The 54,737-nt window shown below is 58.8% G+C and carries 53 protein-coding genes, 1 tRNA gene, 2 pseudogenes and 1 riboswitch; of the genes and pseudogenes, 23 read left to right on the top strand and 33 right to left on the bottom strand.

Annotated features, from left to right (window positions below; translation table 11 throughout):
• The 3 genes and pseudogenes from VE934_RS12745 to VE934_RS12735 form a co-directional block, all read left to right on the top strand.
• Positions 1-251, top strand: a pseudogene (locus VE934_RS12745) (ABC transporter ATP-binding protein); the annotation flags it as partial.
• Between the two features lie 8 nt (positions 252-259).
• Positions 260-1,099, top strand: a complete 840-nt coding sequence (locus VE934_RS12740; RefSeq protein WP_324888044.1) for an ABC transporter permease — start codon at positions 260-262, stop codon at positions 1,097-1,099.
• A gap of 130 nt (positions 1,100-1,229) precedes the next feature.
• On the top strand, positions 1,230-1,382 hold the full coding sequence (locus tag VE934_RS12735; RefSeq protein ID WP_324888034.1) for a DUF3096 domain-containing protein: 153 nt from the start codon (positions 1,230-1,232) through the stop codon (positions 1,380-1,382).
• A gap of 118 nt (positions 1,383-1,500) precedes the next feature.
• Here VE934_RS12735 and VE934_RS12730 read toward each other — a convergent pair whose 3' ends face one another.
• The 3 genes from VE934_RS12730 to gloB all read right to left on the bottom strand — a co-directional run bounded on the left by VE934_RS12730 (position 1,501) and on the right by gloB (position 4,811).
• Positions 1,501-2,337, bottom strand: a complete 837-nt coding sequence (locus VE934_RS12730) for a restriction endonuclease (RefSeq protein WP_324888032.1) — start codon at positions 2,335-2,337, stop codon at positions 1,501-1,503.
• A gap of 87 nt (positions 2,338-2,424) precedes the next feature.
• On the bottom strand, positions 2,425-3,918 hold the full coding sequence (locus tag VE934_RS12725) for a transglycosylase SLT domain-containing protein (protein WP_324888042.1): 1,494 nt from the start codon (positions 3,916-3,918) through the stop codon (positions 2,425-2,427).
• A 122-nt stretch (positions 3,919-4,040) separates the two neighbouring features.
• Positions 4,041-4,811, bottom strand: a complete 771-nt coding sequence (gene gloB / locus VE934_RS12720) for a hydroxyacylglutathione hydrolase (RefSeq protein ID WP_324888030.1) — start codon at positions 4,809-4,811, stop codon at positions 4,041-4,043.
• Between the two features lie 12 nt (positions 4,812-4,823).
• Here gloB and VE934_RS12715 point away from each other — a divergent pair, with 12 nt between their 5' ends.
• From VE934_RS12715 to VE934_RS12700, 4 genes are all read left to right on the top strand, one after another.
• The gene (locus VE934_RS12715; RefSeq protein ID WP_324888028.1) at positions 4,824-5,675 is read left to right on the top strand and encodes a class I SAM-dependent methyltransferase; all 852 of its coding nucleotides are present in this window, start codon (positions 4,824-4,826) and stop codon (positions 5,673-5,675) included.
• Entirely contained in the window at positions 5,672-6,142 is a 471-nt protein-coding gene (gene rnhA / locus VE934_RS12710) for a ribonuclease HI (protein WP_324888026.1), read from the top strand. The genes VE934_RS12715 and rnhA overlap by 4 nt, the downstream gene beginning before the upstream one ends.
• A 149-nt stretch (positions 6,143-6,291) precedes the next feature.
• Positions 6,292-7,680, top strand: a complete 1,389-nt coding sequence (locus tag VE934_RS12705; protein ID WP_324888024.1) for an efflux RND transporter periplasmic adaptor subunit — start codon at positions 6,292-6,294, stop codon at positions 7,678-7,680.
• Positions 7,681-7,706: 26 nt separating this feature from the next.
• Complete coding sequence (locus tag VE934_RS12700) at positions 7,707-10,871, top strand: efflux RND transporter permease subunit (protein ID WP_324888022.1); 3,165 nt, start codon at positions 7,707-7,709, stop codon at positions 10,869-10,871.
• Between the two features lie 52 nt (positions 10,872-10,923).
• On the opposite strand, the gene glp is transcribed toward VE934_RS12700, so the two are convergent.
• The 6 genes from glp to VE934_RS12670 form a co-directional block, all read right to left on the bottom strand.
• Positions 10,924-12,258, bottom strand: coding sequence for a gephyrin-like molybdotransferase Glp (glp, locus tag VE934_RS12695; protein ID WP_324888020.1), 1,335 nt, complete (start codon positions 12,256-12,258; stop codon positions 10,924-10,926).
• A complete protein-coding gene (mobA, locus tag VE934_RS12690) occupies positions 12,255-12,887 on the bottom strand; it encodes a molybdenum cofactor guanylyltransferase MobA (protein ID WP_324888018.1) in 633 nt (210 codons plus the stop codon). The genes glp and mobA overlap by 4 nt, the downstream gene beginning before the upstream one ends.
• Before the next feature lie 6 nt (positions 12,888-12,893).
• Positions 12,894-14,024, bottom strand: a complete 1,131-nt coding sequence (gene moaA, locus VE934_RS12685; RefSeq protein WP_324888016.1) for a GTP 3',8-cyclase MoaA — start codon at positions 14,022-14,024, stop codon at positions 12,894-12,896.
• Between the two features lie 100 nt (positions 14,025-14,124).
• The gene (locus tag VE934_RS12680; protein WP_324888014.1) at positions 14,125-14,544 is read right to left on the bottom strand and encodes a BLUF domain-containing protein; all 420 of its coding nucleotides are present in this window, start codon (positions 14,542-14,544) and stop codon (positions 14,125-14,127) included.
• 75 nt (positions 14,545-14,619) lie between these two features.
• A complete protein-coding gene (locus VE934_RS12675; RefSeq protein ID WP_324888012.1) occupies positions 14,620-15,393 on the bottom strand; it encodes an SDR family oxidoreductase in 774 nt (257 codons plus the stop codon).
• Positions 15,394-15,521: 128 nt separating this feature from the next.
• Positions 15,522-16,226: a Crp/Fnr family transcriptional regulator gene (locus tag VE934_RS12670; RefSeq protein WP_324888010.1), complete on the bottom strand. Its 705-nt coding sequence runs from the start codon at positions 16,224-16,226 to the stop codon at positions 15,522-15,524.
• A gap of 90 nt (positions 16,227-16,316) precedes the next feature.
• Here VE934_RS12670 and VE934_RS12665 point away from each other — a divergent pair, with 90 nt between their 5' ends.
• The gene (locus VE934_RS12665; RefSeq protein ID WP_324888009.1) at positions 16,317-16,838 is read left to right on the top strand and encodes a DUF962 domain-containing protein; all 522 of its coding nucleotides are present in this window, start codon (positions 16,317-16,319) and stop codon (positions 16,836-16,838) included.
• A gap of 51 nt (positions 16,839-16,889) precedes the next feature.
• A complete protein-coding gene (locus VE934_RS12660; RefSeq protein WP_324888007.1) occupies positions 16,890-17,759 on the top strand; it encodes a bile acid:sodium symporter family protein in 870 nt (289 codons plus the stop codon).
• Here VE934_RS12660 and VE934_RS12655 read toward each other — a convergent pair.
• The gene (locus VE934_RS12655) at positions 17,742-18,560 is read right to left on the bottom strand and encodes a metal-dependent hydrolase (RefSeq protein ID WP_324888005.1); all 819 of its coding nucleotides are present in this window, start codon (positions 18,558-18,560) and stop codon (positions 17,742-17,744) included. The two genes, VE934_RS12660 and VE934_RS12655, sit on opposite strands and share 18 nt — an antisense overlap.
• 103 nt (positions 18,561-18,663) lie before the next feature.
• Here VE934_RS12655 and VE934_RS12650 point away from each other — a divergent pair, with 103 nt between their 5' ends.
• Both VE934_RS12650 and VE934_RS12645 read left to right on the top strand, forming a co-directional pair.
• Positions 18,664-19,299 (top strand): TetR/AcrR family transcriptional regulator, encoded by a 636-nt coding sequence (locus VE934_RS12650; RefSeq protein WP_324888003.1) that lies wholly within the window; start codon positions 18,664-18,666, stop codon positions 19,297-19,299.
• A gap of 83 nt (positions 19,300-19,382) precedes the next feature.
• A complete protein-coding gene (locus tag VE934_RS12645; RefSeq protein ID WP_324888001.1) occupies positions 19,383-20,369 on the top strand; it encodes a tripartite tricarboxylate transporter substrate binding protein in 987 nt (328 codons plus the stop codon).
• Between the two features lie 66 nt (positions 20,370-20,435).
• Here the strand turns inward: VE934_RS12645 and VE934_RS12640 are convergent, their stop codons facing one another.
• Entirely contained in the window at positions 20,436-22,673 is a 2,238-nt protein-coding gene (locus tag VE934_RS12640) for a sodium-translocating pyrophosphatase (protein WP_324887999.1), read from the bottom strand.
• Positions 22,674-22,907: 234 nt separating this feature from the next.
• Between VE934_RS12640 and ppa the strand changes: the two genes are divergently transcribed.
• Positions 22,908-23,453, top strand: a complete 546-nt coding sequence (ppa, locus tag VE934_RS12635; RefSeq protein WP_324887997.1) for an inorganic diphosphatase — start codon at positions 22,908-22,910, stop codon at positions 23,451-23,453.
• A gap of 112 nt (positions 23,454-23,565) precedes the next feature.
• Here the strand turns inward: ppa and VE934_RS12630 are convergent, their stop codons facing one another.
• The 7 genes from VE934_RS12630 to VE934_RS12600 form a co-directional block, all read right to left on the bottom strand.
• The gene (locus VE934_RS12630; protein WP_324887995.1) at positions 23,566-24,399 is read right to left on the bottom strand and encodes an alpha/beta hydrolase; all 834 of its coding nucleotides are present in this window, start codon (positions 24,397-24,399) and stop codon (positions 23,566-23,568) included.
• Positions 24,296-26,014, bottom strand: coding sequence for a wax ester/triacylglycerol synthase family O-acyltransferase (locus VE934_RS12625; protein WP_324887994.1), 1,719 nt, complete (start codon positions 26,012-26,014; stop codon positions 24,296-24,298). The genes VE934_RS12630 and VE934_RS12625 overlap by 104 nt, the downstream gene beginning before the upstream one ends.
• 123 nt (positions 26,015-26,137) lie before the next feature.
• Entirely contained in the window at positions 26,138-26,827 is a 690-nt protein-coding gene (locus VE934_RS12620; protein ID WP_324887992.1) for a Crp/Fnr family transcriptional regulator, read from the bottom strand.
• Positions 26,828-26,872: 45 nt separating this feature from the next.
• A complete protein-coding gene (locus tag VE934_RS12615; protein WP_324887990.1) occupies positions 26,873-27,808 on the bottom strand; it encodes a crotonase/enoyl-CoA hydratase family protein in 936 nt (311 codons plus the stop codon).
• 233 nt (positions 27,809-28,041) lie between these two features.
• Positions 28,042-28,197: a hypothetical protein gene (locus tag VE934_RS12610; RefSeq protein ID WP_324887988.1), complete on the bottom strand. Its 156-nt coding sequence runs from the start codon at positions 28,195-28,197 to the stop codon at positions 28,042-28,044.
• Positions 28,198-28,342: 145 nt separating this feature from the next.
• The gene (locus VE934_RS12605) at positions 28,343-29,329 is read right to left on the bottom strand and encodes an ImmA/IrrE family metallo-endopeptidase (protein WP_324887986.1); all 987 of its coding nucleotides are present in this window, start codon (positions 29,327-29,329) and stop codon (positions 28,343-28,345) included.
• A gap of 173 nt (positions 29,330-29,502) precedes the next feature.
• On the bottom strand, positions 29,503-30,297 hold the full coding sequence (locus VE934_RS12600; protein WP_324887984.1) for a hypothetical protein: 795 nt from the start codon (positions 30,295-30,297) through the stop codon (positions 29,503-29,505).
• Positions 30,298-30,552: 255 nt separating this feature from the next.
• Here VE934_RS12600 and VE934_RS12595 point away from each other — a divergent pair, with 255 nt between their 5' ends.
• On the top strand, positions 30,553-31,335 hold the full coding sequence (locus tag VE934_RS12595) for a DUF2726 domain-containing protein (RefSeq protein ID WP_324887982.1): 783 nt from the start codon (positions 30,553-30,555) through the stop codon (positions 31,333-31,335).
• A gap of 9 nt (positions 31,336-31,344) precedes the next feature.
• Here VE934_RS12595 and VE934_RS12590 read toward each other — a convergent pair whose 3' ends face one another.
• Positions 31,345-32,661 (bottom strand): GNAT family N-acetyltransferase, encoded by a 1,317-nt coding sequence (locus tag VE934_RS12590; RefSeq protein WP_324887980.1) that lies wholly within the window; start codon positions 32,659-32,661, stop codon positions 31,345-31,347.
• A gap of 24 nt (positions 32,662-32,685) precedes the next feature.
• Here VE934_RS12590 and VE934_RS12585 point away from each other — a divergent pair, with 24 nt between their 5' ends.
• Both VE934_RS12585 and VE934_RS12580 read left to right on the top strand, forming a co-directional pair.
• The gene (locus tag VE934_RS12585; protein ID WP_324887978.1) at positions 32,686-34,383 is read left to right on the top strand and encodes an NAD+ synthase; all 1,698 of its coding nucleotides are present in this window, start codon (positions 32,686-32,688) and stop codon (positions 34,381-34,383) included.
• A gap of 147 nt (positions 34,384-34,530) precedes the next feature.
• Positions 34,531-34,869: a P-II family nitrogen regulator gene (locus VE934_RS12580; RefSeq protein ID WP_324494630.1), complete on the top strand. Its 339-nt coding sequence runs from the start codon at positions 34,531-34,533 to the stop codon at positions 34,867-34,869.
• Between the two features lie 155 nt (positions 34,870-35,024).
• On the opposite strand, the gene VE934_RS12575 is transcribed toward VE934_RS12580, so the two are convergent.
• From VE934_RS12575 to VE934_RS12550, 6 genes are all read right to left on the bottom strand, one after another.
• Positions 35,025-35,657, bottom strand: a complete 633-nt coding sequence (locus tag VE934_RS12575; protein WP_324887975.1) for a TIGR00730 family Rossman fold protein — start codon at positions 35,655-35,657, stop codon at positions 35,025-35,027.
• Positions 35,609-36,031: a diacylglycerol kinase gene (locus VE934_RS12570; RefSeq protein ID WP_324888040.1), complete on the bottom strand. Its 423-nt coding sequence runs from the start codon at positions 36,029-36,031 to the stop codon at positions 35,609-35,611. Before VE934_RS12570 ends, VE934_RS12575 begins: the two co-directional genes overlap by 49 nt.
• Positions 36,032-36,120: 89 nt before the next feature.
• Positions 36,121-36,651: an RDD family protein gene (locus tag VE934_RS12565; RefSeq protein WP_324888038.1), complete on the bottom strand. Its 531-nt coding sequence runs from the start codon at positions 36,649-36,651 to the stop codon at positions 36,121-36,123.
• An 80-nt stretch (positions 36,652-36,731) separates the two neighbouring features.
• The gene (locus tag VE934_RS12560; protein WP_324887973.1) at positions 36,732-37,460 is read right to left on the bottom strand and encodes a DUF3106 domain-containing protein; all 729 of its coding nucleotides are present in this window, start codon (positions 37,458-37,460) and stop codon (positions 36,732-36,734) included.
• A 32-nt stretch (positions 37,461-37,492) separates the two neighbouring features.
• Entirely contained in the window at positions 37,493-37,921 is a 429-nt protein-coding gene (locus tag VE934_RS12555) for a DUF3619 family protein (RefSeq protein WP_324887971.1), read from the bottom strand.
• A complete protein-coding gene (locus VE934_RS12550; RefSeq protein ID WP_324887969.1) occupies positions 37,918-38,484 on the bottom strand; it encodes an RNA polymerase sigma factor in 567 nt (188 codons plus the stop codon). Before VE934_RS12550 ends, VE934_RS12555 begins: the two co-directional genes overlap by 4 nt.
• Positions 38,485-38,784: 300 nt before the next feature.
• Between VE934_RS12550 and VE934_RS12545 the strand changes: the two genes are divergently transcribed.
• The 6 genes from VE934_RS12545 (at position 38,785) to pbpG (ending at position 46,478) form a co-directional block, all read left to right on the top strand.
• Complete coding sequence (locus VE934_RS12545) at positions 38,785-40,566, top strand: acetolactate synthase 3 catalytic subunit (protein ID WP_324887967.1); 1,782 nt, start codon at positions 38,785-38,787, stop codon at positions 40,564-40,566.
• Positions 40,567-40,666: 100 nt separating this feature from the next.
• On the top strand, positions 40,667-41,158 hold the full coding sequence (ilvN, locus tag VE934_RS12540; protein ID WP_061494990.1) for an acetolactate synthase small subunit: 492 nt from the start codon (positions 40,667-40,669) through the stop codon (positions 41,156-41,158).
• A 139-nt stretch (positions 41,159-41,297) separates the two neighbouring features.
• Positions 41,298-42,314: a ketol-acid reductoisomerase gene (gene ilvC, locus VE934_RS12535; RefSeq protein ID WP_324887964.1), complete on the top strand. Its 1,017-nt coding sequence runs from the start codon at positions 41,298-41,300 to the stop codon at positions 42,312-42,314.
• 173 nt (positions 42,315-42,487) lie between these two features.
• A complete protein-coding gene (gene pssA / locus VE934_RS12530; protein ID WP_324887961.1) occupies positions 42,488-43,300 on the top strand; it encodes a CDP-diacylglycerol--serine O-phosphatidyltransferase in 813 nt (270 codons plus the stop codon).
• 379 nt (positions 43,301-43,679) lie between these two features.
• Positions 43,680-45,218: a 2-isopropylmalate synthase gene (locus VE934_RS12525; protein ID WP_324887959.1), complete on the top strand. Its 1,539-nt coding sequence runs from the start codon at positions 43,680-43,682 to the stop codon at positions 45,216-45,218.
• Between the two features lie 195 nt (positions 45,219-45,413).
• Positions 45,414-46,478 carry a D-alanyl-D-alanine endopeptidase gene (gene pbpG, locus VE934_RS12520; RefSeq protein ID WP_324887957.1) on the top strand — a complete coding sequence of 355 codons (1,065 nt, stop codon included), beginning with the start codon at positions 45,414-45,416 and terminating at the stop codon, positions 46,476-46,478.
• 104 nt (positions 46,479-46,582) lie between these two features.
• Here pbpG and VE934_RS12515 read toward each other — a convergent pair whose 3' ends face one another.
• The 3 genes from VE934_RS12515 to aat all read right to left on the bottom strand — a co-directional run bounded on the left by VE934_RS12515 (position 46,583) and on the right by aat (position 48,971).
• The gene (locus tag VE934_RS12515) at positions 46,583-47,368 is read right to left on the bottom strand and encodes an IclR family transcriptional regulator (RefSeq protein ID WP_414693845.1); all 786 of its coding nucleotides are present in this window, start codon (positions 47,366-47,368) and stop codon (positions 46,583-46,585) included.
• Between the two features lie 83 nt (positions 47,369-47,451).
• The gene (locus tag VE934_RS12510; protein WP_324887955.1) at positions 47,452-48,207 is read right to left on the bottom strand and encodes an arginyltransferase; all 756 of its coding nucleotides are present in this window, start codon (positions 48,205-48,207) and stop codon (positions 47,452-47,454) included.
• Between the two features lie 20 nt (positions 48,208-48,227).
• Positions 48,228-48,971, bottom strand: coding sequence for a leucyl/phenylalanyl-tRNA--protein transferase (aat, locus tag VE934_RS12505; RefSeq protein ID WP_324887953.1), 744 nt, complete (start codon positions 48,969-48,971; stop codon positions 48,228-48,230).
• 178 nt (positions 48,972-49,149) lie between these two features.
• Here aat and VE934_RS12500 point away from each other — a divergent pair.
• Positions 49,150-49,225, top strand: a tRNA-Asn gene (locus VE934_RS12500).
• An 88-nt stretch (positions 49,226-49,313) separates the two neighbouring features.
• Positions 49,314-50,177, top strand: a complete 864-nt coding sequence (gene thiD / locus VE934_RS12495) for a bifunctional hydroxymethylpyrimidine kinase/phosphomethylpyrimidine kinase (RefSeq protein WP_324887951.1) — start codon at positions 49,314-49,316, stop codon at positions 50,175-50,177.
• Here the strand turns inward: thiD and VE934_RS12490 are convergent.
• The 5 genes and pseudogenes from VE934_RS12490 to VE934_RS12470 all read right to left on the bottom strand — a co-directional run.
• The gene (locus VE934_RS12490; protein ID WP_324887949.1) at positions 50,165-51,439 is read right to left on the bottom strand and encodes a purine-cytosine permease family protein; all 1,275 of its coding nucleotides are present in this window, start codon (positions 51,437-51,439) and stop codon (positions 50,165-50,167) included. The two genes, thiD and VE934_RS12490, sit on opposite strands and share 13 nt — an antisense overlap.
• A gap of 60 nt (positions 51,440-51,499) precedes the next feature.
• A riboswitch (TPP riboswitch) is annotated at positions 51,500-51,598 on the bottom strand.
• 92 nt (positions 51,599-51,690) lie between these two features.
• Positions 51,691-52,737: an NAD(P)/FAD-dependent oxidoreductase gene (locus VE934_RS12485; RefSeq protein ID WP_324887946.1), complete on the bottom strand. Its 1,047-nt coding sequence runs from the start codon at positions 52,735-52,737 to the stop codon at positions 51,691-51,693.
• 112 nt (positions 52,738-52,849) lie between these two features.
• Positions 52,850-53,179: a ferredoxin FdxA gene (gene fdxA / locus VE934_RS12480; RefSeq protein ID WP_324887944.1), complete on the bottom strand. Its 330-nt coding sequence runs from the start codon at positions 53,177-53,179 to the stop codon at positions 52,850-52,852.
• Positions 53,180-53,269: 90 nt separating this feature from the next.
• Complete coding sequence (locus VE934_RS12475) at positions 53,270-54,526, bottom strand: sulfate adenylyltransferase subunit 1 (RefSeq protein ID WP_324887942.1); 1,257 nt, start codon at positions 54,524-54,526, stop codon at positions 53,270-53,272.
• Positions 54,526-54,737 (bottom strand): annotated as a pseudogene (locus VE934_RS12470) (sulfate adenylyltransferase small subunit); the annotation flags it as partial. The gene VE934_RS12475 and the pseudogene VE934_RS12470, both read right to left, overlap by 1 nt.

The following is a 54,737-nucleotide window of genomic DNA, read 5'->3' as shown; positions in this document are numbered from 1 at the left end:
AGAAGAAGGCCGTGATTTTCATCACCCATGACCTGGATGAAGCCATTGCCATGAGCGACCGCGTGGTGGTCCTGTCTGCCGGCCCGGCGACGCATCCGATGGGTGAGTTCGAGATCGACTTGCCGCGTCCCCGCAACGTGGCCGAGGTGCGTACCCAGCCTCGGTTCATCGAACTGCACACCCAGATCTGGAATGTGTTGCGCGACGAGGTGCTGAAAGGTTACGCACAGCAATTGAAGCAAGCCGCATGAGAAATAACATGTGGACGTCGATCAAACCCTCTCAGAGAAACCTGCGTGCCTGGCAAATCGGCATGCTGGTGGCTTTCGTCGGTCTGTGGCAAATTGCCTCGCGCGATCAGCAACTGGCGTTTTTTCTGGGCGAGCCGGTCAAGGTCGCGGGACGCGTATGGTCCTGGTTTATGCCTTTTGGCTTTGGCCCCAGCTTCGCTTTTCCGGATGGACTGCCCGGCAACGCGGATATTTATATTCACCTGGGCACCACCTTGCTCGAGACGGTGCTGGCTTTCGGCATTGGCACGGCGCTGGGTTTGGGTTGTGGCCTGTGGCTGGCGCTAGCGCCCATGGCAAGCGCGATCATGGACCCCTACATCAAGGCGGCTAATTCCATGCCGCGTGTGATTCTGGCGCCCATTTTTGCCATGTGGTTCGGGCTGGGCATCTGGAGCAAGGTTGCGCTGGCCGTGACGCTGGTATTTTTCATCGTCTTTTTTAACGTCTATCAGGGCGTCAAAGAGGTCAGCCCGGTGGTGCTGGCCAACGCTCGTATGCTGGGCGCCAACCAGCGCCAGTTGCTGCGCACTGTTTATCTTCCCAGCGCAACGAGTTGGGTGTTTTCAAGCCTGCATACCTCGGTCGGGCTTGCTTTTGTCGGGGCAGTGGTTGGTGAGTACCTGGGATCCGCGCGTGGCGTGGGTTACCTGATTCTGCAAGCCGAAGGTACATTTGATGTCAACACTGTATTTGCAGGCATCGTGGTGCTGACGGCATTTGCACTGGTACTTGATGGCATTGTTGGCCGCGTCGAGCGCCGCCTCATGAAATGGCAGCCGCGCATGGGAGAAGCAGAGAAGCTTTGATGGGTGCGCCTTATCTCATCGCCCCGTCCTACAGACGCCACCCCAGCTCAACGGTAAATTGAGTGCGGCTTGTTGCCCCCGGCAATCTGAGCGCCGTCGACCCGTTTAATCATCACCTAGAGGAATCCCCATGAATCTGAACGTCAGCATTGGCCCCATCATGGCCCTTCTCGCCGGCATCCTGATCCTGATCATGCCCCGCCTGCTCAATTACATCGTGGCCATTTACCTCATCATTATTGGATTGCTTGGCCTCTTTGGTGGCGGTTCGCTGCGCTTGTAACGCCGCTTCTACGTCATTTAAGGGCGGACATTACCGCCTGCGCCTGACGCATTTGGTACTACCGCCTCCTCGCCTTCGCGCTGCGAGTCATGTGCGAAAGCACCGGCCCCTGCAGGTTTCAGCGCCTGGCCAGTGCAACGGCCAGCAGCGCCTGCTGCTGCTCCGGGGTGCGCGTGGCAATCAGCTTGAGCAAGCCGAAGCGGTCAAGCGCATTGATCCCGTTGCTCTTTGCAAATTCACTGGCGTTTTCTGTGAAGCTCGACCCGGTGGCATAGGTGGCACGCTTGATCCCCCGTTCAGACATCCCATCCAGCAGTGGGCGGAGATCGCGAACCAGGAGCGGCTGTCCCGGCCATAACTTGCAAAATGCCACTGATACCGGGTTGTCCTTGCCCTGCTGTGCGTTGCGGGAGTGGAGCCAGAGGATTACGCCGCCGGGCAGGCCATGCGACTGGACGCGAGTTTCAAGACCACTTTGTGAAAACAGCATTTCGCAAATAGCGTCGAACTGTAGTGGCGTCACATAGTCAAATATTTCGGGCTTCCAGCCTGGCTGCGCCTTGGGGCTTGCAACGCTTTTTTTGACCGGAGCGCGGGGACGAACGGCATCGGGCGCGGCAAAGTCAACCAGTTTGTCTATCGCAAATGTGCTCTCAGGGGCTGCCGGCTTGCCAGGAGGCGGCAGACGGGGAGGGCCGTGGCCTTTTCCCAGCTTGGTCCAAGGCGGTTCATAAGCCAGGGGGTCCTCGTAAATTCCGGAACTGATCTGACTGGTCAGACAGATGCCCGTGAGCACCACACCGATTAACAGCAGCACGCCGCCGGCGGGCCGCAGGGACCGATTGTCAAAGGACAGCAACAGAAGGACAACTCCGGCTGCGATCACCACCAGACCCAGTACATAGAGAAGGCTTGGGCCCCTCTTGGCGTGGGTACTGGGAGCGCGGGTGGCCATGCGGGATGGTGTTGTTTGCTATCTTTTTAATAGCTAACTGCGCTTGATCCTGGGGGGCAAAAGCACGAATCGACCGTCATGCTGGCGCTAGCGCTTCTTGCTCACGGGAGCCGTCTTCCTTGCTGGGGCACGCTGGATTGCCTTCACGGTGCTGCGGCCAGGCGACGCCCTGCTTGTCTTGGGCCCTGGTCTGGAAACCGCCTGAATTCTCGTGGTCCCGTTTCGCGGCGTGGCTTTGACTGCATTGCCCATTTTCACGGGAAGGAAAACGACCACCGCCTGACCCGCCTTGAAAGCCGCCGATGCGCCCACCTCGTTCCATTCAGCAACGCTGTTAGCGCTCAGGTTATACCGCTTGGCAACACTCGCCACAGTCTCGCCTTTGCGGGCTTTGACGGTACTGCGGCGGGTAATGATTTCCGGGGAGAACGTCATCTGCGCGTTGTCTGCCACCTGGCTCGTGACATCTGCGCCCGATGTAGCGGTACGGGGCACCAGCAACGTTGAACCTGCCTTGATCAGCATCCGTGGTGGAATGTTGTTGACCCCGCGAAGGTCCGCTTCGCTCATGCCCACACGTCTGGCGGCGTCGCTCACACTCAGGGTGGCGGGCGCCGTCCACGCGGTCCAGCTGGCGTATTGACCCTTGGTATGGGCCTCAAAGTTGCGCTGGAACACCGTGGCATTGTTCCAGGGCAGCAGGATGTGCGGCGTGCCGGCTGCCAGAATGACCGGCCGGTGAGCCGAAGGATTCAGAGCCTTGAAATTGTCGATGCTGACGTCGGCAAGTCGGGCGGCCAGCGCCACGTCAATGTCACGGGTAATCAGCACCTGCTGAAAATAAGGGTGGTTTTCAATCAGCGGCAGTTCGGTGCGGAAGGCTTGCGGATTGGCCACGATGTTTTTCACGGCCTGAAGCTTGGGCACATAGAGCCGGGTCTCATCGGGCATGCGCAGGTCCAGGTAGCCCGTCCCCAGGCCGGCTTTTTGATTACGGGCAATCGCACGGCCAACGCTGCCTTCGCCCCAGTTGTAGGCTGCCAGCGCCAGATGCCAGTCACCAAACATGCCGTGCAGCTTTTGCAGGTAGTCCAGCGCAGCACGGGTGGAGGCCAGCACATCGCGGCGGTCGTCGCGGAAAGCGTTTTGCTTCAAATCAAAATACTTGCCCGTTGCCGGCATGAACTGCCACATGCCCGCAGCCTTGGCGCTGGACACGGCTTGCGGATTAAACGCGCTCTCGATGTACGGCAGGAGGGCCAGCTCGGTTGGCATGTTCCGGCGCTCAAGCTCTTCAACAACGTGGAACAGGTATTTGCTGGAGCGCTCGGTCATGCGCTGGATGTAGTCAGGCCGGGTGCTGTACCACTGCTCGCGGTCGGTCACCAGCTCGCTTTCGAGATTGGGCATGGCAAAACCGCGGCGTATGCGGTCCCACAAATCTGTGGGAGGTTGCAGCGAGGCAACTGCACCGGAAGCCGCCTGGCCACGGTCGATGGGGCTCAGGGCGCCGCGCGGGTACACCGGCGTGACAGCGGGAACGGTGCCCGTTGAGCTGCTCAGGACCGGGTCGCCAGGCATACCGGGCGCGGTTGATGGCTTGGTTGCGGCGCAGCCCACCAGTACGGCCGCAGCAAAAAGAAGGAAGGAGGTTTTGACAGAAGGTGCCAGGCGGCTGATGAGGTTAGACGGATGCTGGGCAATCATTTGAATTCGTTCTTCCACTGCCGGATTGCGGCAAATAGGGTGTTGTCGTCATGGGCCGCCGGGTCAAATGCCTGAGCGGCAGCTTTGACGGTGGCCTGGCGGGTGCGCAGAAAAGGGTTGATCAGCAACTCCTGGGCAATCGAAGTGGGCAGAGTCGGCCGGCCGTCGTTTCTCAAACTGGCGCACTGTGCATGGTACCCAATCAGCTCCAGGTTGTCAGGTTCTACGGCCAGTGCAAAACGCAGGTTGCTCATGGTGTATTCATGGGTACAGCAGACCCGCGTGTTGCCCGGCAAGGCGGCCAGTTTGTCCAGCGAAGCCAGCATTTGCGCGGGTGTGCCCTCGAAGAGCCGGCCGCATCCGCCAGAAAACAGGGTATCGCCGCAGAACAGCAGGGGGCGGCCATCCATGTCCGGCGTGTAGAAGGCAATGTGACCTGCGGTGTGTCCCGGTACGTCGATAACCCGAAATTCCAGACCCAGGGCCTGCACTGTGTCTCCTTCTGCCAGCCGGATCAGGGGCTCCGGGATCCGCTCACGGGCGGGACCAAAGACCTGGGCGCCGGTCGCATTGCGCAGTGTGTCAACGCCGCCTGTATGGTCCGGATGGTGGTGCGTGACTAGAATTGACTCCAATTGAAGTTCGTATTCCTGCAGGGCGCGCATGACGGGCTCTGCATCCCCAGGGTCGACCACCACAGCGCGCTTGCCATCGTGCAGCAGCCAGAGGTAGTTGTCGCTGAAAGCGGGAATCGGGTTGAGGTACATGCGGCGGTCTTGATGGGCTCACAAATTATAGGTTTCACTGACTGGTTCAAAACCCCGCCGGGCGAGTATTTGCTGGCGTGGGAGCGTGAGCGTTTTGATCAGGCTGTTGCCGATGTTTTTGGCTTTCATGCCCTCCAGCTCGGCCTGCCTGAACTGGACGCGTTGCGTTGCAACCGGATGCCGCACAAATGGGTGGCCTCGCAGGATCCCGAGCCCGGTCCTGCGGAGGACGAAGGGTTGGGGAAAGCTCCCCATGTTTCGACGACCCGCATAGCCCTGGTGACCGATTCGGCAGCCTTGCCTTTTCCCGAAAGTAGCCTGGACCTGGTTTTGTTGCCGCATACGCTGGAGCTGAGCAGTGACCCGCATGCAACCCTGCGGGAGGTTGAGCGGGTTCTCGTGCCTGAGGGCAAGGTTGTCATCAGTTGCCTGAACCCGGCAAGTCTTTGGGGCCTGCGTCAGCGTCGCGCCCACTTTTACCGGCGCATGGGCTACGGCGAACTGTTTTTGCCGGAAGCGGGCGAATTTATTGGCTACTGGCGGCTGCGCGACTGGCTTCGACTCCTCAACTTTGAAGTGGAGTCAGGGCAATTTGGGTGTTACCGCCCTGCAGTCAGCAGGCAAACGACGCTGGAGCGTTTTGCCTGGATGGACAGGATGGGCGAGCGTTGGTGGCCCATATTGGGCGCCACGTATTTTCTGGTCGCGGTCAAGCGGGTGCGCGGCATGCGCTTGCTGGAGGCCAACTGGAAAACGCAAAGCTCCCCGGCCACGGCGCCCGCAGCACTTGCCAATCAGGTGCGCGGTCCCGGCTCATTTACTTCTTTAGCAACAAACGCAAGCAAGGATTCTCCTGATCGATGACTGAAATTTCTCAAACCCCGGAAGCTGTCGTGATCTACACCGACGGTGCCTGCAAAGGAAACCCTGGCCCTGGCGGATGGGGTGCCATGCTTACCTCCGGCGGAACTGTCAAAGAGCTGTTTGGTGGTGAACTCAATACAACCAACAACCGCATGGAGATGACCGCGGTCATAGAGGCGCTGGCGGCTCTGAAGCGACCCTGCCGCGTGACGCTTTATGTAGACAGCCAGTACGTGCTCAAGGGTATGACTGAGTGGATTGCCGGGTGGAAAGCCAAAGGCTGGCGTACGGCCGCCAAGCAGCCCGTAAAAAACGTGGATCTATGGCAAAAACTGGATGCATTGGTGAGCGGCAGCGGCCACAAGATTGATTGGCGTTGGGTCAGGGGACATGACGGCGACCCGGGCAATGAGCGGGCAGACGTGCTGGCGAACAAGGGAGTGGAGCGCGCGCTCGGGCGTCTGTGAAGCTATCCTGGCCGGGCGGCGAATGGAGAAGTGTTGTGCAGCGTGTAAAGCTGCGTCGGGCGCGGTTGGTTAATAGCCCGAGAACACGCTGAGTCGTGCCGTCCTGCTACATTGGAAGTTTGTGACTTTTTATAACAAGTTTCTTCTCCATGGCAAAAAAAGCGGTTTATGTAGTGGTTGCCCTGGCCGGTATTGCTGCCGCGTCCGGAGCTGCCTGGTGGTATCAGAAACCCAAAGCTGCGGATGCCGCGACCGGGCCGGCAAGTGCGGCGGCGCCAGCACCTGCAGTGGGTGGCAGTGGCCCCGCCGGGGGTAGACCTCCCACGGTTGAAGCTGCCAGGGTGGAGGTGGCACGCCTCACGGATGACTCACAGGCTGTGGGCAGCTTGCGGTCCCGGCGGGGTGTTGTTCTGCGCCCTGAGGTCAGCGGCCGCATCACCCAGCTCAACTTCACCGACGGACAGCGTGTCCGTAAAGGGCAGGTCCTGGTGCAGTTTGACGACCAGCTGCCACGTGCACAGGTGCAGCAAAGCATGGCCGAGCTTTCCATTGCCCAGGCCAACCAGAAACGCAATCAGGAACTGGTGGCTCAAAATTTTGTCAGCCAGCGTTCCCTTGATGAAAGCTCGGCCAACCTTCAGGTCGCCCAGGCAAAGCTGGCCCTGGCCCGCGCCACTGCGAGTCGGCTGAAAATTGTTGCGCCCTTTGATGGCATAGCTGGCATCCGGCTGGTCAACGTGGGGGACTATCTCAAGGACGGCGCTGATATCGTCAATGTGGAAGACATTGAAGCCATCTTTGTTGATTTCCGGCTTCCGGAACGCCTTCAGGGCAAGGTCAAACGGGGACAGCAGGCACTGCTCGATATTGATGCCCTGCCGGGAAGAAAATACACGGCCGTTATCCAGGCTATCGATCCGTTGATCGACGCCAACGGCCGCTCGGTTGGCGTCCGCGCCTGCGTGGACAACCGGCAACTGCAGCTTCGTCCCGGCATGTTTGCCCGGGTCAATACCGTGTTCAGCGTGCGTGAGAATGCGCGCGTGATCCCGGAAGAGGCAATCGTTCCGCAGGGTTCCCGGCAGTTCGTGATCAAGCTGGTGGAGGGTACCAATGACCTCGGCCCCACAACACAGCGAGTGGAAGTGAAGGTAGGTCTGCGCAGCCCGGGCAAGGTGGAAATTCTGGAGGGTTTGTCGCCCGGTGACAGGGTGGTCACAACAGGGCAGCAACGTGTGCAGCGTGATGGAACCATTGTGAAAGTGGTGGAGGTCGCCGCAAATAATGCGCCCGCACGTCCGGCCGGTGCTGCAAGTGCTGCCGCTTCATCGGCAGCAGCCTCGTCACCCGCTCCTGTTGCGCCACCGGTGTCCGTTGCTTCCGGAGCGGCCTCGCCGGCCATCGGTGCCCCCGTCGCGGCTTCGGTATCGCCTGTTCTAACGGGTCCCAACCCATGCGGCCCCTCTGTTGCGCAGGCAACACCTTCCGCCCAGCCAACACGCAGCCCGGCTGCGCCGGCGGCCCGTACACCCGCCTGAGTTTTCACAACACGTGACTGATCCTTATGCAACTCGCTGAAGTCTCCGTCCGCCGCCCGGTTTTTGCCACTGTGCTTTCGCTGCTGATTGTGCTCATCGGGGCCGTCAGCTTTAACCGTCTGGCCGTTCGGGAATACCCCAAAATCGATGAGCCTGTGGTGACCGTCAGCGTCCGCTACCCCGGCGCGTCTGCGGAAGTGATTGAGTCACAAGTGACCAAGCCGCTGGAGGACTCGATCGCGGGCATCGATGCGGTAGACGTCATCACCTCGATCAGCCGCGCCGAGCAGGCACAGATTTCGGTTCGTTTCCGGCTTGAAAAAGACGCCGATGCCGCCGCCGCAGAAGTTCGGGATAGAACTTCCCGCGTGCGCAATCGGCTACCGCAGGCCATTGATGAACCGGTCATCGCGAAGGTGGAAGCAGATGCTTTCCCGGTGATCTTTATGGCCTTCAGCAGCGACACCATGTCCCGGTTGCAGATCAACGACCTGATCAACCGAGTGGTTAAGTCCCGCCTTCAGACAGTGACCGGCGTGGCTGACGTGCGGATTTTTGGCGAGCGCAAATACGCCATGCGCGTCTGGCTGGATCCGGACAAACTCGCAGGCTACAAGTTGACCACGCAGGATGTGGAAGACGCGATTCGGCGCAGCAACCTTGAGTTGCCGGCTGGCCGCATTGAGTCGCAGCAGCGCGAGTTCAGTGTCACGTCGCAAACCGACCTGATCCGCCCCGGGCAGTTTGCCGAGATTGTGATCAGGAATGTCGGCGGCTCTCCGATCAAGCTGCGCGATGTTGCACGAGTAGAGGAGGGCGCGGCGGATGAGCGCAGTGCGGTCCGCCTCAATGGCCGTGAGGCTGTCGCTGTGGGTGTGATTCGCCAGGCGACGGCCAACCCGCTGGTCCTTTCCAAGGGTGTGCGCGAAATGGTTCCGCGCTTGCAGGCTGACCTTCCTCCCGGCATGACCGTTGACATCGCCAATGACAACTCCGTCTTCATCGATCGATCGGTCCGCAACGTCTACGTAACGATTGCCGAAGCCGTGGCGTTGGTGGCACTGGTGATTTTTGTGTTTCTGCGAACCCTGCGGGCCTCAATCATCCCGATCGTGACGATTCCGGTCAGTCTGGTGGGCACGTTTGCGCTCATGGCGCTTGCCGGGTTCACGATCAATACGCTGACCTTGCTGGCACTGGTGCTCGCCATCGGGCTTGTGGTCGATGACGCCATCGTGATGCTGGAGAACATTTACCGGCACATCGAAGAAGGTCTGGATCCTTTTTCGGCGGCGATCAAGGGCGCTCGCGAAATCGGGTTTGCCATTGTCACCATGACAGCGACCCTGGTGGCGGTGTACGCACCGCTCGCCTTTACACCGGGACGCACCGGGCGCCTGTTTGTTGAATTTGCGCTGGCCTTGGCGGGCGCCGTGGTGGTATCGGGTCTGGTTGCGCTGACCCTGACGCCCATGATGTGTTCAATTTTGCTCAAGCACAATCCGAAGCCCAACTGGTTTGACAGCTCCATGGAGCGCTGGCTCACAGCCCTGTCTGATCGCTACGCGCGAGCCATTCGCTGGGTGGTGACCAGCCGCTACCGGGCACCTGACCAAAAGCGCGGAATGGGTGGCAGGGTCAAGAGCGCTTTGCTCCAGGCGCGCTGGATTGTGGTGGGCGTGATGCTCATCTGCGCTGCGGCCATTGCGCTGGTTTTTCCGAGCATGAAGCAGGAGTTGTCTCCGCTGGAAGACCGCGGAACCATCTTGGCCAACATCACTGCGCCAGACGGCGCGACCCTGGAGTACACCAACCGTTATGCCCTGGCGCTGGAGAAAATGGGTCAGCCGTACAAGGAGTTCGACCGCGTCTTTGCCAACGTGGGCAACCCGACGGTATCGCAGGGTACCGTTGTTTATCGCACCGTTGATTGGGACGAGCGCAAGAAAAGCACTCTGGAGCTGGCGCGTGAAATGCAGCCCAAGCTTGCGGGGCTGCCAGGGGTCACTGCGTTCATGATCACGCCGCCGTCACTCGGGCAAGGCTTTCGCGAGCAGTCGCTCAACTTTGTGATCCAGACTTCAGACAGCTATCAAAACCTGAGTCTGGTCGCGCGCCAGATGCTGGACGAGATCGCCAAGAACCCTGGCATTCAGTCTCCCGACGTGGATTTGAGGCTCAACAAACCCGAACTGCGGATTGAAGTCAACCGCGAAAAAGCGGCTGATCTGGGCGTAGGCGTTGATGTGGTGGCCAAGGCGCTGGAGACCATGCTGGGCGGGCGCAATGTCACGCGCTACAAGCGTGACGCCGAGCAGTACGACGTGATTGTGCAGACCCGGGCCAGCGACCGATCCACGCCTGAAGACATTGACGGCATTTATGTGCGGGGCCGCAATGACACCATGATTCCGTTGTCTGCGCTCGTCAAGGTTAGTGAAAGTGTGTCACCGCGTGAACTCAACCATTTTGGGCAGAGGCGCTCTGCCACCATCAGGGCGAATCTGTCGCCCGATTATTCACTCGGTGAGGCTCTCAAGTTCATGGACCAGACTGCCGCCAAGGTCCTCAAACCTGGCTACACCACGGACTTGAACGGCACCTCGCGTGAGTTCAGAAACTCCCAGGGAGCGCTGGGTGTTGTGTTCGTTCTGGCGCTGGTGTTCATTTTTCTGGTGTTGGCGGCCCAGTTTGAAAGTTTTATTGATCCGCTGGTGATCATGCTGTCGGTGCCCATGTCCATGATTGGTGCCTTGCTGGCCCTCAAGTGGTCGGGCGGCTCTCTCAATGTGTATTCACAGATCGGTCTGATCACGCTGGTTGGCCTGATCACCAAGCACGGTATTTTGATTGTGGAGTTCACCAACCAGCTGCGCGGGCAGGGTATGGAGATGGTTGACGCACTGATCAAGGCTTCGTCGCAGCGTTTGCGGCCTATTTTGATGACTACCGGCGCCATGGTGCTGGGCGCCTTGCCGCTGGCCCTTGCCAGTGGTGCGGGTGCGGAAAGCCGGACGCAGATCGGCTGGGTCATTGTGGGCGGCATGTCGCTGGGAACCCTGTTGACGATCTTTGTCGTGCCGACGATGTACTCATTGTTTGCGCGCAAAAAGGTGCCCGGGGCCAACACGGCTGAAGCTATTGAGGAACCACTCGCGCCGCACGACGGTGAGTTGGTCGCCAACAAATAGGGGCGGCCGCAGGGCCACGGACTGCGGTAGCCGCCTGGGGTGGCAATGCCGGCTAGATCACACCGTCAAACATCATCACGTCGACCTGCTCGCCCACGGCAACGTTGCCTTGGCCGTGGTGCAGGATGATCAGGCCGTTGGCCTGCGCCATGGAACTGAGAACGCCGGAACCCTGGTTCCCCGTGGTTTTGACCTGGAGCGAGCCCTCGGCAGACGTTGACACCCAGCCCCGCTGGTATTCGGTGCGGCCCGGTTTCTTGCGAATCGTCTCCATGCTGCTGGCTTTGAGCAGCGGCGGGGCTGGCGCGGTGCAGCCCATCATCTGAAGCAGCGCCGGGCGCACAAAAGCCAGAAAGGTAACCATTACGGCGACCGGATTCCCGGGCAATCCGAACAGGATGGCGCTCGCTGGTTTGCTATCTTTAGCATAGCTGTCATCGCCCGCAGATACTGGGGAACTGACTGTTTTCGTCTGCGAGATTCGCCCAACGGCCATCGGGCGACCGGGCCGCATGGCGACGCGCCAGAAGGCCACGTCGCCGAGCTTTTTCATCATGGCCTTGGTGTAGTCAGCTTCGCCGACACTGACGCCGCCCGAAGTGATGATGGCGTCGGCCTGAGCGGCGGCGCTGGTAAAAGCGGCTTCCAGCAGCGCCGGCTCATCGCGTACGACGCCCATGTCAATGACCTCGCAGCCGATCCGCCTGAGCATGCCAAAGACGGTGTAGCGGTTGCTGTCGTAGACCGCGCCTTCGCGCGGCGCCTCGCCCAGCGACAGGATTTCATCGCCGGTGGAAAAGTAGGCCACGCGCAGCGGTCGCAGTGTGCTTACGGTTTTCATGCCCAAAGAGGCCGCCAGCCCAAGACGGGCGGGCGTCAGCAGATCCCCTTTTGATAGCGCAGCACGGCCCTGCATGAGGTCTTCGCCGCGCAGCCGCCGGTTGTCGCCGGGCTTGAGTCGTTTGGGCGGCAGCGTGATGCTGTCGCCCTGGACCGATACAAACTCCTGCGGCACCACGGTGTTCAGTCCGGCCGGCATGATGGCGCCGGTCATGATCTTCACGCACTCTCCCGGTTGGACGGTGCCCTGCCAGGCTTTGCCGGCCAGTGCTGTGCCTATCACTTTCAGAGTCAAACCCGTTCCTGCTGCAAGCTGACCGCCATCAAAGGCATAACCGTCCATGGCCGAGTTATCGTGCGGCGGCACATCGAAAGGTGAGACCACATCGTCCGCCAACACGCGTCCCAGCGCATCGAATAGCGGGAGTTCCAGCCGGTCGGTGACGGGCGTGACCAGCAGAGAGAGAAAACGTCCCACGTCGGCGGCCGGTAGCGCCTGCGGGTCGTAGCCTTGCAGCTCGGCCGCAATTTGCGCAATGGTTTTCATGGGCGCAGGGCTTCCAGCCGGTGGAGTTCAGCCAATGTGTTGGCATTGAAAAACGCGCGCGGGTCGTCGTCTGGCCGGTTGAAGGGCACCGCTACTGTCTTGTGCTGCGCGGTCCATGCGTCAATCTTGCGGCCGCCACTTGCGGTGAACAGCATCAGGCTTTCCAGCAGGCGGGTGTTGATCAGGCAAAACACCGGCTGCGCGCGCAACTGGCCGTCTTCCTCAGGCGCGGCCACCACGGCAATGTCTGCTTTCTCGCGCACCAGCGCTTCGGCCAGGCGGGAAACCATGTCTTCGCTGAAAAGAGGCGTGTCGCAGGGCACGCTGAGGAGGTAGGGTGTTTCGCAACGCTCAAGTCCGGTCAGAAAGCCGGCGAGCGGGCCGGAATATTCGCCCAGTCCGGCGGCATCGGGCCACACCGGTACACCAAAGGCTTCATAGGCCGCCAGGTTGCGGTTGGCGTTGATCATGACGTCGCCCACCTGAGGTTGCAGGCGCAGAAGGGTGTGCAGAGCCAGCGGGACGCCGTTGAAGTTTTGCAGGCCTTTGTCGACGCCGCCCATTCGCGAACCGCGTCCGCCGGCGAGGATAACGCCTGTGATTTCGGCGCCGTCTATGGTGTCAATCATGCGGGCCTAGCCACCGATGTAGCTCATCTCGACGCGCCGCGCGCCATCGCTGCCGGGAACCGAGGCGTCTGGTGGCAAGGCCGCGCGCAGTTCTGAATAACGGTCGCTGCGGCCCTGCCAGATGTGGGCCACTGCGCCTGAAATTTGTTCATCCGAACAGGTGGCGTCGCGCAGCAGTGCGCGCAGGTCATGCCCCTGATTAGCGAACAGGCAAAGAAAAAGTTTGCCCTCTGTGGACAGGCGTGCCCGGTTGCAGTCGCCACAAAAGGCGTTGGTGACGCTGCTGATCACGCCGATCTCGCCCGCACCATCGGTATAGCGCCAGCGCTCCGCGGTTTCGCCAAGGTAGTTGGGATCAATAGCCTGCATTGGAAATTCGGACTGCAGGCGGTCAATCACTTGCGCAGACGGCAGCACTTCATCCATGCGCCAGCCGTTGGTGGCGCCCACGTCCATGTATTCGATAAACCGCAGCACCACACCCGAGTTGCGAAAGTGCCGTGCCATCGGCAGAATTTCCGCGTCGTTGGTGCCGCGCTTGACCACCATGTTGACCTTGATGGGTGCCAGTCCCACCTTGTGCGCCACCTCAATGCCCTTGAGTACTTCGGCAACCGGAAAATCGACGTCGTTCATGCGCCGGAAGACGGCGTCATCGAGTCCATCCAGGCTGACGGTAACGCGTTGCAGCCCGGCATCCTTCAATGCCTGGGCCTTTTTTGCAAGTAGCGAGGCATTGGTCGTCAGCGTGATGTCCAGCGGCTTGCCGTGCGGCGTCTGGAGCTTGGCCAGCATTCCGATCAGCACTTCCAGGTGTTTACGCAACAAGGGTTCGCCCCCGGTGAGGCGGATTTTCTCCACGCCGTGCGCAACAAAAATTTTTGTCAGCCGCGTAATCTCTTCAAAACTCAAGAGCGAGGTCTGAGGCAGAAACGCATAGTCCTTGTTGAACACTTCGCTGGGCATGCAGTAGCTGCAGCGAAAATTGCAGCGGTCCGTCACGCTGATCCGCAGGTCGTGCAGGGGCCGGGCGAGGGTGTCGGCCAGCAGGCCGGTCGGCTCTTGCAGCTGAGCAGGAATATGCGGCACGCGCGCTGCATAGCGGATGTCTGCAATGGGGATTATTTTTTCAGTCATGTCCAAAGGCTCAAGGGGAGACTTTACGCCATTGGTGGTGCCTGCCGGTTATTCCTTCAGCCTGATAGCGGCAAGCCCGCTGCGGACCGGGTTTGGCAACTCAGCCCAGCCAGCGTACGTTGTCCACAATCTCGCCGAAAAAGCCGCGCAGCGATGCAATGCTCATGCCGTAGGGATCAAAATCACGCGAGCCTGAATACTTCTGGAACACTTGGCGGTTTTCCTCCAGAGACGACAGCAGACCCATGGACCAGCTGCCAAAGCGGCGCTGGGTGATCTCGGAGAAATCAAGAATGGCTGGATCGCGGTGCCGTTCGTCCCGCAGGATGCGGTGATACAGCGCGTTGACTTCGGTTTTGTCGCCTTCCAGCTGTTGAAGAAAAATGCCGTTGTTCAGGCACAGCGCCCCGGTCACCCCATTCAGCACATTGTTTCGCTTGGACGCGGCAAGAATGTCTTTCACATCATTTGCGCCAAGAATGCCTGCTGTTCGGCTGGCATAGGTGAGTTGCACGAGCATCGGGTTCTCCAAATCGATACAGTTTGTCACAACTCGATCCCCCACACGGCGCCGCGGGTATATGCCCGCGAGGACTTAAACGCAGCGGGCTCCGTCCACCTCGATACAGACACCGCTGATGAAGGCCGCCTCGTCGCTGGCCAGATATAGCGCGGCGTTGGCCACATCCAGTGCTGTTGAAAAACGGCCCAGTGGAATACTGGCGAGGAATTTGGCGCGGCGGATTTCTCCTTCGGGGCCGGTAACACTGCCTCCCGCAAACTGGGCCGACAAGGCCGTGTCGGGGTTGAAGACAGGGTTGATGCAGTTCACCCGGATATTGTCCGGCCCCAGTTCAGCTGCCAGGGACCTGGAGGTGGTGATAACTGCGCCCTTGGATCCGTTGTACCAGGACAGGCCCGGCCGTGGCCGCACCCCGGCGGTGGATGCGATGTTGATGAAGCTGCCGCCCCCCTGGGCGCGGAAAACCGGCGTGGCGTGGATGGTGGACAGGTAAATGCTTTTGACGTTGACGGCGTAGCAGCGGTCGAAGGCTTCCTCGCTGGTTTCAAGAGCGGGCTGGTTCAGGTGTGTCCATCCGGCGTTGTTAACCATCACGTCAAGCCTGCCATGGCGCTGCACCGCAGCGGCGACCAGCGCTTTGACTTCGGCGGTTTTGGTCACGTCCGCTGCGAAGAATGAAGCGGTGCCACCGGCCTGAACAATATCCGCCGCAACCTTTTCGCCAAGCGCGGCGTTGATGTCATTCACGATTACCCGGGCACCCTCAGCAGCCAGGCGTTTGGCAATGCCTTCACCGATGCCGCCGCCCGAGCCGGTGACGATGATGGATTTGTCTTTGAGTCGCATTTGTCGGTTCTTTCTAAACGCTATAAAAACAGTAGCAATTGTCGCCCGTGTTCAAAGGGCTGGAGCCGGTTTTTGCTTGAATATGTCAGTGTCGGAGCTTCCGCGCGCCATATAGCGGCTCCCCGTGTCTATTGACATGCTGTGCGCAGCGCGTGCAGATCAACAATTTCCACTTCACCCCTGTGCACCCTGAGCATCTGCCGTTCCTGCAGGTCCTTGAGGATTTGATTGGTGGTCTGGCGGGAGATGCCCAGCATCATGGACAACTGCTCTTGCGACACGTCAATCACGCGGCGCGATTGTTGGCTTTCGCGCCACTGGCCGTAACCCTCGGCCATCTTCACCAGGCGGCGCGCCAGCCGCTGTGGCGCCGGCAGCAGGGCCAGTTCTTCCATCGCGACGAAGGCGATGCGTAATTTGTCGCTCATGAGCAGGCCCAACTCACGCCAATGCTCCGGGTGTTGCGCAAGCCAGGCGGTCAGGCTGGGCTGAGGCAATTGCAGCAGCGTGCTGGGCTCGGCGGCGTGCGCGTCGTGGGTACGCGGCGAACCGTCAAAAACCGAGATTTCTCCAAACCAGTTGGGCGGCTCCAGCAGAGTCAAGACGGCCTCGCGTGCCTCGCCCTGTCTGCCGCCCAGCCCCGAAATCCGAACGGATCCCTTGACCAGTGCATACAGGCCGCAAGGTGGATTACCGCGGAGAAAGAGCGCCTCGCCGGTTGCCAGATGCCGCACGGTAGCCATGGCGAGCAAGCCGTCTGAAAGCGCCAGCGGCAGCTGCGAAAACCACCGGCCAGTGTGCAGGACGGGCAGCCAGGAGGAGAGGTCAGGCATGGGGAAAGTGCTGGTTATGTCGGCTTGCCGACAGACGATGCGCAGGGTACGCTGTCATCATTATTGCCACCCGTTTTGAAGGAAAGCCGCATGAAAACCCTGATCGACCATCTGGCGCAATACGGCGCTTACCATCGCGATCCCCGCAACATTGCCACGCATTTTTTTGGCGTGCCCATGATTGTTCTGGGCGTGACGACCTTGCTCTCGTTGCCCAGTCTTCAGGTTGGCCCCATGCCGGTGACGCTGGCCTTGCTGGTTGCACTTGCGAGCAGCATTTTCTATTTCAAGCTCGATATGCGCTTTGGCCTGGTGATGTCCATCATCCTTGGAGCCAGTCTTGCAGTGGGGCAATGGATTGCCACGCAGAGTCTGGACGTCTGGCTGGGCAGCGGGTTTGGTTTGTTTATCGTCGGCTGGGCAATCCAGTTCCTGGGTCATTACTATGAGGGCAAAAAACCCGCCTTTGTGGATGATCTGGTCGGCCTGTTGATCGGTCCGCTGTTTCTGGTGGCCGAGGCAGCCTTTGCTTTCAGGATGCGTCAGGACGTGCAGGCAGCGATTGAGGCCCGGGTAGGGCCCGTGCGGCTGCGCGGGACGCTGGCCACCTGAATCACCGGCGCCCAATAACAACAAAGCGGAAAAATTCCGCGTGGAGACACCATGAGTTTTATTGCGATTTTGCCCACGCTGCTGCTGGTGGCGCTTGCCCTTGTCATGTTTGGTCTTGGCTTGTCGCTGTCGCTCGCAGACTTCCGGCGGCTCCTCAACCATCCCCGTGCAGTGTTACTGGCGCTGGTCCTGCAGGTGCTGGTATTGCCTGCGGTGTGTTACGGACTGATTGTGCTGTTGAAGGTGCCGCCGGTGTTTGCCGTCGGTTTGATGCTGCTGGCCGCGTCTCCGGGCGGTGTCTCGGCCAATCTGTTCAGCCATCTGTTTGGCGGCAATGTCGCGATGAACATCTCTCTGACGGCGATCAACACCTTGTTGTCCATCATCAGCCTGCCACTGATTGCCAACTGGGCCATCAACACCTTTGCCAATACCGGCCAGGTGGTGCCTTTGCAGTTTGGCAAGGTTATGGAGGTGATCGCCGTGGTGCTGATTCCGGTGGTGATTGGCATGGTGGTTAACAGCCGCTCGCCGGGCTTTAGCCAGCGCATGGAGCGCCCAATGAAGATCTTCAGCGCGCTTGTGCTGGCAAGCTTCGCGCTGATCGCCATCGCCAAGGAGTGGAGTGCACTGGTCACCTCGTTTGCGAGCATCGGACCCGCCGTCGTTGCCTTCAACGTTGTGAGCCTGCTCGCCGGCTATTACCTGTCGCTGTGGGCAGGGCTCGAAAAATCGCTGGCTACCGCGATCAGTTTCGAGATCGGCATCCACAACTCGACACTGGCCATCTTTGTTGCCTTGTCGGTGCTCAACAATTTCCAGTTGGCGCTGCCTGCTGCGATTTATTCAGTCAGCATGTACATCACTGCAACGCTGTTTGGGATGCTGGTACTTAGGCGGCAGTCAGCTACCTGCGAGTGAAAACTGGTCGCGGTTGTCCGCCAGCCAGCGCTCTGACAAGTCGGTGGCCTGCTGGTTCGGGTGAAAGTCCTTGCGGAAGTATTCGCGCCAGGCGCCAAAGGTCTGGCGCACCAGGCCGCGTTTGCCGAACAAAAACTCCGAGGCACCTTTCCAGGTGCTCCATTTCCATAAAGTTCCGTCCCGCCTGAGGTTGTTCACCGTCTGACGCAAGGTGTCAGTCAGGAAAACGACCGTGATGCGCCGGAACCATTTGATGCGCCATTCATGGTTGCCGCCCAGGGCGGTGTAGACATCAAACGCGGTGTTTTTGTGCTCTGATTCTTCGGCGCTGTGCCACAACCACATGGTTTTCAGGCGGGGTTGGCAGGGGTCCAAGATATCGTGATTGCGCAGCATCCACTCGGCAAAAATCGCGGTGAAGTGTTCGTTGGCGGCGGTGATGGCAAGGGCGTGAAGCGGGTTGGTGCCCGCCAGCATCTTCATGTTGATCTCTGCGCGCGGCCCCCAGTCGTTGACAAGACCTTGCTTTTCCAGATGCCCGTTAAAGAGACTGTGGATACGGCGGTGGGTCGCTTCCTGGCCTACAAAACCCTGTACCTCTTGCTTGTAGGTTTCCTGTTGTGCGGGGGGCAGCGCTTTAAACCCGTTGCGTACCGCGTCAATAAAAAACTGTTCCCCGATGGGAAAACTCATGGAAAGCGCGTTGAAAAAAGCGGTTTGAAACGCATCGCCCCCGCACCAGTGGCGCGGTAAAGGTGGCTGCAGGTCAATCAGCAGGCGGCGTACAACGAGCGTAGTCATGAGATCTCCAGGAAGGGCTGGTACCCAGTGGTACCAGTTCGGGTGACTATAGGTTCGGCTTGTGGTACTGTCAAGTACCAAGCCTCAAAAGCAGAACTACAAGATGACCCCAGAAGCGGTACCGCCCGCCGTCGAAGCGCCGGCTAATGCCAATCGCTCCCGCCTGCTTGAAGGCATGGCGCTTTGTGCAGCGTCAAGGGGATATGCCGACACCACGGTGGCCGACATCGTCCGGGAAGCCGGCGTCTCCAAACGCACGTTTTACGAATGTTTTGCGACCAAGGCCGAGTGTCTGATTGCCCTGTACGAAGCGGCCAGCCACAACGCGCTAAAGATGCTCGGGCAGGCCATCGACCCCGCGCACAAGTGGCAAACACAGGTCGAGCGGGCCCTGAGCGCCTACCTTGCCTGCATGGCCGACAACCCGGTGTTGATGCGAACCCTGTTCATTGAAATTCTCGGTTTGGGGGCGGAAGGCCTGGCCGCGCGCCGCCGCGTCAATCAGGAAATTGCAGGTTTTATGCTGACCGTTATCAACGCGGGGCGAGACGGCTGCCAGCGGGACCAGCCCCTGCCTGCAGAGATGGCCATGGCGATTGTGGGCGGGATCAATGAGTTGATCCTGGAGTACATCGAGCAAGAGCGCGTTACCGCGCTTGGTGAGCTGGTAGAGCCCGCCGCCCGACTGGTGCGGGCGGTGACCCTTGCCGGGGTCGCGCCACCTTCGGCCAGCGCGTAAAACAGGATTGACGGGCTGGCGGAATTCCGGGCTAATGTCCGTCAGGATATCTACCCCTCCCATCTACAGACCGGAGACAGCACGTGATTAGACGCAAACTGATAGGCCTATCGGCACTGGCAACCATGACCGCACTGGCGGCGGCGCTTCCCATGCTGGCGCAGGCCCAGTCTGACTATCCCAACAAGCCGGTCAAGATCATCGTGCCGTTTCCCCCTGGCGGTACCAGCGATGTGATGGGCCGCATGCTGGCTGATGAGCTGACCAAAATTCTCAAGCAGCCTTTCGTCGTCGAGAACATAGGCGGCGCAGGTGGCGTCATCGGCACCGATCGCGCAGTCAAGCTGCCTGCCGACGGCTACACCTTGATCCAGACCGGTGTTGGCCAAAATGCGGTGGCCCATGGTCTGGAACCCGGCATCAAGTACAACTCGCTGACTGACTTTGTGCATATCTCGCAGGTTCACTCCGGACCCAATGTGCTGGTGGTGCATCCGTCAACACCTTACAAGAGCGTCAAGGACGTGGTGGCATATGCCAAAGCCAACCCCGGCAAGCTGGACTATGGCTATACCCATGCGGCCTCCGGGCATATGGCGATGGAGCTGTTCAAACAGACCACCGGCATTTTCATGACTGGCATTCCCTACCGCGGAGGCGGCCCGATGATGACCGACGTCCTGGGCGGAACCATCCCCATGATGTTCATCAATCAGGACGTGGCTTTGCCCCACGTGAAAGCAGGCAAGTTGCGCGCGCTTGCCGTCACCAGCACGCAGCGCAACCCGCTGTATCCCGATGTACCAACCATCGCCGAGTCTGGCTACAAGGGCTTCGAGGCGCTGTCCTGGTCCGGCATGTCCGTCGCCAAGGGCACGCCACAGCCAATTGTGGACAAACTCGAAGCGGCCATCTCACAAGCGATGCAGTCCGACGCGATCAAGCAGCGCATGGGATCGACTGGTTTCGTGATTCCGCAGCAGGGCGTCAAGCCCTACACGGCCTTTGTGAAGTCAGAGCTGGATACCTGGACCCGGGTTATCAAGACCGCAGGTATCAAGCCGCAGTAGGGCCCGCCCCGGTAGCAGCCAAAAAAAAGCCCGGTGAACCGGGCTTTTTGCTTGGAGCGTCAAGCCTTATTTGGCCGCAGATGCCCCCGCGACCGGCGTTGGCGTCGCCGCTGCGCCCGGTGCCTGAGTCGGTGCCGGAGCTGGCATGGCTGGGGCAACAGGTGTGGCCACCGTTGCTGCAGGCGCACTCATGGCTGCAGGTGCTGCCATGGGCGTGGCTGGCGCGGCGTTGGCTGTGCCACCGTGAAATTTCATCATCAAAGGAACGATCAGCAGCGCGACGATGTTGATGATCTTGATCAGCGGGTTGATGGCGGGGCCGGCTGTGTCCTTATAAGGGTCACCAACGGTGTCTCCTGTGACAGCTGCCTTGTGTGTCTCGGAGCCCTTGCCGCCGTGGTGGCCGTCTTCGATGTATTTCTTGGCGTTGTCCCACGCGCCGCCGCCAGTGCACATGGAGATAGCCACAAACAGGCCGGTCACGATGGTGCCCATCAACAGGCCACCCAGGGCAGCAGGGCCAAGCAGCAAGCCCACCAGAATCGGCACGACTACCGGCAGCAGCGACGGAATCATCATTTCCTTGATCGCGGCGGTGGTCAGCATGTCAACAGCAGTGTCGTACTCGGGTTTACCGGTGCCGTCCATGATGCCCGGAATGTCGCGGAACTGGCGGCGCACTTCAACCACCACGGCGCCTGCAGCGCGGCCCACAGCTTCCATGGCCATGGCACCAAACAGGTAGGGAATCAGGCCTCCGATGAAGAGACCAATGATGACCATCGGGTCGCTCAAATCAAAGCTGATCGCCTTGCCATTGGCTTCAAGTTTGTGTGTGTAATCGGCAAACAGAACCAGCGCAGCCAGACCGGCAGAACCGATGGCATAACCCTTGGTCACTGCCTTGGTGGTATTGCCCACTGCGTCCAGGGGGTCGGTGATGGCGCGCACGCTCTCGGGCATGTCGGCCATTTCCGCAATGCCGCCGGCGTTGTCGGTGATGGGGCCGTAGGCGTCCAATGCGACCACGATACCGGCCATGCTCAGCATGGAAGTTGCGGCAATCGCAATGCCATACAAGCCAGCGAGCTGGAACGACACCCAGATCGCGATACAGACAAAAATCACGGGCCAGGCGGTAGAGCGCATGGACACGCCCAAACCGGCAATGATGTTGGTACCGTGGCCGGTGGTAGAAGCTTGCGCAATGTGCTGCACAGGCTTGTATTGCGTGCCGGTGTAGTACTCGGTCACCCAGACCAATGCGCCGGTTAACACCAGGCCCACAGCACAGGCACCAAACAAAGCCATCTGGCTGCCGGCGGCCTTGATGGAGTTGTCAGGCATCAGCCATGCGGTCACAAAGTAAAAGGCGATGAGTGACAGGACGCCGGCGACGGCCAGGCCTTTGTACAGGGCTGGCATCACATTGGTCATGCCCGGTGAGGCCTTCACAAAGAAGCAGCCAATGATGGAGGCGATGATGGACACCGCGCCCAGTGCCAGCGGGTACACCACGGCGCTGGTGCCAGCGTTGGTCACAAGCAGGGCGCCCAGCACCATGGTGGCAATCAGCGTCACGGCGTAGGTTTCAAACAGGTCGGCGGCCATACCGGCGCAGTCGCCCACGTTGTCACCCACGTTGTCCGCAATCACGGCCGGGTTGCGCGGGTCATCTTCCGGAATGCCGGCCTCAACCTTGCCCACCAGATCAGCGCCGACGTCTGCGCCCTTGGTAAAAATGCCGCCGCCCAGGCGGGCGAAGATGGAGATCAGCGAGGAGCCAAAAGCAAAGCCAATCAGCGGGTTTAGCAGCGCTGCCAGATTGCTGTCGGGCTTGTAGTTGCCGTTGCCGACCAGAAACCAGTAGAAGGCCGTGACGCCCAGCAGGCCCAGGCCCACCACCAGCATGCCAGTGATGGCGCCGCCGCGGAAGGCAACGTCCAGTGCGGGGCCGATGCCTTTGGTGGCAGCCTGCGCCGTGCGCACGTTGGCGCGCACCGAGACATTCATGCCGATAAATCCGCAGGCGCCTGACAGCACTGCACCGACAACAAAGCCGATGGCGCTGGGGACGTCCAGGAAGACGGCGATCAGAATGGCCAGAACCACGCCCACGATGGCGATGGTTTTGTATTGGCGGGCCAGGTAAGCGGCGGCCCCGGTTTGAATGGCGGCTGCAATTTCCTGCATGCGCGCATTGCCGGCGTCCTGGGAAAGAATCCAGCTGCGTGCCCAGAAGCCGTAACCTACGGCAATAAACCCGCAGACGAGCGCAAGAATAAGCGCTGAGTTGCCTGTCATAGAGAAATCTCCTACGTTGTTTTTCGCTTGGAGGGGGCGCCACGCTAGCGGAGCCCCCGCTGCGTTGCTTCCTCGTTGCTCTCAACATGCGTGGAGACGATTGGCCAACCTTTGAAATTTAACGCCAAAACGTGACAAGTTCGCGAAGCGTCAGGCCCGAACCCCTAAAATGAGGGTAAATACCGACTGCTGTTTCATCTCATTTCATTTTCATAACTTCAACCATAAGCGACCATGTCCCTCGATAACGTTACCCCCGGCAAAGACGCTCCGCACGCATTCAACGTGATCATCGAAATCCCGATGAACGCAGACCCTGTGAAATATGAGGTGGACAAAGAGTCCGGCGCGATTTTTGTGGATCGCTTCATGAGCACCTCCATGCACTATCCGACCAATTACGGATATGTTCCGAAGACGCTGAGCGGCGACGGCGACCCGGTGGACGTGCTGGTGATCACGCCGGTGCCCTTGATTCCCGGTGTTGTGGTCACCTGCCGCGTCATCGGCATCCTGAAGATGACCGACGAAGCCGGCGAAGACGGCAAAGTTCTGGCGGTGCCGGTCGACAAAAAATGTTCGCTCTACACACACTGGCAAAAGCCGGAAGACATGAACCCGCTGCGCCTGAAAACCATCGCTCATTTCTTTGAGCACTACAAAGACCTGGAAGAGGGTAAGTGGGTAAAGATTGAGGGTTGGGAAGGCCCCGATGCGGCGCGTAAGGAAATCACGGACGGTATTGCCAACTACAAAAAAGAGCACCCGGAAGCGGCGTGAGTTTGAGGTGTTTTAGCCCTCCAGCCCATATCTGACGGGCGCGAGCTGCTATAAAAAAAAGAGCGCCTGCGGCACAAGCCGCAGGCGCTCTTTTTGATTGGCACCGTTGATGTCAGGCGGGCCGGACGGGGTCGGGAAAAATCAGCCCGTGCAAAAACGTGCCCTTGCGCTGGAAGGGTTGCCACTGACCTTCCGCTTGAGCCAATCGGTCAGCAACAGCCCACCAGGCGCTTGGGTTCAAGCCCAGGCCGATATGGCTGGCGACCACCTCGATATTTTCCGTGTTGCGGTTATGCGGGGCAGATTTCTGGATGCTGCCTTGCCACGCCACGATACCGTCGCTGCGGGAAAAGATGCTGGTGGTGGGCACGGGCGGTGCGGCTGGCAGGTCGTAATTTTCAGTTTCACGCTCGACCTTGCGACCGCTGGTCAGTTCGTAAATGCGCCAGGCATTGGTAGAACGGTGCGACCCGGCAAAGGGTGTGCCCAGCGTGATGACGCCACGCACCATATGGGGCATCTCCTTGGCCAACTCGCGGGCGTACACGCCGCCCAGGCTCCAGCCAATCAATGTGACTTTTCGTCCGCTTGTTTCAAAAGCGCGCGTTACCTGCGCGCGTGCTTCGTTCAGAACGCCGACGCGCGGCCCAAAGTTAAAACCCTGTTCCCAGCCGGAGGTCTGGTAACCCAGCGAGTCAAGGTAGCGGCGCAGCGGGATGGTAGAGCCGTCGCTGGCTGACAGGCCGGGAAACACGACCACGCTGTGCCCGTCCCCTTTGGATGCCCGGGCCAATACCGGCCAGGCCGGGAGCAGGGCGCCAAACTCCCAGAAGGCGCGAAACTCAAGCGCCAGCAGCCACGCGCTGGGCGGCGGGCCGTCGTGCCTGTCTTGCGCTTGGTTTTTTGGCTGTTTCGTTTTTGACTGCTTTTGCGCGGGTTGTGCCATGGTTGGAAACATTGCTCTTTTTGGTGTTGTTTGCGACAGCACCAGTATTGGGGCGCGTGACCTTCTTTTTAGAGAGGGACTTCTCTAGAGGCGTCTCTTTAGCGACAGCAGCCTTGCGGGTTTTTACCGACGCTGTGGGTTTGCGAAGCGACGCGGCGTCAACGGTTGAGTCGCCTAGCAGTGCTTGCGCTTCTTTAAACGCTGCTTCAATCGCGCGCGCAAGGTCCTGCGCGTGGGGCAGTGCTTTCTTGCCGGCAACAATGCCAAAGTCGACATGACCTGCATAGGTCTGGATCGTGATGTTGAGTGCCAGGCCGTGCAGCACGATGGACAGCGGGTGAAAGCTGACGATCTTCGCGCCCGCCAGATACAAGGCCACGGGCGGTCCCGGTACGTTGGAAATAGCCAGGTTGGCGACCATGGGCAGGCGGCTGGCCAGGCCCGTCTTGCCATACGCGTTAAGGGCAGCCTTGGCAGCACCACCCACCAGCCACGGTGCCAGCAGGGAAGGGTAATCCGTGGGCAGCAGGCCCTTCAGGCTCTGCATCGATGTCTTGACCTTGGCAGTTGAAGCCATGATGGCGTTCATGCGCTTGAGGGGGTGGGCCAGATGGGTGCCCAGCTCTACCAGCGTCATGCTGACCTGGTTGCCCAGGTTGGCCGCGTCACTGGCGCCTGCCTCGCGCAGCGAAACCGGCATCGCCGCCACCATCGATTTGGTCGGCACGCCGCCGTGGTTGGCAAGATAGCTGCGCAGTGCGGTGGAGCAGATCCAGAGCGCCACATCGTTGAAGCTGCCTCCCACAGCCTTGCCCATGGCTTTGCATTCAGCCAGCGGAATAGTCGCCGCAACGAAAACCCGGCTTTGCGCTATGGACGTGTTGAACGGGGTTTTTGGCGCCAGCTTCATCGGCATTTTGGGCCGTCCGCCAGCGCCCTGCAACGACTGTTTGGCCAGCGTGCTGCCCAAAGTGCCAGCTGCTGCAGGCAGCGACTTGGCCAGCTTGGCCACCTGCGCCATTGAGTTGGAAAACACCGATCCAATCATTTTTCCGACCTTCAGGTCCGCCGCTGTTTTGCCGCGACGCGCAGGATCAGGCGGCGGTACTTCACGCGGTACCGGGCCAACATCAAGCATCGCATTGGCCAGCATCACGCCGCCTTTGCCGTCCAGCGCGGCGTGGTGAATCTTGGAAAAGAAGCCGCCGACTACTTGACCCGACGGCAGCTTGATTGCATCAAACACATAAAACTCCCACAGGGGGTGGGCACGGTCAATCAACTCACTGTGCAGTTGCGCCACCGTGGTGTGCGCCTGCGCCAGGGTCATGGGCTTTTTTGCAGAGCAGGGCACGCGCCGGATGTGGAATTCAATGTCAACCGATTCAGCCTCCACCCAGAGCGGGTGTCCCAGATCAAAGGGCATAAAAACCAGCTTGCGGCTGAACACGGGCGCCAGATGCATGCGGCTTGCAATATGGTGCTGGACGGCTTTGTGAAAACTCCCCTTGAATCCCGCGGGTAACTCACACAGATTGAGGGAGCCCACGTGCATGGGCATTTCCGGGGTTTCGAGGTAGAGAAAGGTGGCGTCAAGGCCGGTAAGCGATTTCATTGTTGTGTATGTCTCCTGAAGGCAGACCTTAACCGAGCCGCAGTACCGGTGGCATTGGGGGTTTGCCGTAGCTTCGGTGCACAGGTGACCCGGTGGTGACAGCGTGAGGACTATGGTCTCCTTTCAGTCAATGGCGTTGCCATAGGCCGTGAGAGCCGCCAGATTGACGATCTGGATGCTCTTGAATTCCACCCGAATATGACCGAGTTGCACCAATACCTGAAGACAGGCATTGGTTCGTTGTCTGGACAAGCCACAGATCATTGCCAGGTCATGCTGGGTGATGTCCAGCGCAATGTCTGTATCGCCCTGCATGTGACGGCACAGCGTTGCCACACAGGTTGCGACCCTTTGCTCTGGCCCGAGCAGGCGATCCGCCTCGAGGGTGGCGATGAAGGAACTCATTCTCGCGTTCATGAGATCCTGCAGGTAGTGGTTGAACGGCAGGCTGACCTTGCGTAAATGCAAAAAGGTGTCAATTGGCACCAGGGCAATACGGGAGTGGCGCAAGGCGATGGCATCGTAGCGGCGAGGCTCCCGCTTGAGCAGCGAGCCTTCTCCGCACCACTGCGTTTCTTCAACGCAGCCCAGGGTGGTCTCGCGCCCGTCGCTTCCCGACACTGACATTTGGACCAAGCCCTTGATCACGCCCATCCAGTGAATGGAAGGATCCCCGGCCCGCACAATGAAACCGCCGGCAGAAACTAGCTTCTCGGATGACGTGCGTTGCACGAGCTGTTGCTCATCGTCGTCCAGCGCCGTGTACCAGGGCGTCTGCTCCAGAACCTGACCCAAAGGCAGTTCATCGTTCATGTGGCTTGGCACCAGACAGGGAGCGTGGCGACAGCGTGGTCGGGCCTAGAGCTTCGCCCGCGCCTGCGCCAGTTTGGCTTCAAGCTCGCGCACCAGCGCGCGGGCTTCGTCACCCTCAGGGATCGGCCTGCCGCTGTCGCGCCACTCCACAGCGTTTTTGAAGCCCTCTACCTGGGCCTGACGGCGAAACCACATGCCTTCGGGGTTGTGCCGCGTGATGCCGTCAAACACGGTGGCAAACATCTGGGTTTGCTCCAGGCCCATCGACATCCACACCTGATTGACCACCAGCTTGTGCATGGCCAGGTGCGATTTGGGCACGCCGGCGATTCGGCGCGCCAATGCCTGGGTGGCGTCGTCCAGCTCGGCCGCTGGAACTGCCAGGTTGGCCAGGCCCCATTCCGCGGCCTTGGTGCCATCGATGGTGTCGCCAGTGAACATAAGCTGCTTTGCGCGGATTGCGCCTATGCGGTAGGTCCACATGGCGGTGGTGGGGCAACCCCAGACGCGGGTGGGCATGTAGCCGATGCGCGCGTCGTCCGCCATCACCAGCAGGTCGCAGCACAGCGCAATGTCGCTGCCGCCAGCTACCGCATAACCGTGGACTTTGGCAATCGTTGGTTTGGAGCAGCGCCACAGAGACATGAACTCCTCGGTGTTGCGCTTCATCAGCGCGTAATCCACCATCGGGTCCCAGGGTGTTTTTTCCTGGCGGCACGGATGGTCGCCGGAAATGTTGGTCGGGTCCAGCCCTTCAGCGTATTCATTCAGGTCATAGCCGGCGCAGAAGGCGCGGCCTTCACCTTCGACGATGATGACGTGTACCTCGTCTTCGGCCTCAGCCCACCGCACGGCCTGTTGAATATCAGACGGCATGGTGCTGCTGATGGCGTTGAGTTTGTCGGGGCGGTTCAGCCGCAGGCGGGCAATCCGGGGTTCTTTCTCGTCCTTGTAGATCGTCACACTGTCAAAAGCAGGCATGGGGTCTCCTTGGGGTGATTGGGCGTGTTTTCACTATAGTCATCCGGCGCTGCGACAGATGTCATTGCGAGGACAAGTGGTGCAGCGGGTTTTCCCCTGCCAGCCCGCGTGATGGCGCGCGACCAGCGCCAGCCGATGATGCTGCCCGATCCACAGTTGGCAGACTGTGGCTACTTCGCTGCCGGACGACAAATCAAAACACCGCCAGGACCTGCATTGACCGATGTGGTCTGTTACCGGCGCGTGGAAGCTGCCTTTGAAGCTGGCCGGAGCTCGGATAGTTTGAGCGAGCCGACCCTCACGGGCTTCTCGGGCGTTTCGAGATCGAGAAAGGTGGCATTCAGGCCGGTGAGGATTTCATCGGTGGTTATGTCTCCTTGGCGAGACATTAACCGACGCTGGAGACCTCTAGCACTAGGGTTTGCCGGGGAGAATATTTTTGACCTCGGACATCACTAGCCAGAGGTATACAGACGGCAAGTAGCGAATCATCACTGAAATCTTCATGAGTGTCGAAGGACATTGGTGCTCGACTCAAACACCAGACTGCTTGTCTAGTGAGAGCAGCGCCAATTCCTCAATGCGAATAGCCATGGTTTCTATGGACACACGGAATTGATCTGCCAATGAAGGGAACTGCATTCCGTCGTAACGTCCGGTACTAGCAAGTAACCTCGAAAGATCGCGAATTGTTTTGCACTTCTTCTTCAACTCTGAATGCGAGACCCCTGCGAGCGCAAAAGAGGTATCTTCATCTAGAAAAAATATCTCTGATCCAAAGATTCCTGCAAAGCGTGACCGGACTAGCCTGGCCGGCATGAGAAAAAAGGTCGCGAACTTATCGGCTTCGATCTCCGAGCGCTCCCGCGACAGAGTAGCTCCATTCAATGGTCTGTCACGGTGAACACCCGTAACACTCGGATGCAAAATGGCATGGCCAAGCTCATGGGCCGCGGTGAAAGCACAAACATTACTTGGAAATTGTCCCGATATCTGGACGGTTTTCGATGAATGATCGATCAAACCTGCGACTTCAAGCAGACCAGCGGCGCTTTGGTACTGGCCCAAGCCGTCAGCGAGCTGATACTCATAACCGATCAGTTTAAGTGCGACGGCTGGGTCGAGCATATCTATCGGATCTACTGGCACGGCACCAATCCAGATCGAATCCTTAGTTCTCCAGATCAGCTCGTGGATGTCTTTGACCTTCGCTTCAATTTCGGAATACGACCTCGTGACGCTGCCAGAAGAGTTTCGATTGGCGAACGCTTTTCGCGCATTACCTTCAACTAGCTTGTTGCTATTGGGCTTGGCTTGAGCACTGAAGTTGCCAGCACCGTCTAGGTAGGCATAAGGGTTCTGAAGCAATTCGCGGCTGGAGCTAATTGCAGTTGCTAACGAATGGGATTGCTTGTGATCATCCAGGTCAATCTGACGCGCCTCCAAATCCTCAATGTGTGCATAAGGGTTTTGGAGTAAGAAACGCCGCTCAGATATGGGATCCCGCACAGTCTTAAACATGTCCATCTCCTGGATGAATTTACAGCACTTCCAGTCTAGCATATTGCGCACTTTTTGACGCTATTTAACAGACGTTACATACATAACCTGTGGGAATCCGCTAATGAAACATTCTTCCGTCCAACGATGGAAGACTACATGTGCAAGGCACCGGTTTCCCTTTTTGGCGGGCGCTACTCAGAAGGTCTTACTGTGGTGTGATCCTCACCGAGCATGGCCTGCGCATCGTCGTTCAGGCCGGCCACCGGCGTTGCTTTGGCAAGCGCCATCCACACGCCCAGAGGCAAGGACTGCCGCGCACGCCGCGGCGCCGCCCTGGCAACGACAAGTCGGCCGTTCTCAATCACCATCACGCCACATTCGACCGGCACCTCGCTGGGGTCGGCGATGCACCGGCCACGCGCATCGTTGCCCAGTAAATACCAGCACTCGCCACCCAGGTCAAGGTAGGCCGCGCGTTTGTCGGGGCGGCGCAAATCGCCCAGCAGGTCGGAGCGGCGCACTTTGATCTCGTGGACGACGGGGTCGACGTATTCGGCGACGGAAGTGTTGCGGATGGAAAAAACATCGGGTCGGGCAATGCACCACCGCACCTTTCCACCTTCTTCCAGCGGCGGCAACTGGGCCCGCAGACCCAGGCCGCGCCAGGTGATCCGGCCTGCTCGCACCATCTCGCACGCTACCCGTTCGACCAGGGCCTCGTGGTCTGACAGCGCTGAGCGGTTGCGCACCAGGGTGGCAGCGAGGTAGCTCACACCTGCATCCGTTACGCGCAGGGTTTCGTGGCCCATGGGACCGGCTACGCGCTGCACCATGCCCCAGGCCAGGAGTTCAATTTCAAGCAAGTCCTGGCAGGGCCATCCTGCTGAACGGTAGATCTCGCGCAAGCGCCGCGCGTGCGGGCGCGCCAACTGCGCGAGAGGCGCCTGCAGTTTTTCGGGCGACGGTTGTACAGCAGTGTCAGGCATTTTCAAAACACATCCAAGATTTGATTTGGCCCAGGTAAAAAGACACCAAGTTGCTATCGAAAATATAGCGACCGGATCGCCAGTTTGGTCGCGGACGGAGGTTGTCCTCCATGTGACGACTTTGTCCCGGCCGTTACTACACATAACTCTAGGTCACATGTGTATCTTTCTGTCGCCCTTAGTCGGCGCGGTCCTACAAACCATGAGTTAGCCATAAAGATACTGGGTGCTCTTATCCACTTGCCGGTAAACAGTATGTCTAGCTTTTCGTGGTTGATGGCCGTCATTTTCGTCGTAGCAGGTTTTATCGCTGGCCTGCTGATTTACGACACCTGGCTGAAGTGGAAAGAGCGCGAGCGGCGCCGCCTGCCTAACCGCTGGCCACTGGGCTCCCGCGCGTTGCTGACGCCCGATGAGCGGGAAGTCTGGCGCTGGTTGATTGGCGCCTTTTACGATCACCACGTCATTATCAAGACACCCGTTGCACGCTTTACCCGGCCGCGCAACAAGGAGCAGGGCAAAAGCTGCGCCGAGCTTCTCGCTGGCGTGTATTGCTCCTTTACCGTGTGTACGTCTGACGGGACAGTGATTGGTTGTGTGGATGTTCCAGGCCAGGCGGGCTTGCTGCGCAGCCACCGCGACATGAAAGAAAGCATTCTGACGGACTGCGGCATTGCCTACTCGGTTGTGCGGGCCAACAACCTGCCGGGACTGGAGACCATGCGCGCCGCCTTCCTCGGCGAAATCAATCTTGAATTCATGGAGCCGGAAAAAGAGGTGGTCGCCCATGATGAATTCACTCAGGAGCTTGTGACTTTTTCGCGCGCAAACAGCAGGCCTGCGCCGCTTGATGATGCACGTACATCATTTCATTCGAAACTTGAATTTGCCAGAAAAGTACGTGTCTCGGGTTTCAATCCGCTCATCACCCAGACGGGCATTGTGGAAGACGGCCCCAAGGCCGGTTTCAAGTCGAAGCTCTCGTGGGAGGACTCATTCCTGTCGCCGTTGCGGACCAACATCGCACCGCTGAACTAGCCCCGGTTCTCAAGCTGGGGAGGTGCCCGGGTTGGCCTGTCTGAACGGGTTGCGTCTTTCCAGATCGTCCATGTAGTTTTCAATGCCTTCGCCTTCCCGGGCCAAAAAGCGCTCAACCGCGTCTGCAAAAGCCGGGTGTGCAAGCCAGTGGGCGCTGGTGGTTTTAATCGGAAGCAGGGCGCGTGCCATCTTGTGCTCGCCCTGCGCCCCGCCTTCAAAGCGCTGGTAGCCGTGCTCTATGCACCAGTGCAAAGGCTGGTAATAGCAGGCCTCAAAGTGCAGGCAATCAACCCGCTCCGCGGCGCCCCAGTAGCGGCCATAGGCGACTTTCGCCTTGGGTTGTGCATCAAATTGGCCTTTGCCCCTTGTCCTTCCTGCGCTGACAGCTATCAAACTGGTAGCAAGCGGGATTCCTGATCGTTCTCCCACAAACAGCAGCCAGTTCTCCGGCATGGTGTTCCGCATATGCTGGAAAAAGTCGCGGCTCAGGTAGGGGGCGTTGCCGTGTTCGTAATAGGTTCGCTCGTAGCAGCTGTAAAAGAAGTCCCAGTCCGCATCGCTGATGTCCTGACCCAGCGACCAGCGGAAACTGACGCCGGCGTCTTTGACCTTGCGCCGCTCCTGGCGGATTTTTTTGCGCTTGTCCTGGCTCAAGGACATCAGGAAATCGTCGAAGTCGCGGTAGCCGGGTGACACCTCCGTTCGGGCTGAGCCTGTCGAAGCCCCCAAGCACCCTTCGACAGGCTCAGAGGGAACGGAATCCAGCCCGGGCGCCAGGCAGCTTCGATTGGTCCAATGGAACTGCACGTTATGGCGCAGCATCAATCCTGCTTCCTCGCAGGCCGCAACATCTTCATCGGTCGCAAACAGCAAATGCAGCGATGACAAGTTTTCTTCTGCACACCAGGCCACCAACGCCTTGACCAGCAAGGTACGCGCAGCTGCGTCCCGCGCCAAAAGCCGCGGCCCAGGCACGGGCGTAAATGGCGGCGCAATCAGGGCCTTGGGGTAATAAGCCAGCCCATGCTGGTGGTAGGCATTGGCCCACGCATGGTCAAAAACGTACTCACCGTAAGAATGCTCCTTGAGATACAGCGCGCACGCGCCTATCAACTCGTCGCCATGGGCAAGGGTGATAAACCGCGCGGTCCAGCCGGTCTCCGGGGTCGCGCTGCCACTGTCCAGCATGCCGGTCAGGTACTCGTGGCGCATGAAGGGATTCGGCCCATTGGCGGGATCCTGCGCGGCGAGCAATGCGTTCCACTTTGTGGCGCTCACCTCGTGGGGCGAGTCCAGCACGCGGATGACATAATCGTTTTCAGCCACAGCACTCACGGTATTTTCTTTTCCATGACTCTCAAAATCTGCGTTGCCCAATTGAACTACTGCGTTGGCGACATGCCGGGCAACGCGCAAAAAATCATTGACGCTGCCCACACGGCCTATGCCGATGGGGTGCGCTTGCTGCTGACGCCGGAACTGGCGATTTGCGGCTATGCGGCCGAAGACCTGTTTTTACGCCCGGCCTTTGTTCAAGCCTGTGATGATGCCGTGAATCGGGTGGCCCGCGAGCTGGCCGGGTTAAAGGGAATGACAGTTGTGGTGGGCACGCCATCCATTGCCAGCTCTGGCTTGGGCGCAACGGGTGTGCGTACCAAAAGCATTGCAGTGCAGCAGTTGCACAACGCCGCAAAAGTTTTGCGCGAGGGCCGCATCACCGAGACCTACGCCAAACGTGAGCTGCCTAACTACCAGGTTTTTGACGAGCGCCGCTATTTCACGCCGGGCCGCGGAGTCTGTGTGTTTCCGGTGGGTGAGGGCGATGACGAGGTCAACGTGGGCCTGCTGATCTGCGAGGACGCCTGGTTTGACGAGCCTGCGCGCCTGGCCAAGGCGATGGGTGCCGAGCTGCTGGCCGTGATCAACGCGTCCCCGTTCCACGTCGGCAAGGGTGGCGAACGCGAGCTGATGATGCGCGAGCGGGTGCTGGCCACCGGTTTGCCCATGGTTTACGCCCATTTGGTGGGTGGGCAGGACGAGATTGTTTTTGAAGGGCACTCGTTCGCCCTGCAAGCCAGCGGCGCGCTGGCGGGACGGGCTGAGAGTTTTAAGGAAAATCTGTTCGTAGTCCAGACGGTACGGGCGGAGCCAGCTATCAAATTGGTAGCAGACGCCGTGCCAACGCGCAGCGCCGAGGCGGATTTGTGGGATGCGCTGGTGCTGGGCGTGCGCGACTATCTCGGTAAAAACGGCTTCCCGGGAGCGATTCTGGGTTTGTCTGGCGGTATTGACTCTGCCCTGGTACTGGCCATTGCCGTTGATGCACTGGGCGCTGACAAGGTGCGCACGGTGATGATGCCTTCGCCCTACACCGCTGACATTTCCTGGATAGATGCTCGTGACATGGCGGCGCGCATGAAAGTGCGCTATGACGAGATTTCCATCGTGCCCGAGTTTGAAGCCTTCAAAGCGTCCCTGAGTGGGGAGTTCAAAGGTCTGAAAGAGGACACCACCGAAGAAAACATCCAGGCGCGGATTCGCGGGGTGTTTCTGATGGCACTGTCCAACAAGTTTGGCGCGATTGTCTTGACCACTGGCAACAAGAGTGAAATGGCCACGGGTTACTGCACGCTGTACGGCGACATGGCCGGTGGTTTTGCGGTCATCAAGGACTTGCTGAAAACCACCGTTTTCAAGCTGGCGCGCTGGCGCAATGAGAACGACCCCTACGGAACTGGCTCAGCACCGATTCCAGAGCGCATCATCACGCGGCCGCCAAGTGCCGAGTTGCGCGCCGACCAGACCGACCAGGACAGCCTGCCGCCTTACGAGGTGCTGGACGCCATTCTTCAGCGTTACATGGAAAACGACGAAAGCATTGAAAGCATCATTGCGGCCGGTTTTGAGCGCGCAGTGGTTGAACGCGTGACCCGCCTGATCCAGATCAACGAGTACAAGCGCCGCCAGGCGCCCATCGGAATTCGGGTTAGCCACAGAAGTTTTGGCAAGGATTGGCGCTATCCTGTCACCAATAAATTCCGCGCCTAGGAATGTCGCCCCCACGCTTTTCACTTCGTGTAATGCGCTGCCCCCCGAGGGGGCTAATTTTTCTTGGGGCGGCCCGGCGAAAAATTGCGTGGTCCCTGTTTTCGCCGCTTATGCCTGACAATATTTGAAAAACCAACGGAGCCATCAGTGAAACAAATTACCGCCGTCCTTAAACCTTTCAAACTCGAGGAAGTCCGCGAAGCCCTGGCGGAATGCGGCGTCACCGGTTTGACCGTGACCGAGGTCAAGGGTTTTGGCCGCCAAAAGGGCCACACCGAGCTATACCGCGGCGCTGAGTACGTCGTGGACTTTCTGCCCAAAGTCAAAGTAGAAGTGGTTGTAAAGACCGAGGACGTCGATCGCTGCGTTGAAGCCATTGTTCGTGCCGCACGTACCGGCAAAATTGGCGACGGCAAGATTTTCATCACCAGTGTGGAGCGGGTGGTGCGTATTCGTACCGGGGAAGAGGACGAAGCGGCAGTCTAAAAACATGGCCTCCTCGGTCGCTGTCTGATTTCCGTTCGTCCTGAGCCTGTCGAAGGATGCCCCCGAGGGGGCCGCTGCGCCTGCGGTCCGGCAAAGCCAGTTCCGCGGCCCCGGCTGGTAAAGACCTAACTCCCAGGGCGTCTGAAACGATTACGCTAAATCTGGTCCAGCCTTGAGCTTTCGGGCGCCAGGCCCGCGACCTGAACCAGCTGTTCCAGCAAAGCCTGCGGTTCGGTGCCCACATGGATCAGCTCCATCTGCCAGTCACTCATAAAGCCGCTTTTGACTGAGGTGTTCAGAAAAGCCAATAGCTCGTTGTAATACCCGTTGAGATTCAGCAGCCCCACCGGCTTGGCGTGGTAGCCCAGCTGACGCCAGGTCCAGACCTCAAAAAATTCTTCCAGGGTGCCAATGCCGCCCGGCAGGGACAAAAAGGCATCGGCATGCTCCGCCATGATGCGTTTGCGCTCATGCATGGTGTCCACAATATGCAGCTCCGTGCAGCCGGTGTGGGCCCATTCCTTTTCAACCAGGGCCTTCGGTATCACGCCCACAACCCGGCCCCCGGCTGCCAGCGTAGCGTCAGCTACGATGCCCATAAGCCCGTTGCGGCCACCCCCATAAACGAGCCGGCCGCCATGTTTGCCAATCCAGTCGCCCACCTGGCGCGCCACCTCCGCAAATTCGGGGCTCTCGCCAGTGCGCGAGCCACAATAAACACACAGGGAAAAAGCAGGCGTCACGCGATAAACCTTTGATAGATAGCCATGGCCCAGGTGGCGGCGCATAAAAAGAGGCTGAGCAATACGGCGGCGCTGCCCATGTCTTTGGCGCGTTTGGACAAGTCGTGCCACTCGGGGCCTATGCGATCGATAGCCGTTTCGATACCCGTGTTGAGCAGCTCAACAATGAGGATCAGGATCACAGTGCCGGCCAGCAATGCTGTTTCCACCCAGCTACGGCCCAACCATACCGAAGCGGGCAGCAGCACGATGGAGGCAATCGCCTCCTGCCGGAAAGCCGTCTCGTGCCAGCCTGCACGCAAACCCGCGACCGAGTAGCCCAGCGCGTGCCAGACGCGGTTCAGGCCTTTACGGTCTTTCTGGGGATTCACCGGGTCGGCTGGCGCGTCGGGGCCGGTGGGAAGTTTGTAGCCGGTCATCGGCGGGGAAGTGGCTTGTTCAGACATGAGCTGATTGTGGCGCAGCACTGTTTCAGTTTGATGTGACCATTCGGCGACAACCAGGGGCTTCAGACGGGAGGCGTTTTGCCCCGACCCATTGGTGGGCTGGTGACCAGGCGGGTACCCGCCAGCGCGTCGTGCCAGAACTGCCGCTGAGGGTGAAAACGCGCCAAAATTGCCCAAATTGCTACCCAACCAATAACCAGTACAGCGGCCTCCCGGCCGGGCAATCCGAACAGCCAACTGATGGCCAGCGGCGGCAGAAACCACAACCAGCTCAAGACATAACGCAGCAATGCGCGCCTTTGTGTGATGGGCGCCCCTTGCGTGTTCACCACGCGGATCTTCCACGTTTTCATGGCCAGGGTCTGGCCCCTGGCCCAAAACCAGACGAAATAGATCCCAAAAATGACGAAAAGGAAGGCCTGCAAGGCATTGCGGTTGTCCAGCGCGTGCCGGGTTTGGCTCAACGAACTGAACAGATAGCCTGCGAGAAAAACCACGCCAAACATCAGCAGGCCTTCGTACATCCAGCAGGCCATACGTCTACGTAAAGAGGGAACAGGCGCGGTCAACGCAGGATTTGCTATCAAGTTTATTGCTGTCGGTTTAGGTCGCGTAAGGGCAGAAGCGAAAGTTGCTAAGGAAGCGCAGTCAGAGAGGCCGGCTCCCCAGCCTTTTATTGGGCCCGGATCGGCGCGGCTGCGGGAGCTACAGCTGGCGCAGCCGACTGCGGAGCCTGCTGAGCAGCGCCGGGCTGCGAAACCGCAATTTTAGGCGCTGGCTTTGGCTTTTGTTTGTCCGGGTTGGAGGGCACGGTCGCCAGCTTTTGAGGCGCTACCGGTTTGGGTACAAGGGCAGCGCCCACAGGCTTGGGTGGCGCCTTGGCTGCAAGTTTTTTCTTTTCTTCTTCACTCAGCGATTGATAGGCCTGCCACTTGGCCTGCTTTTCTTCGGCGCTGAGTTCTTTGGAAAGCTCTTTGGTTGTCGCAAAATTCAGCCGTGCCTGAGCGCGCTGCTGTGGGCTGAGTGCGACCCACTCCTTCATGCGCCCCTGCATTTTGGCTTGCTCTTCTGCTGCGAGGGTGGGGTAGCTTTTAGCGACCTGGACCCATTTGCGCCTGTGTCCCTGGCTCAAGGAAGGCCATGTTGGCGCCAAAGGTTGCAGGATGTCCCGTTGGGCAGGGGTCAACTCTGCCCAATCGAGGCTTGCTGTCAACTGCGCAACGATGGTTTTGGACGGCGCTGACGCCACGCCTGCTGGGGCAGGGATCTGGGCTTGGGCAGACTTGGCTGGCCCAAGGAGTAAAGCCAGAGAGATTACCGCAGGGCAACTGAACAATGACGCGCCCCGTGAGGGCTTCCAGAAGCTTGTCGAACGCGGGATGGCAGGGGTGGTGACGGTCATCGCCTGAATTTTCGGTAGCGGGCGAGCCCGGTTTAGGGCGTGGCTTTGAGAAACTGCACAAACCCGGGATCGGAATAGGCGTCAGGAGGCAACTCGTCAGTCAGCAATGCAGAGTCCACTTCGGCCAGTTCAAGGGCGAAGTTGTCAGACTGGAAGGAATTGATGGTCAGGAGTCCGACAACCAGTGCAATAAGCGGAAGGACCGAGCCAATGCGGCCCCAAAGTCCAAAACCGTCATCCGAACCCCAGGCCAATGAAGAGCCAAAGCTCGACGGGGCGGAAGCCGCAGATACCTGGGTTTTGGGAATCTTGCGCATGGCAACCGCTTGAGCGCGCGCCGCGCGCAGACGTTCAGAAATGTCGTAAGGAAGCGCTGCGGTACCGGTAGAGAGGTAAGAAGCTGTTTTGAAGCCGTAACGATCTTGCAGGATTTCGGCGTGTTTTTGCGGTGAGTGACTCATAGTTTTAATCCCTTGGCGGCCAACGCTTTACTGAGAGCATGGACAGCTCTTGAACAATGCGTTTTCACGCTACCTTCAGAGCAACCCATGGCAGCAGCTGTTTCAGCCACATCCATCTCCTCCCAGTAACGCATCAGAAAGGCTTCCCGTTGACGCCCGGGAAGCTCCTGAATCTCCAGCTCTATCTCGTGCAAGATTTGCGCCCTATCAGTCGCATCCTGAGCGCTCTCCGTACCTTCTGAGTTGGTTGAGCTCTCTAAAGTTTCAAGTAAATCGAAATCTCCGTCATCTCCCGCGGATTCGAAGTCGCTCATGTTGGAAAACAGGGCGTTGCGGGTCTTGCGGCGGCGAAACCAGTCCAGCGTGGTGTTGGACAAAATGCGCTGAAACAGCATGGGCAATTCGGCCGCCGGCTTGTCGCCGTAGTGCTGGGCCAGCTTCATCATGCTGTCTTGCACGATGTCGAGTGCCGCCTCATCGTCCCGAACGTGATAAACGCTGCGCTTGAACGCGCGCTTTTCAACGTTTTTCAGGAAGTCGGAAAGTTCTTGTTCAGTTGCCAACGGTAGGGGTCCCGGATTGTCCCGGCGCTGTCATTGTTTTGATTCCTGCTGGTCCCCTGGTGGGTCCGAGCTACAAAATTATCGCATCAAGGCCACTCAACCCGGACTTTTTTGCAGTGCAGGCTGCTTGTGTGGTCGCTAATGTCATAATGCGAGTTGCAATTCAAACAGCAAACGGGTCATCGCTCGGCGGGATATGTTTCCGCTTATGGTTCTGGCCTCAAGTCTCGACGCCGCTCCACAAGAGTGGGTGAAGAGGCACCCAAGGTATTTCGTTAGAGAAATTCACAAAGGTTCATCATGGAAATCACAAAAGCCGAAATCGCTTCGGCAGCGGCAGCAGCGTCTGCCAATTCAAATCCTAAAGAGCTTCGCGGCGCAGAAATCCTGATCAAGGCACTGCAGGCCGAGAACGTCAAACACGTCTGGGGTTATCCGGGCGGTGCGGTTCTGCACATTTACGACGCTTTCTACAAGCAGGAAACGATTCAGCACGTTTTGGTACGCCACGAGCAGGCAGCCGTCCACGCCGCTGACGGCTATGCCCGTGCTACTGGTGAAGTTGGTGTTGCGCTGGTGACCTCAGGTCCGGGCGTCACAAACGCTATTACCGGCATTGCCACGGCTTATATGGACAGCATCCCGATGGTGATCATCACCGGGCAGGTCCCGACCCATGCCATTGGACTTGACGCGTTTCAGGAATGCGACACCGTCGGCATTACCCGTCCCATCGTCAAGCACAACTTCCTGGTGAAGGATGTCCGGCAGATGGCCGATGTCCTGAAGAAAGCCTTTCACATTGCCCGCAGTGGCCGTCCCGGCCCCGTTGTGGTGGACATCCCCAAGGACGTGTCGTTCAACAAGACGCTTTATACGGGCTACCCGCAGAGCGTTGAAATGCGTTCTTACAACCCGGTGCGCAAGGGACACGGCGGGCAGATCCGCAAGGCTCTGCAACTGCTGTTGGCGGCTAAACGACCTTACATCTACACCGGTGGCGGCGTCCTGTTGAGCAATGCCTCGCAAGAGCTGCGCACGCTGGTGGACATGCTGGGCTACCCCTGCACCAACACCCTGATGGGCTTGGGCGCCTACCCGGCAAGCGACAAAAAATTCCTCGGCATGCTGGGCATGCACGGCACGATTGAAGCCAATAACGCCATGCAGAACTGCGACGTTTTGCTGGCCGTCGGCGCGCGCTTTGATGACCGCGTGATTGGCAACCCGAAGCACTTTGCGCAAAATGAACGCAAGATCATCCACATTGATATCGACCCGTCGAGCATCTCGAAACGTGTGCGGGTCGACATTCCGATCGTTGGTGATGTCAAGGATGTGCTGACCGAACTGATTGCCATGATCAAGGAGTCCGGTTTGAAGCCCGATGCTGGTGCCTTGGGCGGCTGGTGGGAAACCATCGAAGGCTGGCGCAAGCGCGATTGCCTCAAGTACAGCATGGGCGCCAGCGATGTAATCAAGCCCCAGTACGTGGTCGAAACGCTGTGGAACATGACCAAGGATGCTGATACCTACATCACCTCCGATGTCGGTCAGCACCAGATGTGGGCCGCGCAGTATTACCGGTTTGAAGAGCCGCGCCGCTGGATCAACTCCGGCGGTCTGGGCACCATGGGCGTGGGCATCCCCTACGCCATGGGTATCAAACTTGCCAAGCCGGATAGCGAGGTCTTTTGCATCACCGGGGAAGGCTCCGTCCAGATGTGTATTCAGGAATTGTCCACCTGCCTGCAGTACAACACCCCGATCAAGATTGTTTCGCTGAACAACCGCTACCTTGGCATGGTGCGGCAGTGGCAGGAGATTGATTACGAAGGCCGCTATAGCAGCAGCTACATGGACGCATTGCCCAATTTTGTGAAGTTGGCCGAGGCTTATGGACACGTCGGCATACTGATTGAAAAACCGCAGGATGTTGAACCCGCGTTGCGCGAAGCGCGCAAGCTCAAGGACCGCACCGTCTTCATGGATTTCCGTACCGACCCGACCGAAAACGTGTTCCCGATGGTCAAGGCCGGCAAGGGCATCACGGAAATGTTGCTCGGGTCCGAGGACCTTTAAGCCACGAATTCATTCATCCCCGTCTTCTGACGAATCTATTGTTTGCCAAGCCTGCGCATTACCGTGTGCAGGGGAGGGCAGCGAAAAGAGGAATCTTCTTATGAAACACATCATTGCAGTTTTGCTGGAAAACGAGCCGGGCGCTCTTTCCCGCGTCGTTGGCCTGTTCTCGGCACGCGGTTACAACATCGAGAGCCTGACTGTTGCGCCGACCGAAGACCCGAGCCTGTCGCGCATGACGATCCAGACCACCGGTTCGGACGACGTCATTGAGCAAATTACCAAACATCTGAACCGGCTCATTGAAGTCGTCAAGGTCGTGGACCTGACCGAAGGGGCGTACACCGAGCGCGAGTTGATGATGGTCAAAGTCCGTGCCGTCGGCAAAGAGCGCGAAGAGATGAAGCGCATGGCTGATATATTCCGCGGTCGGATCATTGACGTGACCGAGAAAAGCTACACCATCGAACTGACCGGTGACCAGTCCAAAAACGACGCGTTTCTGGAAGCTATTGATCGCACGGCAATTCTGGAAACAGTACGAACCGGCTCCAGCGGCATAGGCCGAGGCGAGAGGATTCTCAGAGTCTGATTTTTAACAATCCGTGCGCGCGTTTTCGACAGGCGGGGCGCGAACGGATTTGGAGTGGCGACTAGCGTTTAACCGTTCGCCCTGAGCCTGTCGAAGGGCATTTTCGCCAGTACCGCAACGATTTTTTACGGAGAGAGAAATGAAAGTTTATTACGACAAAGACTGCGACCTGAGTTTGATTAAGGGCAAGACTGTGGCCATCATCGGTTACGGGAGCCAGGGCCATGCCCACGCACAAAATCTGAACGACAGCGGCGTCAAAGTTGTTGTTGGCCTGCGCAAAGGCGGCGCCTCCTGGTCCAAGGTCGAAAAGGCTGGCCTCAAAGTTGCTGAAGTTGCAGATGCGGTCAAAGCGGCTGACGTCGTGATGATTCTGTTGCCCGACGAGCAGATCGGTCCCGTCTACGCGGCCGATGTAGCGCCAAATATCAAGCAGGGCGCATCCCTGGTGTTTGCCCATGGTTTCAACGTGCACTACGGTGCGGTGATCCCGCGCGCTGACCTGGACGTCTGGATGGTCGCGCCAAAGGCTCCTGGCCATACCGTACGCAACACCTACACCCAGGGCGGCGGCGTGCCCCACCTGGTGGCCGTGCATCAGGACAAAAGCGGGAAAGCCCGCGATCTGGCCCTGAGCTATGCCATGGCCAACGGTGGTGGCAAGGCCGGCATCATTGAAACCAACTTCCGCGAAGAAACCGAGACCGATCTGTTCGGCGAGCAAGCCGTTTTGTGCGGCGGCACGGTTGAACTGATCAAGGCAGGCTTTGAGACGCTGGTGGAAGCCGGTTACGCACCCGAGATGGCCTATTTCGAATGCCTGCACGAACTCAAACTGATTGTTGACCTGATTTATGAAGGCGGTATCGCCAACATGAATTACTCGATCTCCAACAACGCAGAATACGGCGAATACGTCACGGGCCCGAACATCGTGACCTCGGCCACAAAGGAAGCCATGCGCAAGTGCCTGAAAGACATTCAGACTGGCGAATACGCGAAGAGCTTCCTGCTGGAAAACCGTGCTGGTGCGCCAACCCTGTTGAGCCGCCGCCGATTGAATGCAGAGCACCAGATCGAAGTGGTGGGTGAGAAACTCCGCGCCATGATGCCCTGGATTGCAAAAAACAAGCTGGTTGATCAGACCCGCAACTGATGAATTGGCGGGGCTTTACAGGGCCCCGCTGGTTCAACTTTCAAGCCGCGCAAAACACTTGCGCGGCTTTTTCGTTTTGATGGCTTACGTTTGGTATCCTCCTGTCATGAATCAATCTGCTTCCATGAGCAACGTCAATTGCGCCAACAATCTCGCGACGGGGAGTCAGTTTTATGAATGACGCTGGCGACTCTGATCTTGAGCTAGATGAGCCGCCACCGCGCAAGCGGCGCAAGGGCATCTACATCTTGCCCAACCTGTTTACGCTCGCGGGTTTGTTCGGTGGTTTTTATGCCATCGTGATGGCCATGAATGGCCGGTTTGACCAGGCTGCAATTGGTGTGTTTTCGGCAATGGTGCTGGACAGCCTGGATGGGCGCATTGCACGCATGACCAACACCCAGAGCGCCTTTGGTGAGCAGATGGACTCTTTGGCCGACATGGTCTCATTTGGCGCGGCGCCGGCATTGATCGCGTATGTGTGGGCTTTGACTGGTTTGGGCCGCTGGGGCTGGATTGCTGCCTTCGTGTACTGCGCCTGCGCCGCGCTAAGGCTCGCCCGCTTCAACGTCAATACTGCGGTGGTCGACAAGCGGTTCTTTCAAGGCTTGCCATCGCCCGCTGCAGCGGCGCTGGTGGCCGGGTTCATCTGGCTGATGGATGAAGCGGGCTTCCAGGGTGAAGAAGTGCGCTGGTACATGTTTGCCCTGACGCTGTATGCGGGTTTGACCATGGTCACCAATGTGCCTTTCTACAGTTTCAAGGACCTCAGCATCAAGCGCAGCGTCCCTTTCGCCGCCATTGTGTTGATTGCTCTGGGCATTGCAGTCATCAACATTGACCCTCCGACGGTCATGTTCGCGCTCTTTGTTGGCTATGGTTTGTCGGGGTACGTGCTGTATGTGTGGCGTAAGGCCAAAGGCCTGCAAACGAGCGTGATTTCGACGTCGACCGACGAGCCGGACGAGCGCGGTTTGCACAAGTGAACACGGCAGCCTCTCTTGAACTTTGGCTGAGATCGTCGGGACCACGGAGCGGAAAATTCTGTGATACATTGCCACCCATGAAGCAAATTTCGCTAGCACTACTGCTATCTGCCAACGGGCGGAGACGGTAGCGCACACGCGTACACCCCATTCCACGGCCCGTTTGCACCAGCAACGGGCCGTTTTTCATTGGGTTGCTGGTTTTTCGAAACTCCACATTGGACGAGAAGCACATGTTGAAAACACCGTCAGGCAGATCCAAATCGTATGCCCCCATTTGCCTTGCTGACTGGCGTTGGCCACATTTGCGACCGCTACCATTGCGCACTGAACAAAATTTCATCTCTACCCATTACGACCAGATCACCAGGAGCCTTCCATGACCGACAAACTGATTATTTTTGACACCACCTTGCGCGACGGCGAGCAGTCTCCGGGTGCTTCGATGACACGTGACGAGAAGCTGCGTATTGCACGCCAGCTGGAGCGCCTGAAAGTTGATGTGATTGAGGCCGGTTTTGCGGCCAGCTCCAACGGCGACTTCGAGGCGGTCCAGGCTATTGCCAGAGCCGTCAAGGACTCGACCGTCTGCTCGCTTTCGCGGGCGAACGACAGGGACATTTCCAAGGCCGCCGAAGCCCTGAAAGACGCGAAGTCCGCGCGCATTCATACTTTTATCGCGACGAGCGCGCTGCACATGGAAAAGAAGCTGCGCATGACTCCCGAGCAGGTGCTGGAGCAGGCCAAACTGTCGGTTCGTTTTGCGCGCAACCTGGTGGCTGATGTCGAATTCAGTCCCGAAGATGGGTATCGGAGTGACGTTGATTTCCTTTGTCGGGTGCTCGAAGCCGTCATCAACGAAGGAGCGACCACCATCAATGTGCCCGACACCGTCGGTTATGCCGTACCCGAGCTTTATGGCAATTTCATCAAGACACTGCGCGAGCGTGTGCCCAACAGCGACAAGGCTATTTGGTCGGTGCATTGCCACAACGACCTGGGCATGGCTGTGGCCAACTCGCTGGCTGGCGTCATGATCGGCGGCGCCCGTCAGGTCGAGTGCACCATCAATGGCTTGGGCGAGCGCGCCGGCAACTGCTCGCTGGAAGAGATTGTCATGGCGGTGAAAACGCGTCGTGATTATTTCAACCTGGATATGAATATCGATCCACTGCACATCGTGGCTGCCAGCCGGATGGTGAGTCAAACCACGGGCTTTGTGGTGCAGCCGAACAAGGCCGTGGTTGGTGCGAATGCGTTTGCCCATGCATCTGGCATTCATCAGGACGGCATGTTAAAGGCCCGCGAAACCTACGAAATCATGCGTGCCGAAGACGTGGGCTGGAGCGCCAGCAAGATGGTGCTGGGCAAGCTCAGCGGACGCAATGCGTTCAAACAGCGCCTGCAGGACTTGGGTGTGCAGATGGAAAGCGAGGCCGACACCAATGCTGCGTTTGCGCGATTCAAGGAGCTGGCAGACGGCAAGAGCGAAATTTTTGACGAGGACATCCTGGCGCTGGTTAGCGATGAAAGCGTGACGCACGAGAAAGAGCAATACGGCTTCGTGTCTTTGTCCCAGCACAGCGAAACTGGCGAAAGGCCGCAGGCGACGATTGTCTTCACTGTCGATGGGAAGGAGTTCAAAGGCGAGTCTGATGGCAATGGACCGGTTGATGCCTCTCTCAAAGCCATCGAAAAACATGTCCAGAGTGGCGCCGAGATGGTGCTTTACTCCGTCAATGCGATCAGCGGGTCCACCGAAAGCCAGGGGGAGGTCACGGTACGTCTGCAAAACAGCGGCCGCGTTGTCAACGGGATGGGGGCGGATCCCGACATCGTGGTTGCATCCGCCAAAGCCTATTTGAGCGCCCTGAGCAAGTTACAAAGTAAATCTGACCGGGTCGCTGCTCAGGGCTGAGTGGCAAATAGCAAATTTATCTGTTTAAATTCAATAACTTATCGAAATTATGGCCTTAAAGGGCATGTAAAACTCCGGTAAACTTACAACTTCAGCAGGGCTATTAGGAAAGTCACGCAAACGATTGATATTGCGTGACTTTTTCTATTTGTATACACTCCACCATCGCGATTTAAATGCACTGGAGTCGAATCAATGTCCATCACGCTGAATTTGATATTCAAACGATCCTTACAAATCGTTGGACTTCTTTCCGTTTCTAGCGCGCTTATTCTTCCAGCTGCTCAAGCTGCCACCTCAAAGCGTCAGGTGGTTAAAAAATCACATGCCGTTAAAGTTGTAGCAAAAAGAGTGGCTGTTCCTGTCCGGAAAACAGCTACTTTTAACCTCAAGTCCAAGCGCCGCGCGGTGGTGTTTGCAGCGGCCCCAGCGCGACCTTCATTCGGAAAAATTGCAGGCCTGCACGGTTCTCAGGACTCGCTCGATCTGAAGTCCAGTGTGGCGTTGGTGATTGACCAGGAAACGCAAGAAGTGTTGTTCAGCAAAAACGATCAGGCGGTGTTGCCGATTGCCTCATTGACCAAGTTGATGACTGGCGTCATCGTGAGCAATGCCCGTTTGCCCATGGATGAAGTCATCACGATTACTCAGGATGATGTGGACACAGAAAAAGGTAGCAGCTCACGCTTGCGAGTCGGCTCGAGTCTGACGCGTGGCGAATTGCTGCACCTTGCATTGATGTCAAGTGAAAACCGTGCGGCTCATGCATTGGGACGCACATACCCCGGGGGCATGACTGCGTTCGTGAACCTGATGAATGCCAAGGCCAGGGCGCTGGGCATGAAGGGCACGCGCTATGTCGAACCTACAGGTTTGTCCAGCCGGAACCAATCCAATGCCCAGGATCTTGCGACCTTGGTCAATGCTGCGCATGCTGACCCGATGATTCGCGAGTTGTCAACATCAACGGGATATCAGGTTGCCGTTGGCGACCGGACCCTGCAATACAACAACACGAATCGACTGGTGAAAAATCCCGAGTGGGAGATTGGCCTGCAGAAAACCGGCTACATCTCTGAAGCCGGACAGTGCCTGGTCATGCAGACCAAGATTGCTGGGCGCAAACTCATCATGGTGTTTCTGGATTCTGCTGGCAAGCTAAGCCGTTTGGGTGACGCCGAGCGGGTGCGTCGCTGGGTGGAATCCCAGCCCGTTGGCGCACCCAAAATCAGCGCGGCCGCCAAGCCCGTCAACGGCTGACACTGACTGCCGATTCCAAATAGTTTTTAGGCCAGGCCTGAACGGCAGAATGCTATCCTAATAATAGCAAACTGGCCCCGTCGCCAAAGGGCCTACCCCATTTTTTACTTGAAGTTTCCCGCCTTGTAGCCCAAAGCAGCCGAAATCTCATGTGCGGTGGCCTCCAGCTTCGGCAGCCAACTTTCGTCCAGCCGGTCAGCTGGGGCCGAAATCGACAAACCCGCTACCAGTTTGCTTTGATCGTCATAAATTCCGGCGGCCATGCAGCGAACACCCAATTCAAGCTCTTCGTTGTCGCGCGCAATACCGTATTGGCGCGCCTTGGAGAGTTCACGTTCCAGCGTGGCCAGCTGGGTAATGCTGTTGCGGGTTTGACCGGGTAAGCCTGTGCGGGTTGCGTAGGTGCGCAAGCGCTGCGGATCATCAAAAGCCAAAAACAGTTTGCCTACCGACGTGAGGTGCAAGGGCGCACGGCCCCCGATGGCACGCACGACCTGCATGCCTGAGCGCTCGCTGTAGGCCCGCTCAACGTAAATAATTTCGTCTCCCTGACGCATGCTCAGGTTGACCGGCTGCTGCGTCAACTTGTGCAGCTCGCGCATGGGTGTCAAAGCGGCATCGCGCACGCTCAGGCGTGCCTTGACGAGATTGCCAAGCTCCAGCAAGCGCATGCCCAGGCGGTAACTGCCAGCGACTGGCCGGTCGACAAAACGTCCGGTTGCCAGGTCATTCAAAATGCGATGCGCCGTGGAAGGGTGCAGGCCGGATTTTTCGCTGATTTCCTTGAGCGAGACCGCCTCCTCACGGCCGGACAGAATTTCCAGCAGGGTAAACATGCGCTCTATGACCTGAACGGTCGGCTTGGTTGGATTGGTGATGTTGTCGGCCATTTGCATCGCGGGTAGATGATGCAAATTTTACCTTGTGAAATTGTTCCTCAGGGATGTTCGCCTTGTCGGCGAGCCTTGAGCTGTCAGCTTGCTGCTGGAGGTGCTGACCCGCACACCCATTGCCCGTCAACCAGAATTTGATTGGGGAGGAACCTGGCCTTGTAATTCATTTTTGGACTCTGCGAAATCCAGTAGCCCAGGTAGACATAGGGCAAACCGAGTTGTTTGGCTTGCTCAATCTGCCACAACACGCTGTAGTTGCCGTAGCTGGCCTGCCGGTCGGGTTCGTAAAACGTGTAGACGGCAGATACGCCGTCTTCCAGCACATCCAGAATGGACACCATCTTCAGCGCGCCCGCCTCCCCATTGGGCAAGGTCTCGCGAAACTCTACCAGCCGGGAATTGACGCGGCTTTGCAGCAGGAACTGCGTGTATTGATCAATGCTGTCGTGATCCATCCCACCGCCTGCATGCCGTCCGTTTTGATAACGCAAGTAGAGTTGGTAGTGCTCGGGCATGTAGCAAAGCTTGAGGACACGTGCCTGCAACCCCGCGTGGCGACTCCAGGCTCGGCGCTGGCTGCGGTCTGGCTGAAAGCTATTGACCGGCACCCGTAAGGGCACACAGGCCTGGCAGCCGTCGCAGTACGGGCGGTAGGTAAACATCCCACTGCGACGAAACCCGTTGGTCACCAGCTCCGAATACGCGGCGTTATGGATGAGGTGGCTGGGTGTGGCGACTTGCGAGCGCGCCTGCCTCTCGGGCAGATAGCTGCAGGGGTACGGTGCAGTCGCATAAAACTGCAAGGTTTGTAGCGGCAGGTCTTTGAGGTGCGTCACGCTGTTGTTCGCTCGGGCCGTCAAAAAATCTGATTCCAGTATAGGGCGTCAAACTTCCATTGAGGAGCTGTTTCGAGCGCGCTGTTGGCTACATGCACAACGAAATCTGCGCGCGGCATTTCCGCCGCGCCAAGAGACGCCAGATGCGGGGTGTTTTGCTGGCAATCAATTATGGAGATATTGTGGGCGCGGCAGAACGCCACAAGTGCTGCCAGTGCCATTTTGGATGCGTCGGTGCGATGGGCAAACATGGACTCTCCAAACACCATACTGCCCAGGTTGACGCAATACAGGCCGCCGACAAGCTCGCTGTTGACCCAGGTTTCAATGCTATGGGCGTGGCCAGCTTTGTGCAGCGCTGTGTAGGCGGTCACCATTTCAGGGACTATCCAGGTTCCGGGTTGACCCTCTCGAGGCGTGGTGGCACAGGCATGAATGACTTCTGCAAATGCTGTGTCAAACCGAATTTCATGCGTTGCCATGCTGATGGCTCGCTTCAGGGCTTTGCGCAAACTCCGGTGGAGTCTGAAGTCTTCCGTGCGAAGCACCATGCGGGGATCAGGGCTCCACCACAGAATGGGCTGCTCCACGCCAAACCACGGGAAAATGCCGCGCGCATAGGCCTGCAGAAGTGCATGCACATCCAGAGCACCGCCCGCTGCTAGCAAGCCCGGCGCAGGGTCGGTGTTGGTCCACGCAGATGCAACCGGGGGAAACGCTTCGTCAGCGGCAAGCCAGGGCAGGGGATGGGAGAGCGTCCGCATGGGAGGAGTTTGACAGGTATGGACCCGCCAGACCGGCCCACCTGCCCAAACACTGGTCGCACCACGGCAAGCGATTCACGCAAGCGGGTCTTCCCGGCAATTTCGCTTCATCAAGCGGGAGCAGTGGCTAAACCCTTCAAAGACGCGAAAAAAACAAGGCTATAATCATAGGCTGTATTCCTCAATAGCTCAGTTGGTAGAGCGCCGGACTGTTAATCCGTAGGTCCCTGGTTCGAGCCCAGGTTGAGGAGCCAACATTTTCAAGGGCCTGCAAGTAATTGCGGGCCCTTTTTCTTTGGCCAGTTGCTTGAAGAGCAACTGGCAACACGTGAGAATAAAGGCATGAACAACGCCGTTTTTGATTTTGAGTATCCCCGTGTTTTGTCGATCGCCGGCTCGGACAGCGGTGGTGGCGCGGGCATCCAGGCTGACCTGAAGACGATTGCTGCTCTGGGCTGTTATGGCATGACCGCCATCACGGCGCTAACGGCGCAGAACACGCAAGGCGTTCGCTCCATTCATGGGGTTCCGGCCGACATGCTGCGCGATCAGATTGATGCTGTGGTGGAGGACATCGGCGTGCACGCCGTCAAGATAGGCATGTTGCATGCGCCCGAGATCGTGCGGACGGTTGCCGCAGCCATTGATCGCCACGGTTTCAGCAATGTTGTACTGGATCCGGTCATGGTGGCGACCAGCGGTGCGGTGTTGATTGACAGCCCTGCGGTCGATGTCCTTGTGCGTGAACTGTTTTCGCGTTCCGCCCTGGTTACCCCCAATCTGGACGAGACGGCGCTGCTGGTAGGCCGCGCGATTCAGAATCCGGACGATATGGAGCGGGCGGCGCGCGAGTTGCTGGCCAAAGGGGCACGTGCCGTGCTGATCAAGGGCGGGCATTTGCCCGGTGAGACGGTCATTGACCTGCTGCTCAAGGCAGAAGGCTTGACCCACTGGATGGAGGCGCCTCGCATTCATAGCGCCAATACACATGGCACGGGTTGCACGCTTTCATCGGCTATCGCAGCTGGCCTGGCATTGAACCAATCGCTTGTCGAGGCCGTTGAAAGCGCCCGATCCTATGTGCGCGGAGCCCTGCAAGCAGGCGCAAGCGTGAAAACCGGCGCCGGCAGCGGCCCGCTGAATCACAGTCATGCCCCACAGCCCATGCGTCTCAATGCACTTTCGGGGCGCGGTCAGCCGGTTTGAAGACCAGTTCTGGGTCGTGTCAGTCGGGCCAGCAGAAAAGTCAATGCCAGCGTCGGCAGTGCTGCACCCCATTCGGGCGCAAGCTTGGCGCACAGGTGGTAGGTGACGATACCCAGAAGCCAGATCACAACCGCGCTCAGGCGGACCTTTTTGGCATCAACCATCGTTGCGATGTTTTCGGTCCCGCTCAGTCTGGCCAGAATCACTCCGTACAGGGGCACGAAAACCGAGCTGAGCATCAGTAAAAACGGCTCAAGGCTGTGCATGGGCAGAACCAGGGCCAGCGCCGTGCAAAGAACTGCCAAAACTATGCCCCAGCGGCGCAGACTCCATGCGGGCCGCAGGCTGTGGCCAGCCACAGAGCCGGAGTACAAGTCTCCATAGGCGTTGTCGACTTCATCGATGAGAATCAGGCCCAAAGCGATCAGTCCGCCCTGTGCGAGCAGCAGCGCGGATACCAGGTCGGTGCTGGGTGTTGTAAGGGCGATCAGTACGCCCAGGCTGTAACACCAGGTGTTGGCGATGGCATAGCCCAGCCAGGTGCCGCGCAAAGCGCTTTTTCCATCGCGCCCATGCCGCGCAAAGTCCGCCACCAGCGGCAGCCAGGACACCGGCATGGCGATGACCAGGTCCAGCGCTGAAAGCGTGCTCATGCCGCCGTTGCCCGGACGGTCCCAGAAAGCGTCCCAGCCTTGTGCATGCGCCCGACCCACAAACTGCCAGGTCAGCCAGACCAACGAGGCGATGACCAGGGGCAATCCAAACCGCCCGATGAACTTTCGGACCAGCTTGACCATGGAGCCCGACAAAAGCGCTATCAGGACGCCGCCCCAGAGGAGGGTGGCCAGCACTGGCCAGTAGGCGTCGATGAACGAGCCGGATTGCCTGGCAATAGCCACGGTGCCGTCACGCATCACAACAAGTTCAAAAGTTGTCCAACCGATCAGTTGCACGATGTTGAGGACCACAGGCAAGCGTGCGAAATGGCTGCCGTAGGTCGCGTGCATCAGGCCTGCGCTGGACAGACCACTGTCGCAGCCGATTTTGGCAGTCCAGGCCAGCAGGCCGGCACCCAACACCGAGCCAACCACGATCACTGTGAAGGCGGCTTGGGTGCCCAGGGCGGGTACGAGATAGGCGCCGATCTGCATGACCAGCAAACCCACGCCCAGGCTAAGCCAAAGCGCGGCGTGGTCGCGCCAGCCGAACAAGCGGTCGGTCTGCGGGAGCGGCGTGAGTGCGGTATTGAGTTGGAGAGCCATTAACTTTTCCTTGTGTCAATGGCAGGTCGGCTTGCGGGGCACGTACAGCTCAAGCTGCCCGAACCCTGAAACATGCTTCCCTGCGCGAGGATTACCTCAATCAGGTTCAAAGGGACTTTCTCAGCCGCCATCTTCATGGCAACACCCCCAGCGAATACGGTCTTGTCAGACCGCCCCGGAATTGTAGCCAGCCGCGCACAAAGGAAAAAGGCCCGGTGAACGGGCCTTGTTATCTGTTGGAGCGCAGCAGGTTAATCGAAAACCGGTGACTCAACACCCAGAACCTTGTGTAGTTTCGAACTGGTCGTTGTGTACTGCAGGTTAATTTGTTTATCCGGGAAGATGAGAGGCGCCGCTCCAAACGCGGCCAGCGCACATTCGTGAAAACCGCTGAGGATCAGCTTTTTCTTGCCCGGATAGGTGTTGATGTCGCCCACAGCAAATATGCCGGGAATGTTGGTCGAGAACTTTTCGGTGTCCACGTTGACTTGCTTGCGCTCAATGTCCAGTCCCCAGTTCGCAATGGGTCCAAGCTTGGGTGACAGGCCGAAGAAAACCAGCAGCGCATCCAGCGGCACCACGCGTGTCACGGCATCAGCGCCGGTAACCTTCACGCCAGTTAGTTTGTCGTCCTTCTCCGCAAATCCTGTGACTTGCCCAACGATGAATTGCATTTCATGCTCGGCGCAGAGCTCATGCATTTTGGCCACGCTGGCTGGCGCGGCAGCGAACCCGTCGCGGCGGTGAATCAGGATGACGCTTTCGGCTTTGTTGGGCCCTTCCTTGGCAAACTCCAAAGCCCAATCAAGCGCAGAGTCGCCGCCGCCCACAATCACCAGGTTTTTGCCCGCAAACTGGCTGGGCGATTTGACGCGGTAAAAGAGTTGCGTGTCGTGAAATTTCTCCAGACCATCAACGCGTAGCAAGCGCGGCTGAAATGCCCCCACGCCAGCGGCGATAAATATGGTTTTGGACAGAAATTTCGTGCCTTTGGAGGTCTCGACATAAAAGCGGCCGTCGTCCTGCTTTTCAACCACGCTGACTTCCTGACCGAAATGAAACGTGGCGTTAAAGGGCTCGATTTGTTTGAGCAGGGAGTCCGTGAGTTCTTTTCCTGTGCACACCGGCACAGCGGGGATGTCGTAAATCGGCTTATCGGGGTACAGCTCAATACACTGGCCACCGGGATAGGCGAGTGAGTCAATCACATGCGCATTGATTTCAAGCAGGCCTAGCTCGAATACTTGAAACAGCCCGACAGGCCCGGCGCCGATGATGACGGCGTCTGTCGGAATCATTGGAACACCCCTGCCGGATGCTCACTTCGTGTCGCACCACCTCCCCTTGCAGGGGACGACGCCTGCGGCCCGGCAAAGCCAGTTCCGCGGCGTCCGCTTGCTGAATACATGATTAGCGGATCAGCTCGGACAATTTGCCGGTCTTGTCTTTCCACTCTTCGGCATCGGGCAAGGCTTCCTTGCGCTTGGTGATGCTTTTCCAGCCTTCTGCGCGGCTCAACTCAACATTGAGCTTGATGAAAGCGAGCTGGTCGGCTGGCACATCTTCTTCGGCAAAGATGGCGTTGACCGGGCACTCCGGAATGCACACAGCGCAGTCAATACATTCGTCCGGGTCGATCACCAGCATGTTGGGACCCTCGCGGAAGCAGTCTACGGGACACACATCAACGCAGTCGGTGTATTTGCAACGGATGCAGGATTCGGAAACGATGTGAGTCATGTTGGTCTAGCGGGGATCGGTGGAAACCCTCGATTTTAAGAGGATTCCGTCAGGAGGGTTAAGTGAGTATGAGAGGTGGGCTGATCAGGATCAAAGAATCAGCGCGGCGCCGGATGTTTTGTTCGATGCCGTGTCCACCAGCACCAGCGAGCCCAACACGCGTGAGCGCTTGTAAGGCAGGGTGGCCAGCGGTGCCTGCAGGCTCAATTCAATGTGCCCAATCGCATTGGGCGGCAGTTCGCTGGCGTCTTCTTCTGCCAGCGTGTTGACATCAAGCTTGTGGACGATGCGTTTGACCTTGGCCTTGACCCAGCGATGGCCATGCAGGGCCCAGTAAACGCGGCCAGCGACCAGCGGCTCGTCGTCCATCCAGGCGATGGTCACAGACAGTTCACGTGTCGGCTCAAAAGTGTCAGTCGCCAGCAGCCAGTCCCCGCGTGAAACATCCACTTCGCGGTCCAGCACAATGCCGGCGCTGTGGCCGGCCAGAATGGAGCGCGGCTCGCGCGTGTGGTCCAGCATCTGCGCCACCACGGCGCTTTGACCGCTGGGCAGTACCGTGATGGTTTGGCCGGGCTGTACGCCCCCTGTGGCAACACGGCCCCAAAAGACACGGCGGCCCTGGGATGTGTCCGACGAGGAGGAGAACTTCTCCACCCACTGCACGGGAAAGGCGAAAGCCTCGGTGCGTTCAGCGGGGGTGGCAGGCAGGTGCTCCAGCAATTGCAGCAGAGACGCGCCTTCGTAGCCACACCAGCCTGGCTTGGCATCCACCACGTTGTGGCCGATCAGCGCGGAGATGGGCACGATGGCCTTGACCGGGATTTTCGCGGCCTTGGCGAAGGCGGTGAGCGCTGCACCAATGTTTTTAAAAGCCAGCGTGGAGTCATCCACGGCGTCAAGCTTGTTGACCGCGAACACGATGGATGGCACGCGCAGCAGATTGACCAGCAGCGAGTGGCGGCGGGTTTGCTGCAACAGCTCCATCGAAGGGTTTTTCCAGTCCAGCTTGGTGGCATCGACCAGCACCACGGCGGCGTCAGCGCTGGACGCTGCGGTCACCATGTTACGTGTGTACTGCTCATGGCCAGGCGCATCGCCGATGATGAATTTGCGGTTTTCGGTGGCGAAGTAGCGGTAGGCCACGTCGATGGTGATGCCTTGCTCGCGCTCGGCCTCCAGGCCGTCGGTCAGAAGGCTCAGATCAATGGGCCGGCCGGCGGCACGGCGCTCCAGGGTGTCGAGCTGGTCGGCCAGGATGGCCTGGCCATCGAACAGCAGGCGGCCGATCAGCGTGCTCTTGCCATCGTCAACGGAACCGGCCGTTAGGAATCGGAGCGCCTTCATCAGAAATACCCTTCCTTCTTGCGCTTTTCCATGGAAGCTTCACTGGTGCGGTCGTCCATGCGTGTGGCGCCGCGCTCGCTCACCGTCACGGTCAGCGTCTCGGCCACGACTTCGCTCGCATTCGCGGCGGGGCTCTCGACCGGGCAGGTGCAGGTCATGTCGCCCACCGTGCGGAAGCGTACGAGGGCCGTCTCAACCGTTTCGCCTTCTT

It is taken from the genome of Polaromonas sp. (assembly GCF_035638815.1).
In the GTDB taxonomy this organism is placed as follows: Bacteria; Pseudomonadota; Gammaproteobacteria; order Burkholderiales; family Burkholderiaceae_C; genus Polaromonas.
Note: the sequence above shows the minus strand (reverse complement) of the source record. Positions and strands in the feature narration are given on the sequence as shown.

Bases quoted from the DNA above. Each gene is read 5' to 3' on its own strand.
- VE934_RS12740 (WP_324888044.1), top strand. From the start codon at position 260: ATGTGGACGTCGATCAAACCCTCTCAGAGAAACCTGCGTGCCTGGCAA.
- VE934_RS12735 (WP_324888034.1), top strand. From the start codon at position 1,230: ATGAATCTGAACGTCAGCATTGGCCCCATCATGGCCCTTCTCGCCGGC.
- VE934_RS12730 (WP_324888032.1), bottom strand. From the start codon at position 2,337: ATGGCCACCCGCGCTCCCAGTACCCACGCCAAGAGGGGCCCAAGCCTT.
- VE934_RS12725 (WP_324888042.1), bottom strand. From the start codon at position 3,918: ATGCCTGGCGACCCGGTCCTGAGCAGCTCAACGGGCACCGTTCCCGCT.
- gloB (WP_324888030.1), bottom strand. From the start codon at position 4,811: ATGTACCTCAACCCGATTCCCGCTTTCAGCGACAACTACCTCTGGCTG.
- VE934_RS12715 (WP_324888028.1), top strand. From the start codon at position 4,824: ATGGGCTCACAAATTATAGGTTTCACTGACTGGTTCAAAACCCCGCCG.
- rnhA (WP_324888026.1), top strand. From the start codon at position 5,672: ATGACTGAAATTTCTCAAACCCCGGAAGCTGTCGTGATCTACACCGAC.
- VE934_RS12705 (WP_324888024.1), top strand. From the start codon at position 6,292: ATGGCAAAAAAAGCGGTTTATGTAGTGGTTGCCCTGGCCGGTATTGCT.
- VE934_RS12700 (WP_324888022.1), top strand. From the start codon at position 7,707: ATGCAACTCGCTGAAGTCTCCGTCCGCCGCCCGGTTTTTGCCACTGTG.
- glp (WP_324888020.1), bottom strand. From the start codon at position 12,258: ATGAAAACCATTGCGCAAATTGCGGCCGAGCTGCAAGGCTACGACCCG.
- mobA (WP_324888018.1), bottom strand. From the start codon at position 12,887: ATGATTGACACCATAGACGGCGCCGAAATCACAGGCGTTATCCTCGCC.
- moaA (WP_324888016.1), bottom strand. From the start codon at position 14,024: ATGACTGAAAAAATAATCCCCATTGCAGACATCCGCTATGCAGCGCGC.
- VE934_RS12680 (WP_324888014.1), bottom strand. From the start codon at position 14,544: ATGCTCGTGCAACTCACCTATGCCAGCCGAACAGCAGGCATTCTTGGC.
- VE934_RS12675 (WP_324888012.1), bottom strand. From the start codon at position 15,393: ATGCGACTCAAAGACAAATCCATCATCGTCACCGGCTCGGGCGGCGGC.
- VE934_RS12670 (WP_324888010.1), bottom strand. From the start codon at position 16,226: ATGCCTGACCTCTCCTCCTGGCTGCCCGTCCTGCACACTGGCCGGTGG.
- VE934_RS12665 (WP_324888009.1), top strand. From the start codon at position 16,317: ATGAAAACCCTGATCGACCATCTGGCGCAATACGGCGCTTACCATCGC.
- VE934_RS12660 (WP_324888007.1), top strand. From the start codon at position 16,890: ATGAGTTTTATTGCGATTTTGCCCACGCTGCTGCTGGTGGCGCTTGCC.
- VE934_RS12655 (WP_324888005.1), bottom strand. From the start codon at position 18,560: ATGACTACGCTCGTTGTACGCCGCCTGCTGATTGACCTGCAGCCACCT.
- VE934_RS12650 (WP_324888003.1), top strand. From the start codon at position 18,664: ATGACCCCAGAAGCGGTACCGCCCGCCGTCGAAGCGCCGGCTAATGCC.
- VE934_RS12640 (WP_324887999.1), bottom strand. From the start codon at position 22,673: ATGACAGGCAACTCAGCGCTTATTCTTGCGCTCGTCTGCGGGTTTATT.
- ppa (WP_324887997.1), top strand. From the start codon at position 22,908: ATGTCCCTCGATAACGTTACCCCCGGCAAAGACGCTCCGCACGCATTC.
- VE934_RS12630 (WP_324887995.1), bottom strand. From the start codon at position 24,399: ATGGCACAACCCGCGCAAAAGCAGTCAAAAACGAAACAGCCAAAAAAC.
- VE934_RS12625 (WP_324887994.1), bottom strand. From the start codon at position 26,014: ATGAAATCGCTTACCGGCCTTGACGCCACCTTTCTCTACCTCGAAACC.
- VE934_RS12620 (WP_324887992.1), bottom strand. From the start codon at position 26,827: ATGAACGATGAACTGCCTTTGGGTCAGGTTCTGGAGCAGACGCCCTGG.
- VE934_RS12615 (WP_324887990.1), bottom strand. From the start codon at position 27,808: ATGCCTGCTTTTGACAGTGTGACGATCTACAAGGACGAGAAAGAACCC.
- VE934_RS12610 (WP_324887988.1), bottom strand. From the start codon at position 28,197: ATGTCTCGCCAAGGAGACATAACCACCGATGAAATCCTCACCGGCCTG.
- VE934_RS12605 (WP_324887986.1), bottom strand. From the start codon at position 29,329: ATGTTTAAGACTGTGCGGGATCCCATATCTGAGCGGCGTTTCTTACTC.
- VE934_RS12600 (WP_324887984.1), bottom strand. From the start codon at position 30,297: ATGCCTGACACTGCTGTACAACCGTCGCCCGAAAAACTGCAGGCGCCT.
- VE934_RS12595 (WP_324887982.1), top strand. From the start codon at position 30,553: ATGTCTAGCTTTTCGTGGTTGATGGCCGTCATTTTCGTCGTAGCAGGT.
- VE934_RS12585 (WP_324887978.1), top strand. From the start codon at position 32,686: ATGACTCTCAAAATCTGCGTTGCCCAATTGAACTACTGCGTTGGCGAC.
- VE934_RS12575 (WP_324887975.1), bottom strand. From the start codon at position 35,657: ATGCGCCGCCACCTGGGCCATGGCTATCTATCAAAGGTTTATCGCGTG.
- VE934_RS12570 (WP_324888040.1), bottom strand. From the start codon at position 36,031: ATGACCGGCTACAAACTTCCCACCGGCCCCGACGCGCCAGCCGACCCG.
- VE934_RS12560 (WP_324887973.1), bottom strand. From the start codon at position 37,460: ATGACCGTCACCACCCCTGCCATCCCGCGTTCGACAAGCTTCTGGAAG.
- VE934_RS12555 (WP_324887971.1), bottom strand. From the start codon at position 37,921: ATGAGTCACTCACCGCAAAAACACGCCGAAATCCTGCAAGATCGTTAC.
- VE934_RS12545 (WP_324887967.1), top strand. From the start codon at position 38,785: ATGGAAATCACAAAAGCCGAAATCGCTTCGGCAGCGGCAGCAGCGTCT.
- ilvN (WP_061494990.1), top strand. From the start codon at position 40,667: ATGAAACACATCATTGCAGTTTTGCTGGAAAACGAGCCGGGCGCTCTT.
- ilvC (WP_324887964.1), top strand. From the start codon at position 41,298: ATGAAAGTTTATTACGACAAAGACTGCGACCTGAGTTTGATTAAGGGC.
- pssA (WP_324887961.1), top strand. From the start codon at position 42,488: ATGAATGACGCTGGCGACTCTGATCTTGAGCTAGATGAGCCGCCACCG.
- VE934_RS12525 (WP_324887959.1), top strand. From the start codon at position 43,680: ATGACCGACAAACTGATTATTTTTGACACCACCTTGCGCGACGGCGAG.
- pbpG (WP_324887957.1), top strand. From the start codon at position 45,414: ATGTCCATCACGCTGAATTTGATATTCAAACGATCCTTACAAATCGTT.
- VE934_RS12515 (WP_414693845.1), bottom strand. From the start codon at position 47,368: ATGGCCGACAACATCACCAATCCAACCAAGCCGACCGTTCAGGTCATA.
- aat (WP_324887953.1), bottom strand. From the start codon at position 48,971: ATGCGGACGCTCTCCCATCCCCTGCCCTGGCTTGCCGCTGACGAAGCG.
- thiD (WP_324887951.1), top strand. From the start codon at position 49,314: ATGAACAACGCCGTTTTTGATTTTGAGTATCCCCGTGTTTTGTCGATC.
- VE934_RS12490 (WP_324887949.1), bottom strand. From the start codon at position 51,439: ATGGCTCTCCAACTCAATACCGCACTCACGCCGCTCCCGCAGACCGAC.
- VE934_RS12485 (WP_324887946.1), bottom strand. From the start codon at position 52,737: ATGATTCCGACAGACGCCGTCATCATCGGCGCCGGGCCTGTCGGGCTG.
- fdxA (WP_324887944.1), bottom strand. From the start codon at position 53,179: ATGACTCACATCGTTTCCGAATCCTGCATCCGTTGCAAATACACCGAC.
- VE934_RS12475 (WP_324887942.1), bottom strand. From the start codon at position 54,526: ATGAAGGCGCTCCGATTCCTAACGGCCGGTTCCGTTGACGATGGCAAG.